Below are 57,671 nucleotides of genomic sequence, written 5' to 3'. Positions count from 1 at the left end.
GTTATCCAATATTAAAATACTTCTAACATGATGTACAAACTATAAAGAAATAAGAAAAAACATTTGAAAATGTAAATATGAAATCTAAAAATTTAACTCTAAGATACAATCTATCTTCATTCATATAAATACACAGTATACATTCTTAAACCTATAAGACTAAGAAAACCTAAACATTGATGAAACCTATAACCCTACCTGAGAAACAGTGACAATCAGGTTAAATCAAATTGTCCGAAAGTGTCTCTCATTGAAAAAAACAATATCTTATCTGGACGGCACATATAACATCTTTTTATACGAAAAAACTATAAAGAAGTAATTCGTTATGAATCACAGATTCCAAGACAAGAAGATATTTTCCACCTCTTGTGCCATCTGTAAATTCTCATCATAAACAGATATCGTTTTTATTCTTCAATGTTTCATAAACTGTTCTAAATCGAATCCATCATGCCTTGTATCTAATCAAAATCGATCTTACCAAAGATCATGCTAAAAAACGTAATAATATTATTCATAAAAAATAAAAAAATCACAATAGATGTTTTTTGGCAATTTCACCAGCACTAGCAGCAATGCTTAAATCTAATCTAAGAAATAAAATATTCATTTTCAGAAAGATGAAAAGAAGCTCATAAAAAAGAGTTTTTGTAATCTGTTTCCTAAAGCATGTGATATAGTAGCAACATGCGGCAAGAATATGCAATGCTAAAGTTTCAGCAATCAAAAGCAATTTTTACTGAAAAAAGAGAAAACAGCATCATTTTATACTAAAACAGTCAACAGAAAACGTGTAGCAACAAAATAAACCAAAAAACATCAAAAAGGTTCGGGATTATACAGAAAAATAAGCTAATAGAATAAAAGGAAAACTCTCTAACTTTTTATAGCCTATAAATATCATTTAAACATGGTGATCCCGACAGGATTCGAACCTGTGACCCACGGCTTAGAAGGCCGTTGCTCTATCCAGCTGAGCTACGGGACCCAACTGATTATTTTCTCAATTCAAAATAGCATCTTCAATTCAATGTGTCCAAGAATGCTGCCGATCACTGCGAAAATTATCAGAATAAGAAATAGCACGTCGAATCGATGTATGTTTCTTTTCTACACGGTAAGAGATAGCATTCTTACGTGCAAAAGCAATCGCTTCTTCCTTCCTATTAAATCGAATCTTTACCTGATTATTCATATCAGACGTTGCCGTATAGCCCATAAGAGGTTCAAGCATTTTTGCTTTCATTGGCTCATACTCTAGAATCCAAAAACCTGTATTCCCCTTACCTGACTGCATAGCTGTCTTAGCAGGACTATAAATACGTGCGATCATGCCTTTTTCCTTCAGATTACACAACGCTTGGATGATAGTTTCTCACCACACGTACCCAATTGGGTCATTCTCACACACTCAATCAAATATGGTCGGAGCGATAGGATTCGAACCTACGACCCCCTGATCCCAAATCAGGTGCGCTACCAGGCTGCGCTACGCTCCGCCATTTACATTTACTTGATGCACATTTCCTAAAATTTTCACAACAGAAGTGCAAGAGAAAAACACACTTTTTTTTAATTTTGTTGCATTTCTTTACAAAAAAGCACATTTTTTAACTTTTCCCCCTACCCAATAACAAATTTATTGAGAAATAGTAGAAAATAACTTCCGTAAGAAAATCCAATCTATATTAAAAAATAACGAATTTCTCTATAAGGATTTCATAATTTTTATCCTGTTTTAAGCAAGCTCTCATTGTATCAAAACACATTCCACAGATACAATTTTAGAAAAAAATGACTTAAATATCATAGAAAAACTTTCCCAAAGAGAACATAAGCCAAAAAACTCAGCTGTATTAAGCTTTTTTCCCCTCTTTTTCTATCTTCCCAAAGACTCTTTTATTAAAAATTCTAGAATCTTCTACAATCCAAATCCATAAACAACAAACATTTTTTCAAAGCACAAAGGTTTTATTATAAATAAAATAAAGCGCTCTTTTTAGAAAAATTTTCAAATGCGAAGATGGTAAGAATTCAACATCATACAATAAAATCTCAAAGCTATTTAAAATAAAAACACGACAAGAGTAAAAAAACACTATTTTTTACTCTTATATAGATATCCCAAAAGAAGAAAATTTAAATGACTTGTCTTCCACATATTGAAACGATAATAGAAGGACAGAATAAGTAAGCCATGATAAGGAGTATTTACGGTTTTCTTCTATTTAAAACTTCAGCAATAACAGCACGTGTTATTTTTCTTTTTCTTTGTAATGCCAACTGATCAACAGAATCAATAACACGCTTCAATGAAAATAAAGAACGTTCACAACGGCTTACAAGATAATAAACCGTATCTGGATGTACAATAAGTTGCCTATCGGAAAAAAGCTTAAATGCAACAGCTGTTAACAATGCATCATCAGGCTGATTAATTTCAACGAACATCACCGAATTAAGACGACTTTTTAGATCATTTAACATTAAATTCCAAGCGGAAGGAAGTGTTTGTGCCGTCATCAATAAAGTAGCCTGTCGTGCATCAAGATTTGCTTGCTTAATACTGTTAATTAAATGAAAAAGTTCTGTCTCATTGATTTCACCTGTATCAATATCCTCTATTAAAAATGATCTGCCTAAAGAAGCCATAGTAACAGCCTGATCAAGTTCATTGTGCTGAATCCTGAAAGCATCTGCTTTTTGGAGCCATATATTAGAAAAATGCGTTTTTCCAGATCCTTCTTTACCAACCAAAACTGCAATAGGTAAGCTCCAATTGGGCCAGTGATCAATAAGCTGAAAAGCCATACGATTGCTTTCCGTTACCACTAAATCCTCAAATTGAAAAATCGGATCATAAGGAAAATTTAAAGATAATTGCGTTTCACGCCCATTCATTTTAGCGGCTCCGAATTTCCGCTTCGCGAATACATCTGAGAACTCAGATAAGTATGAAGAGCAAAACGAACTAAAACGCCAACAGCCGCTGCCGCAGGAACAGCAACAAGCATACCAGTAAAACCAAAGAGTGAAGAAAAAGCAAAAAGTGAAAACATCAACCATACGGGATGTAATCCCACTGATGAACCTACAAGCTTGGGTTGAAGAATATAACCTTCAATAAATTGACCAATTAAAAAAAGTGCCATCACAACAATGATTCCCCCCCAATTATTGGGATAAAACTGGACCCATGCAATACCAACAGAAAGGACCAAACCACTCATTGTGCCGATATAAGGAACAAAGCTAATAAGACCAATAAACATACCAATCAAAAGACTAAAATTGAGTCCTGCAATCGTTAAACCAATAGCATAATAGCCTCCCAATATGAGACAAACTGTTCCTTGTCCACGAACAAAGCCTGCAATAGCTCTATCCATTTCATGAAAAATACTACGAACGGTTTCCAGATGATCCCGCGGTATTAACGAATCGATTGCTGTTACCATACGTGGCCAATCTAATAACATATAAAATGCCACCACAGGTGCCACAACAAATAGGCTAACGATATTAACGATTGATTTTCCTGACTTTAAAAGTGAATTCAAAAGAGACGTGATAAAATCCGAACCTTCTCCCAAAAATCCTTTAATATTATTCCGTAATTCATTTGGATCACTTCCAAAATAGCGCCTTAACCAATCAAAATCATGCTCAACAAAAAAGGTTTGAATACGATTAATATAAACAGGTAAACCATCACTCATAAATTGCTGTATTTGCCAACTAATAACAGGAATCAAAATAACTAAAGCAGCAACAAAGGTAATAACAATAAATAAGGTAATAAGGACAGTCCCAAACACACGACGAATACCAAATTTTTCAAGTAATTGAACAATGGGATTGAGAAAATAAGCCAACACAATCCCTGCCACAAAAGGAAGCAAAATCGATCCAAAAACAAACATAAAAAGAATGAAAAAAATCAGCGTACCAAGCCAAAAAAAGATTTGCCTTTTCATATTATTCGGCAACGGTAATTGAGTATACGCTGGCACATAAGTCTTATAACGATCACGAGATGTATTCTCACTCACTTTCTTTTTCATAAGTTGCCAAGAAGACTGTCCGTGATTATCTGATATCTTGCTCATAAAATATCCTAAAAAAATCTTCACAAAAAATTATAAACAACTTCAAAATAAGGTACAAGAAAAGTTGCTTATTTTCTTATCAATATCTCTTGCAGAGAGAACTCTATCATGGCATTGCATAATATCAAAACCTGATTTTCCATTAAAGGAAGGCTCCAATGAGCAATCAAGATCTTACAAATAATAAATCCAAGGCTGGGGATAAATTAAAAGCTGGTCTTACCTACGCAAAAGCCGGTGTAAACATCGATATGGGTAATGCTATGGTAGAAAAAATCAAACCTTTTATACGTGCGACAAAACGAGCCGGAGCAGATGCAGAAATTGGCGGGTTTGGTGGCCTTTTTGATTTAAAAGCAGCTGGCTTTACAGATCCTATCCTAGTAGCAGCCAATGATGGTGTGGGAACAAAATTAAAAATTGCCATTGAAGTGGGGCACCATAACACTGTAGGTATTGACCTTGTAGCTATGTGTGTCAATGATTTACTCGTACAAGGAGCTGAACCTCTCTTTTTTCTGGATTATTTTGCAACTGGAAAGCTCGACCCTGAACAAGGTGCTGCGATTGTTTCTGGTATTGCAGAAGGATGTAAACAAGCCGGTGCTGCTCTTATTGGAGGAGAAACTGCAGAAATGCCAGGAATGTATGCAGAGGGAGATTATGATCTAGCCGGTTTTGCTGTAGGAGCATGCGAACGCAGCAAGCTACTTCCTTCAAAAGATTTGATAGAAGGTGATGTTATATTAGGTCTAAGCTCCTCTGGAATTCATTCCAATGGCTTTTCGCTTGTTCGACGAATCATCCAGCAAAATTATCTCAAATGGAATGACCCTGCCCCTTTTTCCCCCGAAAACAGCCTTGGTATAGCACTTCTTACACCAACACGCATTTATGTAAAATCGCTTCTTCCCATCATGCGAAAATATGAAGGGATTAAAGCTCTTGCTCATATTACGGGTGGAGGCTTTCCTGAAAATATTCCACGTGTCCTTCCATCCTCTCTCTGCGCTGAAATTAATCTTTCTAGCATCAATGTTCCAGCAGTATTTTCATGGATTGCCAAACAAGGTAAAATAGAAGAAACAGAAATGTTAAGAACATTTAATTGTGGTATTGGCATGATCATTATCGTAGCACAGTATGCAGCTGAAACAATTATACAAGCTCTTGAAAAAAAAGGAGAAACTGTAACTCCCCTTGGCATTTTAACAAAATGCCAAGATCAAAATAAAGGAATACTTTATAAAGGGGTACTGCATTTATGAAAAAAAAAATTGTCGTTTTTATTTCTGGTAATGGGTCCAATATGGTCGCCCTTGCTCAAGCTAGTCAACAAACGGAATATCCTGCTGAAATCGTCGCGGTTATTTGCGATAATCCGCATGCAAGGGGTATTGAAAAGGCGCAAAACCATAACTTACCTATTCATATTGTTGATCGTAAAATTTACAAAACAAAAGAAGAGCATGAAGAAAATATTTTTACAATTTTAAATCAATATAAACCGGATTTTCTCTGCTTTGCAGGGTATATGCGCCTTATCTCACCACGTTTTGTAAAACTTTATGAAGGACGAATTTTAAACATTCATCCTTCTCTTTTGCCTTCATTTAAAGGCTTAAACACACATGAAAAAGCTTTACAAGCAGGTGTAAAAATCACGGGTTGCACTGTTCATCTTGTTACAGAAGACATGGATGCAGGAAAAATCCTTGCCCAAGCAGCCGTTCCAGTCTATCCCCATGATACTGCTGAGTGCTTAGCACAAAGAGTTCTTAAAGTAGAGCATAAACTCTACCCCGAAGCCTTAAAAGCATTTATTGAAGGAAAGAGCAAAATGATAGATACGCAACAACAGCTTTTATCTCTTTGAGTGTATCAACAATCTATTAATCAGCATATTTCAATGCTTTACACATAGTTTTTGCTCAGTATCTACAATTGAAAATCTCTATGAAATGTTGACATAATAGAGTCCATCTCTTCATAAATTTTTGCACAAAACATATGATTTTTTTGAATTTTAGTTCATTTTTAAAATTTTTCTTCTTTATTCAATTCTATGACATTATCATAAGCTCTATTTATCAAAATGCTCTGGTATTTAGCCTAAAAAATCTTAAAATACGCAATTTTTCTACTGCATAAATTTTTACTCATGATGAAAGTGTTTCTTTAACTGTTACAGCTAACTGTTTGAGTGTAAAAGGCTTAGATAAAAAACCAAAAACAGCATCTTGTGGAAGATTTTTAGCAAAGGCATCTTTTGCATATCCAGAAACGAAAAGCAATTTGATATCAGGATAGTTTTTACGGACTTCCTTCAATAAAGTTGGCCCATCCATTTCTGGCATCACCACATCGGAAACAATAATATCAACTTCTCCTTTTTGTTCCTCAAGAATAGAGAGTGCTTCCACCCCACTTGCTGCCTCTAAAACCGTATATCCTCTCATTTGAAGAGCTCTTACCCCCCCCATTCTGACCGCATCTTCATCTTCAACTAATAAAACAGTCGCAGATCCTGTTAAGTCTATATTTTTATCTTTCTCTTCATCTTTTTCAATCTTTTGAGAAATTTCTCCTTTTATATTGGGGATATAACGGGGAAGAAAAATATGAAATGTTGCTCCTTCACCTTCTTTACTTTCACAATAAATATATCCACCGCTCTGCTTGATAATTCCATAAACCATTGATAAACCAAGTCCTGTTCCTTTTCCAACTTCTTTTGTTGTAAAAAATGGCTCAAACATTTTTTCTTGTATAGCAGCAGATATACCAGCCCCTGTATCTGAAATAGTCAATTGCACATACTCGCCAATTGCTAATCCAAGATGATTAAATTCAGCACTTTGTTGCTTTGTAATATTATTTGTCGCAATCGTAACAATACCTCCATCTAACATGGCATCACGCGCATTAATAACCAAATTCATAATAACACGCTGAAAAGATGCTTGATCAACTTCAACGCTCCACAAATCTCTTCCATGGATAATTTTTAACTGAATATTATTCCCCAAAAGTGGTAAAATAAGATTGCGGATATCTGATAAAAATTCAGTAAAATCAACTTCTTCAGGTCGAAGTGTTTGCTTTCTAGAAAAAGCTAATAATTGCTGGACAAGAGCAGCTGCACGATTAGCATTGTTTTTAATATTGATCAGATCAGCATGAGCAGGATCAGAACTACGATGCGTATTTAAAAGAAGATCACACGACATTAAAATTGCTGTTAAAACATTATTAAAATCATGAGCAATGCCGCCAGCCAATTGTCCTACAGCTTGCATCTTCTGACTTTGCATCATTTTATCTTCAAGAGTTTTTTGTTCGGTTGTTTCAATCACAGAGATAATAAGCAAATCTTGCAATGCATCACCGTGATAGGGCGGTACAGACATAATATGGAGCCGTAAATGGCATTCTTCATTTTTTTCTAAAACAGTTTCTAGAGAAACAAAATAATTTTTATTTGTCGCAATTCTCTGAAAAGAACGCTCTAACTGCGCACAATCACGACGAGAAATAACATCATAAAAATTGACAGCTTTGTCCATACATCCCGTGAGTGATGAAAAAGCTTTATTCATATGAATCAATTGCCCTGCATGATCCACCACGGCTATTGCAAAAGGACTTGCATCAAAATATTCTCCTAATATACTGGGTAATTTTAATTGATCATCCTCTTCTTTTTGTATTTGTTGTGGAATGATCACAATACGATAAATGGCTTCCTCTTCTAAGAGAGAAGAAACAGATATAAGACAATGGAATATTTTCTCACAAGTCGTGTGTGAATTTAAACATAACGAAAACCTATAAGGTAAAGAGTAACCTGAACTTTGATATCTGTTGGTTTGTAAACAGATATCACTCCATGAGCTCTTAGCGCCAACGCTATCAAATAACGAATCAAAATTATATTGACCAATTGAGAAATTCGCTAAATCAATTGAAAACCATTCGGCAAAAGTCGCATTGGCATAAAGAATAGTTCCTTGTCTATTAACGGATACAAAACCAATAGAAGCTTGATCCAAGTGATTGATAGCCTCTTGAAGGTTCGAGAAAAAAACTTCTCGCGTTTGTTGTAAGTGCGAAATATCAGTAATACGCCAAAATAAAAGCTTTTTTTTCTGTTTTGTGATAGGTTGAACGGAAATATTATACCAAACAGATTTTTTTGGTGTAGAATCGGTAAAAATTGGTTGTTCTACTCTCAATTCCTCTTGCGCTGCAAGATTATTACAGGCTGCAACCTTTAAGCGGTACGAGAGTGCACCAGCTCCTGGAAGATCCGCAATAACCCTATAACAAGACACTTCAGGCTTATAGGTCAGAATTTTTCGATAGTTTTGATTAGAATAATAAACAAAACCAGAAAGATCAGAGATTACAATTGCATCATCGCTCCTATTAAAGATGCTAAAATCAAAATCTTCATGCGACCACACATGATATCTTAAAATTCCCATTCCACACAAAACGAGTGTTGCAACACCGATCATTGCTAGAATCAAAAAAGATATTGATATCGCCTGTTGCAAATAGTTTTGTGGATAAAAAAAACCTAAAATACCCACAATGAAAAGAAAACCTAATACAAAAACAACACCAAAAATCACAACTCTCCGATGAAACGAAGACGCTGATCTTTCATTATTCTCAAAATCTTTATCCATCTCTCTTTGCCTTAGCTTATAGCTATTTCTTATGTCACAAAACTTCCTTTATATTCGTTGTTATGTTGTTATAAAGTATATACTATGATATTATCTAAGATAAGCTCGCTTAATATTCAAAAGTTTATTTCTTACATTATAAGTGAATCTTTTGAGGGTATGTTTATAAATTTATCTCAATAAAAAATAATATTTCCATCCAAAATGGGAGAAAATCTATGTATATCTGGTTATCAGAGCAGATAGGTGTATCTGCTGCAAACATAACGGTAAGCTTTTTGCTTTTTATAATAACAATCGCAGCTATTACCGTAATTATCGTGTTTTTACGCCGCTTAGGTACGGGAAGATACAGCATTAATAGAAAAAAAAGTCTATCACGATTAGCATTATGTGAAGTAATTTCTATAGATCGAGCACGCCGCCTTGTTTTAGTCCGTTGCGATAATAAAGAACATTTGCTCCTTATTGGCGGATTAACAGATGTGGTTGTAGAATCCGATATTACTGATACATCAAAAATACAAAAAAGAGAAACACATACACATCTAAATTCCGCCCCTCCAGAAAGAAACGATGTATCGGATAAAAGTCCCTCTCCTTTTACGAATCAAGCGGTAAAAGATTCAGCCATCACCGCCGAAATTGAGGGGCGGCAAGAACCATCTTTATTCATTCCTACCCCTCAAAAATAAAAATATACAATTTTATCACCACGAATTTCGTTTGTTTATCATCTCAATAACCTTAATCATCGCGATAAACTCTTTCACGTCGTTCGTGACGTTCTTGCGCTTCCAATGACAAAACGGCTATCGGCCGAGCCTCAAGACGCTTGATACTAATGGGTTCGCCGGTTTCTTCACAAAAACCGTATGTCCCATTATCAATGCGCTCTAAAGCAGCATCTATTTTTGAAATAAGTTTCCTCTGACGATCACGAGCACGTAATTCGATTGTACGATCAGTTTCACAAGAAGCCCGATCAGTCAAATCGGGCTGACCAACATTCTCTTCCTGCAAATTTTCCAAAGTCTCACGAGCTTCTTTTAATATATCATTCTTCCAAGAAACCAATTTAGCACGAAAATACGCCTTTTGCCGCTCATTCATAAAAGGCTCATCTTCACTAGGGCGATATTGACCATCAATCTCTTCGCTCATGCAATAAAAAACCTCCACATATGCTATGTGCGGTCTATATATTGTGCAATACCCATCAACACAAGAGTAAAATGTTTTTTCATAACAATCGACGAATATATCTAAATGCACTGTTTAGGTTTGATCGCTTTTTTATGTAGATTGAATTCTTGATCAAATCTCATCCAGAATCATTTTTCTCGCTTATTGAAAAACTTTAAAAAGAAGGAAATCTAATATCAGATATCAGAGCCATCCCTCCCCTACTCTCTACATTGTTTAAAATCTAAATGAAGCAACAATAAATCATTTCATCAATGCAAAAAAATAAAATCTTTATAAAGGCAAAGTGTGATATTCACGTTTCAAATACATCAAAGCATCTTTTTCTTTATTACAGTTGATTGCAACAACCTCACCAATCAAAACACAATGGGTTGCGTGTTCGTGCCAACAAATCAAACGACAATCAAACGACGCTAGAGCGTCTGAAAGACTAGGCGCCCCCGTTTGCAAAGCTCCCCATTGAGCAACATCAAAACGCTCATTTTGTGTAGAATTGCAACGCCTCGAAAAAACATCCGCTAATGAGCGATGTTTTCCTGCCAAGCTATTAACACAAAAATTTCCATTCTCCATAAACACCTGATTCTTTAAATTATGGCGCATGAGACAAACAAGAAGGGTTGGAGGATCATCAGATAAAGAACAACACGCCGAAACAGTCACCCCACGTCTTCCCTTAATACCATTTGTTGTCACAATATGCACAGCTCCTGCAAAAAGACTCATGGCATCTCGATATTCTTGAGAAGAAACCGCAATAGTATGTTTATGTTGAAGTTCAGGCATCAAATATGTTTTATGATTCGACATATCTTTCACTTATAAAGCTTTAAAATTTCAAGCAATCTTTCCATAAAAAGACCTATAATACATATTTTTTCTTTTCCGTCATAACACAAAAAATATTTGTGTATACACAGCGATATGATAAAAACTGCCAATCTAAGGAGATTTTAATGCCTCATTTTCATCTCATTTCGCCTTCTCTCTTGGCTTCTGATTTTTCTAAACTTGGACAAGAAATGTTAGATGTTGTTGATGCTGGTGCAGATTGGCTTCATCTTGATATTATGGATGGGCACTTTGTTCCTAACATCACCTTTGGTCCTGAAATCGTCAAAGCTCTACGCCCATTAACAAAAGCAATATTTGATGTCCACCTGATGATCGCACCAGTAGACCCTTATTTAGAAGCTTTTGCAAAAGCAGGTTCAGATATTATAACTATTCATGCTGAAGCAGGTCCACATCTTCATCGTTCATTACAAACAATCAAAAAAATGGGGAAAAAAGCAGGAATCGCACTCAATCCAAGCACCCCTGAACATGTACTGGAATATTTGCTTGATCAATTAGATCTCATTCTCATCATGACGGTCAATCCCGGTTTTGGTGGACAAAGTTTTATTCCAGAAATAAAAAATAAAATTAAGCGCGTTAAAAACATGATTGCAAACCGCCCTATTGATCTTGAAGTTGATGGTGGTATCACCGTTGATACAATTGGGATAGCTGCAAAAGCTGGTGCAAATGTATTTGTTGCAGGCTCTGCAATTTATAAAGATGGAAATAAAGAGCTTTACAAAACACGTATTAGTGCATTGCGCCAAGCCGCAATCCTCTCACAACAAGGAAAAAAATGATGATCGCACGTTATTCCCGCCCTGCAATGGTAACAATTTGGTCTCCCGAAACAAAATATCGTATTTGGTTTGAAATTGAAGCCCATGCCTGTGATGCCCTTGCTCACTTAGGGATTATTCCGAAAGAAGCCGCCAAAGTCATTTGGGAAAAAGGGGCAGCAGCTAAATTTGATGTCAATCGCATTGATGAAATTGAAGCAATTACCAAACATGATGTTATCGCATTTCTAACCCACCTAGCTGAATTCATTGGACCAGAGGCACGTTTTATCCACCAAGGCATGACATCATCTGATGTTCTCGATACAACGCTGAACATTCAATTGATGCGTGCGAGTGATATTTTGCTAGAGGATATAGATCAACTTCTTGAAGCATTAAAAAGACGTGCTTTTGAGCATAAAGAGACAATCACCATTGGGCGGAGTCATGGCATTCATGCTGAACCGACAACATTTGGAATCAAGTTTGCTCTTGCATACGCTGAATTTTCCCGTTGTCGCAAACGTCTTCTTGCTGCACGAGAAGAAATTTCTACTTGCGCAATTTCAGGAGCTGTAGGAACTTTTGCTAATATCGATCCACGCGTTGAAGAACATGTAGCAAAAGCCTTGAAGATGCGTGCTGAACCGGTTTCCACCCAAGTAATACCAAGAGATCGTCATGCTATGTTTTTTGCAACACTTGGTGTTATTGCTTCCTCTATTGAAAGGCTAGCAATAGAAATACGCCATTTACAACGAACAGAAGTTCTTGAAGCAGAGGAACATTTCTCACCTGGACAAAAAGGTTCATCGGCAATGCCTCATAAACGTAATCCAGTTTTAACAGAAAATTTAACTGGATTAGCCCGCATGGTACGTGCATTTGCACTCCCAGCCATGGAAAATGTAGCTCTTTGGCATGAACGTGATATTTCTCATTCATCTGTTGAGCGTTATATTGCTCCAGATGCGACGATTACACTTGATTTTGCTCTTTCTCGCCTCACATCTGTCATTGAAAATCTCATTGTCTATCCAGAAAATATGCAAAAAAATCTCAATAAATTCCGCGGTCTTGTTCACTCACAACGGGTTCTTTTAGCCCTCACACAAGCAGGGATTAGTCGTGAAGATTCTTATCGGATTGTACAACGAAATGCGATGAAAGTTTGGGAACAAGGAAAAGATTTTTTAGAAGAACTCCTCAACGACAAAGATGTTACCAAAGCTTTAAGTGAAGAAGAACTTCGCGAAAAATTTGATCTTTCTTACCATACCAAACATATCAATACGATTTTTAAACGTGTTTTTGAAGAACAATAAAGCGACATAGAAAACCAAAATCCATTCAACCTATGATCAAAAATCTGTTGTAACAAAGAAAACAATTCATGAAAGCAAATCAACTCGATATTCTTATTGTTCCTGGCTACAAAGGATCTGGTCCAGATCATTGGCAAACACGCTGGGAAAAAAAATTGTCGACAGCCAGCCGCATTGAACAACTCCATTGGTCAAAGCCTGTTTGTGAAGAGTGGGTTAACAAAGTTAAAACCGCCATCGCAAAAGCTCAAAGGCCTGTTATGCTTATTGCTCATTCATTAGGAGTTCCCAGTGTTATTCATGCAACTGTACAAAATACAGAAAAAATTTGTGGCGCTTTCTTTGTTGCACCTCCAGATGTCGCCAATGAAAAAATACGTCCCAAACATTTAATGACATTTGGCCCCTATCATCGCCAAAAGCTTCCTTTTCCTTCTATTGTCATAGCCAGTCGCAACGATGAGTTTTGTCAATTTTCAGTAGCAGAAAAAATTGCCAATGATTGGGGATCACTCTTTGTTGATGCTGGGTATTCTGGCCATATTAACGCAGAATCCGGACACGGACCTTGGCCTGAAGGGCTTATGGTCCTCTCTCACTTTCTTGCAAAAATTTGATCCAAAAGAGGTGATCTTCTTTCTCATCGCTTATGTATCTTCACCTTTGGGTAAACGTGTAATGATAAAAATTATAAAAGTATCATAGCAATATCATTGAGAAATTCTATCAATTAGGATAGTATCATTTATCAATGTTATTAAAAACCTCTCAAGATAAATAGAGAATCATGATGAATCGTCGCCACCGTATTTATGAAGGCAAGGCTAAAATTTTATATGAAGGACCTGAACCAGGGACTTACATTCAATTTTTTAAAGATGATGCAACTGCCTTTAATGCAAAAAAACATGAAATTATCGACGGAAAGGGGGTTTTAAACAACCGAATTTCGGAACATATTTTTAGCCATCTTGGACGTTTGGGCATCCCAACACATTTTATCAAACGTATAAACATGCGCGAACAGCTTATTAAAGCAGTGGAAATCATTCCGTTGGAAGTTGTTGTTCGCAATGTTGCTGCCGGCTCTCTTGCTAAGCGTTTAGGACTGGAAGAAGGAACCCCGCTTCCGCAATCCATCATTGAATTCTACTATAAAAATGATTCTCTCGATGATCCTATGGTAACGGAAGAACATATCACAGCTTTTGGGTGGGCTGTCCCACAAGAGATAGAAGATATCATGCAACTTTCAATTCGTATTAATGATTTTCTTTCTGGGCTTTTTGCCGGTGTTAACATCCAATTAATTGATTTTAAAATGGAATTTGGTCGCCTGTGGGAAGATGAAACAATGCGCATTGTTCTTGCTGATGAAATCTCTCCTGATTCTGCACGACTATGGGATATGCACACACAAGAAAAAATGGATAAAGACCGTTTTCGTCGTGATATGGGAGGGCTTATTAATGCCTATCAAGAAGTTGCCAAACGTCTTGGTATTATGAATGAAAACGAACCAACACGACCAAGTGGTCCCGTTCTCGTAAAGTAAAAACAAGGTAAAAAACATCACCTTATACAAACACCCCTCTTCAAAGGAGAGGTTCTTTTAAAAAGCAGGAAGCAAAAAATGAAAGCACGCATTACGGTTACTTTAAGAGAAAGCGTTCTTGATCCACAAGGAGAAGCAATTGTCGGTGCTTTAAAAAGTTTGGCTTTCGAAGGCATTCAATCTATTCGTCAAGGAAAGGTTTTTGATATTGTTCTTGATGAACTACCTTCTGAAACTGCAAAGAAAAAACTTGAACAAATGTGTGAAGAGTTACTCGCAAATACTGTCATTGAAAATTATACAATCGAACTTCTGTAAGTGAAATGCTCATGAAAACTGCCATCATTCAACTTCCTGGATTAAATCGTGATCGAGATATGGTTGCAGCATTACATCATATAACGGGAGTTGAGCCACTAAAAATTTGGCAAACAGAAACAACAATTCCAGATGTAGATGTTATTATTATTCCTGGTGGTTTTTCCTATGGCGACTACTTAAGATGTGGTGCGATTGGAGCGCGAACTCCCGTCTTAAAAGCCATTCGTGAAAAAGCACAAGAAGGTACGACAATTATAGGTATCTGTAATGGATTTCAAATTTTGTTGGAAGCAGGATTATTACCCGGTACTTTAATGCGTAACGCTTCTTTAAAATTTGTTTGTCGTGAAATCAAGCTTGAAGTCGTCAACGCCAAGACAAAATTTTCTCGATATTATTCTAAAGGACAAATTATTCGTTGTCCTGTTGCCCATCATGACGGAAATTATTTTGTTGATAGTGAAACATTGAAACAAATGGAAGACAATGAACAAATTGTTTTTCGCTATGCAGAAAATACAAACCCGAACGGCTCAATGAAAGATATTGCTGGTATTGTTAATAAAGCTGGTAATATTCTTGGTATGATGCCCCATCCTGAAAACTTTATTGAACCCGCCCACGGAGGTACTGACGGTCGTTTACTTTTTCAAAGTGCTTTAGAGTTAGTAAATGGATAATGCTGCAAAAATACTCGCGCTCCATAATTTAAAAAAATAAGGATTTATACCATTTCTCGCTTCATAAAGCTATAAACAAGCTCTTCACAAACAACAATGGATATTATTTTCTAAACACATAATTATTTAAGACCATTTTTAGTCTTAAATCCCACCAAACAAACGGACAAAATCTTCAGCTTACTGTCTATAAATATTTTTATTATTAAACAACATTATTGTTTATAATATAAGCTGCTAGGTTAAAAAAATAAAAATACTAAATTTCGATTAATTTGACGGATAAATACTCATGAAGCCTTGCAATAACATCACTATTACATCAGAACTCATTGCACAACACGGGCTAAAAGAAGATGAATATCAACGTATCCTAACGTTAATTGGTAGAGAACCAACATTTACTGAACTAGGAATTTTTTCTGCAATGTGGAACGAACATTGTTCCTATAAATCATCTAAAAAATGGCTAAAAACTCTTCCGACAGAAGGAAAATGTGTCATCCAAGGACCTGGTGAAAATGCTGGTGTTGTCGATATTGGCGAAGGACAATGTGTTGTTTTCAAAATGGAAAGCCATAACCACCCTTCTTATATTGAACCTTATCAAGGTGCAGCGACAGGTGTTGGTGGTATTTTACGTGATGTCTTTACAATGGGAGCCCGTCCTGTTGCTGCTATGAATGCATTGCGATTTGGTGCTCCTGATCACCCACGAACACGCCATCTTGTTTCTGGTGTTGTTTCTGGAATAGGTGGTTACAGCAATTCTTTTGGTGTTCCAACGGTTGGTGGAGAAGTAAATTTTGATGAGCGTTATAATGGCAATATCCTTGTTAACGCTTTTGTCGCCGGTATTGCAAAGACAGACGCCCTTTTTTATTCTAAAGCACAAGGTATTGGACTCCCTGTTGTTTATCTGGGTGCAAAAACAGGACGTGATGGTGTCGGTGGAGCAACAATGGCTTCTGCTGAATTTGATTCTTCAATCAGTGAAAAACGCCCAACTGTTCAAGTCGGTGATCCTTTTACAGAAAAATGTCTCCTTGAAGCATGTTTAGAGCTCATGGAACTTGGAGCCGTGGTTGCTATTCAAGATATGGGGGCAGCAGGACTCACCTCTTCTGCCGTTGAAATGGGAGCAAAAGGAAATCTGGGGATACAGCTTAATCTTGATACAGTTCCTGTTCGAGAAGAAAACATGACAGCCTATGAAATGATGCTTTCTGAAAGTCAAGAGCGTATGCTCATGGTCCTTAAACCAGAACTAGAAAAGCAAGCAGAAGCAATTTTTCATAAGTGGGGACTACATTTTTCTATCATTGGAAAAACAACCGATGATTTACGTTTTCGTGTATTTCATCAAGGGGAAGAAGTTGTCAACCTTCCCATCAAAGAGCTTGGTGATGAAGCGCCTGTTTATGATCGTCCTTGGAGTGAGCCGGCAAAAAAAACACCCTTGAAAGCAGAAGACGTCAAAAAAGTTGAAAATCTTGGTGATGCGCTTCTGAGCTTATTGAATTCTGCTGATCAAAGTTCTCGGCGATGGGTTTATGAACAATATGATACCCTTATCCAAGGAAATAGCCTTGTTTGTCCAGGAGGTGATGCAGGCGTTATCCGTGTAGAAAACAACAGCAAACGTGCTCTTGCTTTTTCTTCTGATGTAACACCTCGCTATTGTGAAGCAGACCCTTATGAAGGGGGGAAACAAGCTGTCGCAGAATGCTGGCGAAACATTAGTACGACAGGTGCAACACCACTGGCTGCTACAGATAATCTCAATTTTGGTAACCCTGAAAAACCTGAAATTATGGGACAGCTGGTTTTTGCTATTAAAGGTATAGGAGAAGCTTGTAGAATCCTTGATTTTCCTATCGTTTCAGGCAATGTTTCTCTTTACAACGAAACAAATGGGGAAGCCATTCTTCCAACCCCCACAATTGCTGGTGTAGGCCTTCTTAATGATTGGTCTAAAATGGTAACAATAAGTGGTATGCAAAATGGAGATATTCTTGTTTTAGTAGGAAATTGCGGCTCCCATTTAGGACAATCAATCTATGCACGTAACATTTTAAATATTGATGCAGGCCCCCCCCCACCTGTAGATTTACAACTTGAAAAAAAGCATGGTCAATTTGTTCGAGATGTCATACATCGTGGTTTTATTCACGCCGCCCATGACCTTTCTGACGGAGGATTAGCGATAGCACTTGCTGAAATGGTGATTAAAGCAGGTAAAGGAATCAAAGTAAAATTAAGCAATAAATCACCCCATCATGCAGAACTTTTTGGAGAAGACCAAGGACGTTATCTTTTAGCCGTCAAACCTCACTCTCTTAATAGTCTTAAAGAGCGTGCACAAATCAATACAGTTTCTTTAACAGAGCTAGGTCAAGTCGAGGGTACTTCTCTTAATATAGATGGGATATTAACACTTTCAGTAGACAAACTCACAAAAGCCTATGAAAACTGGTTTCCACAATTTATGGGTGAAGAGTAAAAATTGTTTTTTCTCTTAAACAGCCTTTATAAAAAATGAACAACATAGGAGAATAATGATGGCAATGAGTGCCCATGCAATTGAAACGCTTATTCGTGAAGGCATTCCTGATGCTACTGTAAGAATTCGTGATCTTGCTGGAGATGGGGAACATTATGCTGCAGAAGTTATTTCTGAAAGTTTTCGTGGTAAAACCCGTGTTCAACAACATAAAATGGTCTATGATGCCCTTAAAGGCAATATGGGAAATGACCTTCACGCCTTAATGTTGCAAACAAATGTCCCAAAATAATCTAAAATTTCTTCTTGCATTCACACATTTAATACGATTAAAAGCAGTATGAATATAAATTACACACTGATAAAAATCTGAAATATCGAGGGATAAAAATGACCACTGTTCATGATTTTATTGACAACGAAATTAAAACAAACGACGTCATTTTATTCATGAAAGGAACACCTGACGCTCCGCAATGCGGGTTTTCAGGACAAGTTGTTCAAATTCTTGATTATTTAGGATTGAATTATAAAGGGATTAATATCTTAACTTCTAACGAATTGCGTCAAGGGATTAAAGATTACTCAAATTGGCCAACAATTCCACAGCTTTATATCAAAGGTGAATTTATCGGAGGCTGTGATATTGTTAAAGAGATGTTTCAAAACAATGAGTTACAGGAACTTTTGAAAGAAAAAAATATTCCATGTAATCAATCATAGGTATCTTTCATTTTATTCAGACTCTTAAAAAGAGCTGTTTTCAGACGAAATTTTTATTTCAAGGATGCCATATGTCATATTCAGTCGATGAACAAACGCATAGAGATGCGATTAGAAACAAAATTGGCTATAAAGAATTTGTTATTCTTATTGCTTCGCTCATGGCTATTAACGCTATAGCTGTTGATATTATGCTGCCAGCTATGCCCGATATTTTAGACGGCTTAAATGTTCTCAATGAAAATGATCAACATTATATCATTTCGAGTTATCTTATTAGCTATGGTATTGCTCAAATATTTTTCGGTCCAATAAGCGATAGGTATGGACGACGTAAACTTATTCTTCTCGGGCTTGCTTTTTATTCATTTACGGCGATTGGCTGTGCCTTTGTAACTGATTTTTCTCTCTTACTTATTTTACGTATCTTGCAAGGAATTGGAGGGGCTGCTATGCGAGTTCTTACAGTTTCCGTCGTACGTGATCTTTACAGTGGTCGAAAAATGGCAGAAGTTATGTCTATTGTTATGATGGTTTTTCTTGTTGCACCAATGGTTGGTCCCGCAACAGGACAGATCATTTTACTGCTTGGACATTGGCAATATATTTTTATTTTCATGGCAATGATTGGTTTAGGACTGATGATTTGGATTCAACTGCGCTTGCCTGAAACTCTTTATGCGCAACGCTCTCTTTCCTTTTCTTCAGTTAAACACAACTTATGGATTGTAATAACCAATCGTACAACACTTTGCTATACACTTGCAACTTCCATTATTTTAGGCTGTATCTTTACCGCCGTTAATACATCACAACAAACATATGAAGGGATCTATAATCTAGGACTTTGGTTCCCTATTGCTTTTGCAGTTGGTGCTGCATTTCAAGCTCTATCATCATTCTTTAACTCTCAACTCGTTGGACGCCTTGGAATGCGGCGTATTGCTCATACTATGCTTTTGCTCTTTTGTGCCACTTCATGCATTTGGTTTATTGGGTCCATCTTAGCAGGTGGTGTTATCCCTTTTCCTTTTTATATGACGTTATATTGTATATTAATGTTTACCTGCGGTGGTATTATGGCCAATTTCAATACACTCGCTCTTGAACCTGTAGGAGAAATAGCTGGAACAGCTTCTTCTGTATCCGGCTTTCTTCAAACATCTATCGGTGCAGGACTTAGCTTTTTTATTGCCCAACAATTTGATGAAACAACCATCCCAAACTCAGCAGGATTTTTCTTTCTGAGTCTCACTGCCATACTTCTCGTCTTATGGGCTGAACGTGGTTATCTTTTTAGGCAATATCATAGTAATCCTAACGAATAAATATTACTACGAAAGATTAATAACATCTCTCTTGAACAATAAGAAGATAAACCTATCAGACAAAATAAAACATCTTCAAATAGAACACTCTTGTGTAAAACGTTCACATTGTTTGTTTAAAGGTACAGCTCTCGAAATATCAAATCATTTCACGACAGCACCCATAAATGGTATAATGTAAAAAAACAAACATACTATTGTTGCAACAACTCTTGTCTGTGAAACGGTTTATTAAAAAATATTTTTATTCTTTTCTTCAATAGTTTTTATGAAGACGGGCTGGTCTCTCATCTCATGATAGGCAAACAAACAGTTTTGATTGATTTAACCTGAACAAGATCGAAATAAGAGAAAAACTTACGCTTTAGGTCTTTCGTTCAATATAAAAAATAATAAATTATCTTTATAAATTAATATCTTACATAATCATAAAACCATAGGGAATTTTCCCATTTATAAAATACATTTAATTGATAAATTTTCCTGATTTTGGAAATCCTCTTGGAACCAAACGCCCGACGCCCGCACGCATTCCCATCCATTCAATGAGATCATCAGCTTGACGGTTAAAGATTCGTTCAGCTGTATCTTGCCAACTTAAGCCTTCTGATAAATTAAAAGTCTTGGCATCAACAACACCACCTTCTTTATAACGCTGTAAACGAACACCCTTACCGCGATTCATTTCTGGTATTTGTTCAATAGAAAAAATAAGCATTTTACGGTTTTCACCGACTACAGCAACATGATCACCATTTACCGGAACACAAAGCTTTACCTTATCAGGAGCTTTCACATTCATCACTTGCTTTCCTTTTCGTGTATTGGCGATCACTTCTGCAGAAGAAACAATAAAACCATTACCGTGAGATGAAACCAAGAGAAATTTTTCCTCGGCGTGATGCACAAAAGCTGTGAGAACATCGTGCTCATCATCCATATCAACTAAGAGACGAATAGGTTCACCATGTCCCCGCCCTCCAGGTAAATTATTTGCACCAATAGCAAAAAACTTCCCCCCCGTACTGATCAGCACAATCTTGTCGGTCGTAAATGCTGGAAAGGCTAACTTTAAACTGTCTCCTTCTTTAAAAGAAAGTGCTTTATAATCGTTCAAGTGTCCCTTCAAAGCACGCATCCACCCCTTTTCAGAAATAACAATAGTAATCGGTTCTTTTTCGATCATTGCTTGTTGAATATCATCAAGATCATGTCTTGGTGCCTCTTCAAACGTCGTACGTCTTTTCCCCAAGAGTGTTTCAGGCCCAAAAGTGTTTCGAACTTTTTTGATTTCTTCTGAAATTATTTTCCACTGTTTTATAGGAGAAGCTAACAAATTCTGTAGCTTTTCTTTTTCAGCTTTCAAACTTTCAAATTCTTTACGAATTTCAAATTCCTCAAGCTTACGCAAAGAACGCAAGCGCATATTAAGAATAGCTTCAGCTTGATTTTCTGTTAATTCAAACCGATTAATCAGCTTCTTTTTCGGTTCATCCTCTTCACGAATAATCTGAATGACCTCATCGAGATTTAAATAGGCAATAAGATATCCATGAAGAATTTCCAATCGGCTATCAATTTGATCAAGCCGATAATGAGAGCGACGAATAAGCACTTCTTGACGATGTTCAAGCCATTGCTGCAAACTTTCTCGCAAAGAAAGGACATTGGGTATTTTTCCCAAAGACAAAACATTCAGATTAAGGGGAAATCTTACTTCAAAGTCAGTCAATTTAAAAAGAGACTCCATAAGGAGCTCCGGATCAACCGACCGATTTTTAGGAACCAGCACGATTCTGATATCTTCTGCTGATTCATCTTGGATATCCTCAAGCATTGGCAATCGGCGTGCAAGCAATAACTCTGCTGTTTTTTCAATAAGACGTGACTTTTGAATCTGATAGGGAATTTCAGTTACAACAATCACATAAGAACCACGGCTACCAGATTCCTGATGCCAACGTGAACGCAAGCGAAAGAATCCACGCCCAACACGATAGGATTCCTCAATACTTTTTTTAGGTTCAACTAAAATTCCCCCCGTCGGAAAATCAGGACCAAGAACAAATTGATTTAATTCCTCATCATTTACATCGGGATGCGCAATCAAATGGAGTGCTGCATCACAAAGCTCAGCAACATTATGGGGGGGAATAGATGTTGCCATACCAACAGCAATACCAGAAGAACCATTTGCTAAAAGATTAGGGAAAGCTCCTGGTAAAACAACAGGCTCTTCATCTTCCTCATTATAGGTTAAACGAAAATCAATAGCATTCTCATTAATTCCTTCAAGTAACAATGCAGCCACTTCAGTCATACGTGCTTCCGTATAACGCATGGCAGCAGCATTATCACCATCAATATTACCAAAATTGCCTTGCCCATCAACCAACGGATAACGAACAGCAAAACTTTGAGCCAAGCGCACCAAGGCATCATAAATAGACGCATCCCCATGAGGATGAAATTTTCCCATGACATCACCAACAATCCGCGCACATTTCGCATAAGACTGTCCAGGATTTAGTTTGAGAAGACGCATCGCATGAACAATCCGCCGGTGGACCGGCTTCAATCCATCACGTACATCAGGCAATGCACGGTGTGTAATCGTAGAAAGTGCATAAGCCAAATAACGTTCCTGTAAAGCAGAACGTAATTCTATTGGTTCAATATGTTCTTTATCAAAAGGTAAATTCATTTTATCAGACATAGTATTAAAACAACAATTCCCACAATAATAAGAAATTATTTTATAGGATTTATTTAATGAAATCTTCTATGAGTCGACTTTTTTATTAAAAGTCAATTACATAAAAACAAACGCTGCAATTAGAACATGAACAGAAAATTATATCAATTTGAAAAATTTATACATGTCCTTCCCCCTTGTCCTAAGTAATTTATTGAAAGCTTTGTCAAATCTGATAATAATTTAACTGCTCACAAAGAGTTATTTCATCTTTTCTGGAATGACAAAAGCACCTTTCAAACATCATCTTTTATTATAAAGATAAATTGTATAACAACCCCATTCAGTTTTTCTACGAAAAACCAAAAAAATGTTCAAAGCTTATGAAATTTAAACTTTTCAGAGTAAGTCCATAGAATGGAAAACCACATTATTCTCATAAAAACGAAGAGACACAATTCTCTGCTACAACGTTGTAAAAACTTCAATAAAAAATAAATAATATATTGACATATAAAGATAATTAATTTTTTTTCAACTAAAATGAGGCTCCCGAATATTATAGAATTCTTTTATTTCTAATTTATTCATGATCAAGCAATTATAATTATTTCCTCACCTATCACAAGGGGAAAAGCCACTATAGAAACAAGGAATAAAAATGCCTCATAAAGAATCAACACAATAGCGTTTTGCCTATCTAAATTTCACAAACAGTACACGCACACACCGTTGACTCTTGAAAGGCATCAAAACTTCACTCTACGTAGAAAAAGACGAAAACAATCCATTATCAACTTTATGAGCTATTTTTGTGAGTAGGAGCCATGCGGATTCCTAAATCACGTAATTGTGTAGGAGAAACATCAGACGGAGCGCTCATTAAAAGATCAAGCGCCTGTTGGTTCATAGGGAATAAAGCAACTTCACGCAAATTTTTAACACCTTGTAACAGCATAATAATGCGGTCAATTCCCGCAGCCATGCCACCATGTGGCGGAGCCCCATAATGGAATGCACGATAAAGACCACCGAAACGATCTTTCACAACTTCCTTAGAAAGTCCTACAAGTTCAAAAACTTTAAGCATCATTTCTGGTAAGTGATTACGAATTCCACCTGATGCAATTTCATAACCATTGCAAACAAGATCATATTGAAAAGCTTTAATAGTAAGAGGATCTTGGCAGGCAAGGGCATTTTCTCCCCCTTGAGGCATGGAAAAAGGATTATGTCCAAAATCAATCTTTTTTTCATCTTCATTCCATTCAAAAAATGGAAAATCAACAATCCACGCCAAAGAGAAACTATCTCTATCAAGAAGATCTAATTCTTCCCCTACCCTTGTGCGTGCTGCTCCGGCAAAAGATGAAAACTTTTTTGGATCGCCAGCTACAAAAAAACAGGCATCCCCACTTTCAAGACCAAGCTGTATACGGATTGCTTCAGTCCTCTGTTCACCAATATTTTTGGCGATAGGCCCTGCTCCTTCAAATTTTCCTTCTTCTTCACGCCAGAAAATATAGCCGAGTCCTGGTTGCCCCTCGCCTTGTGCCCATACATTCATACGATCACAAAAAGCACGACTTCCACCCGTTTTAGCTGGAATAGCCCACACTTGTGCATTCTCATCATTCGCTAAAATTTGAGCAAAGACTTTGAAACCAGAATTATAAAAATGCTGAGAAACATCTTCCATAATGATCGGATTACGCAGATCAGGCTTATCAGAACCATATTTTCGCATTGCTTCATCATAGGAAATGCGAGGAAAGCTTTGTGTCACAGTCTTTCCATCTGCAAATTCTTCAAAAATAGAACGCATAATAGGTTCCATAGTTGCTAAAACATCTTCTTGCTCAACAAAACTCATTTCAACATCTAATTGATAAAATTCACCAGGAAGACGGTCGGCCCTTGGATCTTCATCTCTAAAACATGGAGCAATCTGAAAATAACGATCAAAACCTGACATCATCAACAACTGTTTATATTGCTGTGGCGCTTGCGGTAACGCATAAAATTTTCCCTGATGAACACGACTTGGAACCAAAAAATCACGTGCGCCTTCCGGCGATGAAGCTGTCAAAAGTGGCGTCGTAAATTCCGTAAAACCATTATTTTGCATAGCTCGTCTCATAGCCGCAATAATTTCAGTCCGACGCATGATATTTTTGTGCATAGTCTCCCGACGCAAATCAAGAAAACGATATTTTAATCGAATATCTTCTGGATAATCAGGCTCACCAAAAACCGGTAAAGGAAGCTCATCAGATTTTGAAAGAATTTCTACCTCTTGTGCAAAAATTTCAATCTCACCTGTTGGAAGCGCTGCATTAATAACCTCATCAGCACGTGCACATACCTCCCCATCCACACGAATAACCCATTCAGAACGCACTTTTTCAATCACTTTAAATGCTGGTGAAGCAGGATCTGCAACAATTTGTGTGATTCCAAAATGATCACGTAAATCCACAAAAAGAATCCCTCCATGATCACGAACACGATGAACCCACCCCGAAAGACGAACTTGTGTTCCTACATCACATCTACGAAGAGCCGCACAATGATGACTGCGATAACGGTGCATGTTTTTTGCCTTTGATTATAATATTCACATGCGCTACAAACGCTTTTTAATAACCATTTGTCAAGATATGAGAATAAAAACTTAAAAATAAAGTCAATAAAGCACAAATTTAATTTATCGAATTATAATAAAATGATGAATCTTATTACACAAACAACAGATCTTGAAATTGCACTTAACGCTCTACGTACCTCTGATTTTGTAACAGTCGATACTGAGTTTATCCGCGAAACAACTTTTTGGCCTCAACTGTGTTTAATACAGCTCGCCTCACCAAATGTTACAGTTTTGATTGATCCCATAGCACCAGATATTAATTTACAACCTTTTTTTGACCTTATGATCGATAAAAAAGTTGTAAAAGTTTTTCATGCTGCGCGCCAAGATATTGAAACAATTTATCATCTTGGAGGTGTTATTCCTTCCCCTCTCTTTGATACGCAAATAGCAGGATCAATTTGTGGATTTGGTGATTCTATCTCCTATGATCAAATTGTACAACGTTGCACGGGGCATCATCTTGATAAATCTTCCCGCTTTACAGACTGGAGTTGCCGACCTTTGTCTGAAAAACAACTGCTCTATGCACTTGCCGATGTAACCTATTTAAGAGATGTTTACCTGTTATTGAAAAAAAGGTTAGAAAAAAATCAACGTGCTCACTGGATGGATGATGAACTAACAATCCTTTTAAATCCTAAAACCTATGATATGCCAGAAGATGAAGCATGGAAAAAAGTGAAAGGACAAATTAAAAAGCCACGTGAACTTGCTGTATTACAAAAGATAGCAGCTTGGCGTGAACGTGAAGCACGAAGATACAATATGCCACGTCGTCATATCATAAAAGATGAATGTCTTATAGAAATAGCAACCCAACAACCAAAAGATGAATCTGCATTAAAACGATTGCGCAGTCTTAATAAGAATTGGGATAAACTCTCAATTGCTCAATCATTAATCAAAGCTGTCCATGAAGGCTTAGAGGTGGATCTTTCTACTTTACCCCCCATTCCTAAACATAATCCACTCAATGATACGACAGCCGCTGTTATCGATCTGCTCAAAGTGTTATTAAAAATTGTTGCAAATGAAAACAGCATTGCCCCTAAAATTATTGCAACATCTAATGATTTAGAAAAAATTGCCAATGGAGGAATAAAGAAAAATATTCCCGCTATGAATGGCTGGCGCTATGAAATATTTGGTAAAAAAGCCGAACAACTGCTAAAGGGCCAGATAGGGTTTTACTTTAACGATGGAAAAATAAGCACAAAACAGCTTTAATTTACATTTTCATTTTGAAAAATCCATTATGCTACTCATTATCTATATCAATTGGTATGCCCTATAGACCAACGCAAACAGGATAAATAAAGCCCACTTCTGACAAAGTTAAAAAATTAAATAGTAAACTCTCATTAAAATGATAGCTAAATCTTTATCAGGTTAATCAAATAGCAATCCCATTAAAAATAATCTAAAAAAAACAGACAGCTCCTCATTTAAAAGTTTTAAAAAGAAAAAGTTCTTAATAATAAAAGCGCATTCGTTACAAAAATAGCAGCCTCGCAATAGGAACAAACAAAGATATAATGCCTCACGTCACCATATCGTAAAAAACTACCGAGATTGCAATCTAACAATCAAAAACGAGCCAGCATAACAACTAAAATACCTAACAAAAGCAATATATTGATTTCTAAAAATAATCTAGCGTTATTTATATTGAATTAGACCTCCGAATATCGTAAGATTCTCTCACTCCATCTCAATAAGACTCATAAAGTTTCACATAAGAAATTATATGATAAAGCGCTGTTTTTTATAAATTAAACACCTTTCAAAGGATTCGAAAATCATGGTTAATAAATAGTTGTGATTTATTTCTATTTTTTATAGTGAAAGGATTTTATAATGACTGAAATGATATTCTTTTGACAGACCGTGAAAGTGCAAAACTGTTTCATATGAGTATTTCAACATTCCAGCGTCATGTAACCAATGGATCTCTCCCAAAATCTTTAAAACTTGTTTTTTATCGCGTTGGTTACAATCGTAATCTTATTAAGATAATCGAGCAAGCTAAACAGAAACGTTATAACGACGCAGCATAAAAAGAAAACCTTTTCACGTAAAAATGGACAAAACTTTTCATTTTCACATGAAGCTTATGAAGTGAAAAATCCATCCTGTGATGCAAGTAACAGAATAAAAAATTATGTTTTCTTTTATGAATGCTCAGGCATTACAAATGCTTTGCGTGGTGTCTAGCATGGGCGTTATGGAACAAGTCCTATTGTCCAGCTCATGATGATAGGCTACCTAGTTTATCCCTCGTCAATGGCCCTATTATTAAGACATAAAACACGAATAAATTAGGAAAAAAATCAAAAAATTTCAAAAGCGAGAGGTTGTTTTATTATTTTTGATAACTTCTGTAATCGTCCAAGAGGACGTTCTCCTAATAACCCAGCGTAATTCTTTGGGATCTGCAGGATAATATGATCTGCTTTTTTATGCCACAATAAATGAGGTAAAATTCCTGCAACAGAAGCACTAAAAAGATGAGCAATACGCATAGTTTCGCCAAGAATACGTGCTTTTTCAATTATATTTTGAGTTGCTAATTGAAAAATGGGAAGAGATTCTTTATCAACCAATAAACTCGTATTGCGAAAAAAAACAGCAAGTGCCGCATAAAGGCGCCCTTCATGAGAAATTCCTGGATAAGATCCTAAAGCTATTTGATTTGCTGCTTCATTGCCTCGATAATCTGGATGTATACGCCAACCAATATCCGCAAGAAGACAAGCGGCTTGACGATAACGGCATTCATTTTCGGTTTCTGAAATTCCAAAAACTTCAAAAGCATTCGTCGTAAAATCAATGAGTTCTTCTGCTTGTTTTGGTGAACGTGCCCGTAAAATAGCCATTTCTGTGCATGCTGCAATGAGAGGATCTGAAAGTCGAATCGCCTGCGGCAATCGTGAATAAAGAAAACCTTCACGAACGCCAGCACCAGAAAAGATTATCTTTTCAAACTCCATACACTGAATGAGTTCAATAAGAACTATTGCCCCATAAGATAAAAGTTTTCGACGGTTCTGAGAAACCGCTGCAATCCCTCTCATATTATCAATATTGCCACGTGCTACAAGACGTAAAAAGTTCTCCATTTCAACAGCATCAACTTCATAGCCGTGCATAACAGGGAGCCGATAGTGTTTCATTGCCATATGGAGTTTTGCCAAATTACGCCATGTCCCCCCTACTGCATAAAAATAACGTGCTATACCTTTACGAGCACGAACAACAGACGATTTATAAAATTGCTCATGTACAATTTTTGTAGCTACAGCACTATCATTATTTGACATATACTGTAGCCTTAAACCACCCAATGGGAGCGTTATCCCTTCACCAACATCAGAATGATCAATATCAATCAGCTCAAGACTTCCACCACCAAGATCCCCAGAAATACCTTTTGGTTGATAAAAAGTAGACACAACTCCATATGCTGAATACATAGCTTCTTCACTTCCTGAAAGAAGATATATTTTATTTTGCAAAATATCTTCAGCATGCTGAATAAATGCTACGCCATTCTGTGCATCTCGTGCTGCTGCTGTTGCTAAAGTATAGACCTCATCTGCCCCAATCTGTCGACAAAGCGTACGAAACCGTTTCAGTGTTTGCAACGCCATTTTCATCGATTTTTCTTCTAAAAATCCTGTTTTCGCCACACCATGACCGAGACCACAAAGAATCTTTTCATTAAATAAAACTGTTGGTGATCGAACAAGCCCCTCATAAATAACCAACCGAACAGAATTTGAGCCAATGTCAATAACAGCAACAGGCTTACGCCCTTTTAACCGACCTTGAGCATCTCTATATGTCATTGGATTTTAGTCTTTATGTATTTCGGCTTGTTGCCGATGCAACGCAACCAAGCGCGAAACAGAAGACTCAAAAGACTCATTTTCCCCCGCAAAACTTGTATTGGCCATAAAATACTCCTGCGCATTAAATAGACTTTCACCTATCTGCGGTGTAATACGTTTTGATGTTCCATCCTTAAGTATATCAAAGCTTTGTTGATTATCAATGATATTAGCTAACATAATCTGTAAAAGAATTTTTTGACGCACTATTTTATTAAAAACCGGAACCAATATTTCAATACGATAGTCCAAATTACGAGGCATCATATCAGCAGAGCCTAAGTAAACGAGTGCATTTTCATTAGGCAAATCTTGACCATTCCCAAAACAAAAAATGCGACTATGTTCAAGAAAACGCCCGACAATTGATTTTACACGAATATTATCCGAAATTCCTAGAATACCAGGACGTAAACAACATATCCCCCGCACAACCAAATCAATTTGCACCCCTGCTTGACTGGCACGATATAAAGCATCAATAATTTCAGGATCAACCAATGCATTAACTTTCATCCAAATAGCAGCAAACCTTCCCTGTTGTGCATGAACAATTTCTCCCTCAATATGCTCTAAGATACGACCACGCAGTGTTAAGGGTGAAAAAGCAATCTTCATTGTTTCATTTGGACGCTCATATTGCGCAATATAATTGAATAATAACGCAACATCATGAGCGATATCATCATCCGTGGAAAAAAAAGAAAGATCGGTATAAGTTTTAGCATTAATGGGATGATAATTTCCTGTTCCAAGATGAACATAAGAGCGAAGACGTTTTCCCTCACGTCTCACAACTAATGACATCTTAGCATGCGTTTTTAATGCAATAAAACCAAAAATAACTTGAACTCCAGCACATTCAAGATCCCGGGCCCAACGAATATTTGCTTCCTCATCAAAACGTGCTTTAAGTTCTACCAAAGCAGTCACAGACTTTCCCTGTTCAGCTGCTTTAATCAAAGCGCCAACAATTGGACTATCATTTGATGTACGATAAAGTGTTTGTTTTATTTCTACAACATCAGGATCGCAAGCAGCTTGACGTAAAAATTGGACAACAACATCAAATGTCTCATAGGGGTGATGAATCACAATATCATTTTCACGAATAGCCGCAAAACAATCCCCTTTATGTTTACGAATACATTCTGGAACACGAGAAATATAAGGAATAAATTTAAGATCATCGCGGGGAATAGAAACAATTTCTGATACCGTATTAAGCGCTAAAAATCCGTCAAGGACATTAATACAATTATCAGGAACAGCGAGACTATTCGCTATAAATTGGCGTAAACTCTCTGGCATTTTTGCGTCAAACTCAACTCGAATAACCTGCCCACGGCGCCGCCTTTTGAGAGCAGTTTCAAAAAAATGAACAAGATCCTCAGCTTCTTCTTCTACTTCAATATCGCTATCTCGGATTATTCTAAATGTACCAATTCCTTTAACCTCATAGTTAGGAAATACATATTTAATAAAAAGGCAAATAACATCTTCAGATGCAATAAAACGAAAATGATTGCCTTCTTGAGGAAGAAGAATAAAACGCCTTAAAAGCATTGAAATAGACAACAACACTGTGTGTGAATTCTGATCAGTTTCTCCAGACAATTGAAGCCCAATAGAAAGCCCTAAATTAGGAATAAATGGAAAAGGATGAGTAGAATCAACAGGTAAAGGTTTTAAAACAGGAAAAATTGTCTCAAGAAAATATTTTTCAAGCCATGATTTTTCAATTTCTGAAAGATCATCAGAACAAATAATTTCAATATCATTCTTTTTTAATTCATCACGTAAAACATTCAATTCTCGTAGTTGGTGAGCCTGCAGCTTTGAAATCTCAGCTAATACAATATCAAGTTGTTCCTGTGGAGTGTGCCCATCTGCACTGCACGCTGTAACGCGAGCACGAATTTGAGCTGCTAGTCCTGCAACACGAACCATAAAAAACTCATCAAGATTTGCAGCTGAAATAGAAAGAAATTGTAGACGTTCTAATAAAGGATGTTTCGAATTAGCCGCTTCCATCAAAACACGATTATTAAATTGTAGCCATGAAAACTCTCGATTAATAAATCGTACCGGATTTTTCATTGTTATATTCGATATAGAAATTTTATCTACCACCCTCTGTTCCATATATCCTAAATAATTTTCTTTTATATTTTCTAAAATCCTTGACGAAATATCTCACATAACATTTGATAATATGTTATCATCATAATAATATATCAATGCCTAACTTCCCTCATCATTTTTCCATTTAATATTTAAAAGTACTTGGAATTATTGCTATGCGCAAAGCACTAAAAGTAAGACAACTATTCTAATATAGCATAAAAGAAGAGAAATTTGTCTTAAAAAGCATCTTGCATTATTATACGCTTTATTACAAACTCACGCCTATAAAATAGAAGAGCCCAATCATAGCTGATGAGAAAATTTATTCTGGAGTTTGTATGCCATGGCTGATCACAATATTCCTCATTTCCAAAATGACCTTGGATATAAAACAATCGAAATTGGTGTGAAAGAATTTATGTGTGTAGGCGCTACACACCCATTCGATCATCCTCATATCTTTATCGATATGGGAGCAGCAGATGAGAAAATTTGCCCTTACTGCTCAACCCTTTATCGTTATGTTCCCTCGCTATCATACGATCAAACAAACCCAACAGGATGCTTATATCATCCAGAAAAGCTATTATAATTGCGTTTTTTGGCTTTCTTAATAACCCCTCTTTTAATTCTGCTTGTTTAATATGAAATCATTTGTGGAACAATCACCCATCATCGTTGGAGGAGGAATTGCTGGTTTAAGCACCGCTTTAGCACTCGCTCATAAAGGAATTGCAAGCACCATTATCGAAAAGTGTAAGCAACTTGAAACGATAGGCGCTGGTATTCAACTGACACCAAATGCAACATCTATTCTTGCTCGCTGGAAACTTCTTAACAAACTCACTGAAGTCGCGACAATCCCATATTTTCTTGAGTTAAAAGATGGATTATCTTTAAAAATACATCTACGGGCTCATCTTATTAATCTAACAGAAAAATATTGGAAAGCCCCTTATATGACGATTCACCGCGCGGCTTTACAAAAAATTTTATATAATGCAGTGATTGAAAATCCTTTGATCAAATACAAAGCAGGCGAAACGATTGTATCTTCTACCCAATCGGCAACCAACATTAAAATCACGACAATAAAAACAGATACGGCAACAGAACAGCTTTATTCAACGCCCCTCCTGATCGGATGTGATGGCGTTTGGTCAACATTACGGCAACAATCTCCTTTTCATGAAAAAGCAAATTTTAGTGGCTTTATTGCTTGGCGTGCAACAACAACATCTGATAATCTTCCTCAAAACTTTCGTTCTTCATTGCAAAATATGAAGACAATTACGGCTTGGATGGGACCAAAAAATCATCTTGTTGTCTACCCCATTCAATCGTCAGAAAAAATTTTTAATTTTGTCGCCATTACGCATGGAGAAAATTCAAAAGAAGGATGGGCCCATAAAGGAGATAAAGAAAAACTCAAATCTCTTTTTAAAGATTGGAATTCAAAAATCTTACAAATCTTTGATCATATTGATGAATGGAGTTATTGGCCACTTTTTCAAATGAAACAAAATCGTTTTATCGGTTTAGAGAGACAAGTATTTGTTGGCGATTGCGCACATGCTGCCTTACCTTTTGCAGCACAAGGTGCCGCTATGGCAATCGAAGATGCTGCCACATTAGCAAAAGCACTTTCATTGAAAGATTTTTCATTAACGAAAGCACTTTCGCTTTACGAAACAACACGCACCCCGCGTATTGCAGCAGTAAAAAAACGCGGAGATTTCAATAGATTAGCCTATCACGCAACCGGTCCCATAGCAATTGCACGCAATCTCATGATGAAAATTCGTACACCAGAGAGCATTATGTCAGATCTCAATTGGCTTTACATGTATGATGCGATGAATTCTATAAAAAATAATGATAAAAACTTATAAAATCCTTCCGACACTTTGAATATTACGAAAGAACGAGATTTTTTTTAATTTTATGACACTAAAAAAATATCATAATTTACTCAAATAAAAGCAATATTTTTCGAAACCTACAATCCGATTTTAAAAGCTCCATTTTTAGCTCTCCTAAAAGCAAAAACACCACTCAAAATCAGCTCCCATCTTTAATCTTTCTTTAACTCAATTCTACATCAACAATACCCTGAATTAATTTCATAGCATTTGCGACATGTGAATTTACCTTATATCGCTTAGGAAGCGCAATTTCGACTTCTCGCAATCCATCCTCTTGAATTAAAATAAGCCCAACCTCTCCATTCCCCCCAAGATTTAAGTTTTGTTCAATTTGTGGAAGCATATCAACTGTTTTTATAAAGAGACGCATCATTTTATGCTGTTGTAATGATTCATTTTCCAAAGACTGAATTGTTTCAATTCGCAAACTAACTCCTTCAGAACGATTTTCTGCGCTCACCGTAATAATAAAAGATTTTCCGGGTTCTAGCATCTCTTCATAATCCGAGAGTGCCTCAGAAAAGAGAACTGCTTCATATTGTCCACTTGTATCAGAAAAATGAATAATTCCCATTTTTTTACCAGATTTTGTTTTGCGCACGTTTTTTGCCACAACAGTTCCAGCAAGCCGTGCAGCCGTTGCTCCCCCTTTAACGGCATTGGCAAAATTACCCCAAGTCTGAATGCGTTTTTTGTTTAGAATAGCTTGATATTCCTCCAAAGGATGCGCAGAAAAGTAAAAACCTATAGCTTGAAATTCTCGATAAAGTTTCTCAGCCGGCAACCAAGGGGTTGTTTGCGATAAAATCAATGGTTCTTTTAATCCGCCTGCCATTCCAAATATATCAACCTGCCCGCTAGAATTGTCATCGAGAATACGAAGTGCACGCGCATGAAGGGTTCCAAGATTGGCTAATAAAACCTCACGTGCAATGTTAAAACAATCAAAAGCACCAGCACAAACTAAACTTTCCATCGCACGCTTATTAACAATACGAGGATCAACACGCGCACAAAAATCTTCCAAATCCTTAAAAATCTTACTCCCACGACAAGAAACAATATGATCTACAACAGTTTCTCCCACACCTTTAATGGCAGCAAGAGAATAATAAATACAATTATCACCAACCTCAAAAACACGATGAGATGTTTGTATAGAAGGTGCAATAACTTCAATACCCAACCTTAATGCTTCACGCCGAAAATCATTGAGCTTATCTGTATTCGTCATATCATATGTCATTGAAGCAGCTAAAAACTCAACGGGATAGTTTGCTTTCATATAAGCCGTTTGGTAAGAAACAATTGCATAAGCAGCAGCGTGCGATTTATTAAAACCATAATCGGCAAATTTTGCTAAAAGATCAAAGATAATATCAGCTTGATCTTTATCCACGCCACCTGCAACAGCTCCATTGACAAAACGCGTACGCTGTTTTTGCATTTCAGCATGAATTTTTTTCCCCATAGCACGACGTAGTAAATCAGCTTCTCCAAGCGAATAGCCAGCAAGAACCTGAGCAATCTGCATCACCTGTTCTTGATAGACAATAACACCTTGTGTTTCTTTGATCAGATGATCTATCTTAGGATGAATAGAAGCAATTTCCTCTTCCCCATGTTTGCGTGCATTATAGGTTGGAATATTCTCCATTGGACCTGGACGATAAAGTGCAACCAGCGCAATAATATCTTCAATACGGTCTGGCTTCATTCCAATCAACGCCTTGCGCATACCAGAACTTTCCACCTGAAACACGCCAACCGTTTCACCACGTGCCATCATAGCGTAGGTTGCTTCATCATTCAGAGGAATATTTGATAAATCTATTTTAATCCCCTTTCTGGCAACAAAATCGACTGCCATTTTCAAAACAGTAAGCGTTTTTAATCCAAGAAAATCAAATTTTACCAGCCCCGCTTGTTCAACATATTTCATGTTAAATTGTGTAACAGGCATATCAGAACGAGGATCACGATACATCGGGACAAGCTCCCAAAGTGGACGATCTCCGATAACAATCCCAGCAGCATGAGTTGAAGCATGACGATAAAGTCCCTCCAACTGAAGCGCTATATCTAATGCGCGTCCAACAACGGGATCTTTTTTCTTTTCTTCTTCAAATTTAGGTTCATCCTTAATAGCATCTGCTAATTCTACCTGACTTCCTGGGGTGGCAGGAATTAATTTTGTAAGATAATCCACCTGACGATAAGGAACTTCTAAAACACGCCCCACATCACGCAAAACTGCACGTGCCTGTAACTTACCAAAAGTAATAATTTGAGCAACTTGATCACGTCCATATTTTTTTTGAACATATTGAATAACTTCTTCGCGCCGCTCTTGACAAAAGTCGATATCAAAATCTGGCATCGAAACACGATCTGGATTCAGAAAACGTTCAAAGAGAAGAGAAAACCGCAAGGGATCCACATCAGTAATCGTCAATGCATAAGCAACAAGTGAACCAGCACCAGAACCCCGGCCTGGTCCAACGGGAATGTCATGAACCTTTGCCCATTTTATGAAATCTGAAACGATAAGAAAATATCCAGAAAATTGCATACGCGTAATAACTGAAATTTCATAATCAAGCCGCTGTTCATAATCTGCAATCGTATACCCTTCAGCCAACCCTATTGTTTCAAGCCGAATCTTCAAACCATCTTTAGCCTGATTTAATAACTCACTATCTTCTATTTCTAAAGTAGTTTCTGAATTAACAGATTGTTCTATAAAACGAGGCAATATCGGTTTTCGAAGAGGCGAGGCAATATGACAACGCAATGCAATTTCAACACTATTTTCCAAAGCTTCTGGAAGATCAGAAAACAGTGTAACCATTTCATCTTGTGACTTCAAATAATGATCTGGTGTCACACGTTTGCGATCTGGATTAGAGACAATTTGTCCTTCTGAAACAGCCATCAGCGCATCATGCGCTTCATACCCTTCTCTTTGCAGAAAAAAAGCTTCATTCGTTGCTACAAGAGGAATTTCATGCGCATAAGCCAATTCAATAAGATCAGCTTCTACTCTCCGGTCATAAGAGCCATGCCGTTGTAACTCCACATAAAGACGATCAGCAAAAGATTTTTTCAAATAAATTAAGCGCTCAACAGCATGTTCTTTTTTCTCTTCTGCCAAAGAAAGATTAATAGGTCCTCCCTTTCCACCCGTTAAAGCGATTATGCCTTCACTGTGTTCTGACAACCAATCAGCTTTAATATGAGGAGGATCAGTATCACACTTATCAAGATAAGCACGGCTCACAAGACGAACCAAATGAGCATAACCGGTTTCGCTAGCAGCCAAAAGAACAATAGAGCAAAAATCAGAAGGATTACGCCATTTAGCCAAACGTGAATGATCATTTTCATCACAAAAATCAACAGTAAGCTGACAACCAATAATAGGTTGGACCCCATGAGAAAGACAATGCTGTGAAAATTCCAAAGCACCAAATAAATTATTGGTATCGGTAATAGCAACCGCTGGTGCATGATCTGAAATCGTCTGTTGAATAATTTGGGGGATTTTTAAAGCCCCTTCGAGCAAGGAATAAGCTGAATGCACTCTCAAATGAATAAAGCGAGGAAGAGAATTTTTGTTCTCTTGCATTTGCATTTTATTTTTTACCACTCTCACAATTTCCCACTACAAAATAAATGCTAAACAGCACCCCTTATAAAAGAAAAATTCTGTTCATCATCAAACTTTAAAGCTATAAATTCATCATCCTACATAGGAGCAATATCCCAATTTTATTAATATTTATAAGAGAGTTCTATCAAGAAAATGCTTCTATTCACAGCAAATAAACACCTAAAATAAAAAGAAAAACAATATACCTCATCTAAGTACTTTAATTTTTGACCATTTAATTGTATTTTTCTTTAAATATTAATTTCTCTTCCTAAAGTTCAATGTGTAAATAAAGCAACCTTGTCTTTATGACTTTATCCCCAAAAAGCTCTTCTAAAGGTCTAGAAAAAACAAAAAGGGCAGGTTAAATTTGCTCATGCCTCCAAGTCTTCTTACCCCACTTTTTAATTCTATCCGAACTCTTTCTGGTATTACACCTAAAGTCTATGGTTTATTGACCAAACTCTTAGATGTTAATCCCACACAACGCGAAGCAACCCTTATTGACCTTCTTCAATTAATGCCCCATTCCGTTATAGACCGCAGAATGCGTCCCAACATTACTTGTGCAAAAGAAGGAGATACTGTTACGCTCGAAATTATCATCGATCAGCATCAACCACCACCCCGTGGTCACAACCGAATTCCCTATCGTGTTATTGCCCATGATCACACAGGAAAAATAAATTTAGTCTTTTTTCATGCTCAACCTCTTTGGCTAAAAAAACAACTCCCCGAAGGAAAAAAAGTCATTATATCAGGAAAAGTTGAATGGTTTAATGGACAGCTTTCAATGGCGCATCCAGACTATATTGCCCCAAGCGAACAATCAAATCAGATACCTCTCATCGAACCTGTCTATCCCTCTACTGCAGGACTAACTGTAAAGACACTAAGACGCGCCATACAAAACACTCTTGATTTTATTCCTCTCCTCCCAGAATGGATAGATGAAAATGTAAAAAAGCAGCAAAATTTTCCTTCTTTTTCTGTTGCTTTACGCCGTATCCATGCGCCCATTAACCCCAATGATCTATCCTTAGAAAGTACAGCACGCAAACGTCTTGCCTATGATGAATTGCTCGCTTGTCAATTGGCACTAGGACTCGTGCGTTTGAAAACTAAATCTCTTGTTGGCACTTCTCGACCATCAACAGGAATTTATACTAAAAAATTGCTTAATATCCTCCCCTTTCAACTCACAACCGGACAAAAAAAAGCAGTAGAAGATATCGCAAATGATCTTGCTTCACCAGAACCGATGCTAAGACTACTTCAAGGTGATGTAGGCGCAGGAAAAACTGTTGTTGCATTGATGGCAATGGCACAAATTGCTGAAAATTCAGGACAATCAGCTTTAATGGCACCAACTGAAGTGCTTGCTAGGCAACATTTTGCCACCATCGCTCCTCTTGCCGAAAAGGTCGGATTACAAACAACGCTTTTAACAGGACGAGAAAAAGGGAAATTGCGGACAAATATCGTGAATGATATTCTGTCAGGTCAAGTTTCTATTGTCATCGGAACTCATGCTCTCATACAAAACAGCGTTACTTATAATAATCTCGCTTTAACCATTATCGATGAACAACACCGTTTTGGTGTCCATCAACGTATCGCTCTTACAGAAAAAGGCAATAAAGCTGATATGCTGGTTATGACCGCCACGCCCATTCCCCGCACACTTGTCTTAACAGCTTTTGGTGATATGGATGTCTCTAAAATTACCGAAAAACCAATGGGACGACAACCCATTACAACAGCAACGCTTTCTTTGAAACGTCTTCATGAGCTTATAGCGAGAATCGCAATTGCATTAGAAAAAGGAGAAAAGCTCTATTGGATTTGTCCTTTAGTAGAGGAATCGACAGCTCTTGATCTCACTTCAATTGAAAACCGCTTTGCATTTCTCCATGAGCGCTTTGGAGCACACGTTGGTATGATCCATGGAAAAATGTCTACAGCAGAAAAAGAAGCCGCTATGGCATCTTTTAAATGTGGAAATACACGTATTTTAGTTGCAACCACCGTCATTGAAGTGGGAGTAGATATTCCAGATGCTTCGATCATTATCATCGAACACGCGGAACATTTTGGCCTTTCACAATTGCACCAATTACGTGGACGTGTAGGACGAGGCGATAAAAAATCTTCCTGCATTTTGCTCTATAAAGATCCACTGACTAAAACAGCAGCAACACGCCTTAATATTATCCGCAATACAGAAGATGGTTTTGAAATTGCTGAAGAAGATTGGCGCCTACGAGGCGAAGGAGAACTTTTAGGTACAAAACAATCCGGAGTCCCTGAATTTCATATAGCAAACCTTGCAGTTCATAGCGATCTTTTGTCAATGGCAAGAAAAGATGCTCGTTTATTTTTACAACGCGATCCTCATCTTTCTTCTGAGCAAGGACAAGCTTTACGGTTGCTCCTTTATCTTTTCGGACACAACGATGCTGCACGCCTCTTACGAGCAGGATAACAAAAACCCTCTAATAAAAAACTTAAATACCTCTCTGTTCAAATATGGTTTTCTCTCTTAGAATTACCCATAAATGATCTACGCAGTCTCTTAGCATCTTTATGCTTCATGAACGAATAACAAATCAACAGCACTATCTTCTCTCTCAATCTGAATTATTCTTGCATTAAAACAGTAGAAGCAATATTGCGTCTTTTTCTACCATTATATTCACATAACTGATCTATTTTTTGATAGGTAAGAAAATATTTTTCGTTTTATCGTAAAGGATTTAGAAAGAAAAAACTTTTCTTCAGTATTCTCGTTCAACAGAGAAAAATGAAAAAATAAGTTTCATTATAAATCAATTTCTTACACTTGATTATTCTCCAAAAGATTCAGAAATATACTTTTATTCAACCGTGACTGATTTTGCTAAATTACGGGGTTGATCAACATCTGTTCCTAATAAAACAGCCGTATGATAAGCGATTAACTGAACAGGGAGTGCATAAATAATAGGAGAAATAAATTCTGGAACATCTGGCAAAGTGATCGTTGATAAAGTCTTAAGACAAGCTACTTCTGCTCCCTTTTTATCGGTTATTAAAATAATACGACCATTACGCGCTACCACTTCTTGCATATTAGAAAAAGTTTTTTCAAACCACCGATCATAAGGTGCAACAACAATAACGGGTATTGTCTCATCCACCAGAGCAATTGGTCCATGCTTTAATTCACCTGCCGCATAACCTTCAGCATGAATATAAGAAAGCTCTTTCAGTTTAAGAGCTCCCTCCAAAGCAATCGGATAAGAAGTTCCACGTCCCAGATAAAGAACACTTTTTGCATTCACCAAATCACGACAAATACATTCAATTTTTCTCTCTAATTTTAAGACCTCATTTAAAATACGTGGAACTTCTGCCAACTGTTGAACCAGTTGCTTTTCTATTTGAGCCGAAAGATAGCCACGTTGTTTAGCCGCACTAAGAGCGAGTGAAGCAAGCGTTGCCAATTGACAGGTAAAAGCTTTTGTTGAAGCAACACCTATTTCCGGTCCGGCAAGTGTTGGGAGAATAAAATCAGCCTCCCTTGCCATTGTTGATTGCTCTACATTCACAATTGTTGCTGTTTTTACACCCCGCTCACGACAATAACGCAAAGAAGCCAATGTATCAGCTGTCTCACCAGATTGAGAAACAAACAGCGATAACACATCAGACGTTATAGGAGGTTCACGATAACGAAACTCGGAAGCAACATCATTATCAACACTTAAAGCGGCAAATTTCTCAAACCAATAGCGCGCAACTAAGGTTGAATAATATGCCGTTCCACAACTCGCAAAAAGAAGCCGATGAATATTTTTCCAATCAATCAAATTCTCAAGCGGTCGAACCGCATAATTTCCAAGGTCAAGATAATGCGCCAAATTATGAGAAATCACTTCAGGTTGTTCAAACATTTCCTTGTGCATAAAATGACGATGATTACCCTTAGAAATCAATAAAGCCCCTTCGAGTAATGTCGTCACAGAACGTTTTACCGGTTGGTTGTTAGCATCATAAATTGTAACACCTTCCCGTGTGAGAACAGCCCAATCCCCATCTTCCATATAGCTAATATAATCAACGAATGGTGCCAAAGCAATCGCATCTGACCCCACAAAAAATTCATCTTTTCCATAACCAATTGCCAGAGGTGGACCAGAACAAGCCGCAATCATAAGGTTATCTTCACCTTCGAAAATAAGAGCAATAGCAAAAGCCCCCTGCAGCCTTTTCCAACTGGTACGTATGGCTTCTTGCGGAGAAAGACCATCTTTTAATGCACGCGTTATTAAATGTGCAATAACTTCCGTATCCGTCTCTGTTTCAAAGATACAACCATCCTCTATGAGTTCCTTTTGCAGTTCTACAAAATTTTCAATAATACCATTATGAACAATCGCAAGCTTTTCAGTCACATGGGGATGCGCATTGCGTTCAACAGCAATTCCATGCGTAGCCCAACGGGTATGACCAATCCCTAAACTTCCCTCCAGAGGTGTTTTTTTTAATTTTTCTTCTAAATGAACAAGCTTCCCCTCAGCACGTACACGATAAAGATGCCCATTATGGACCGTTGCCACCCCAGATGAATCATACCCTCTATACTCAAGACGTTTTAACCCCTCAACCAAAGAGGACGTAACACACCTCTTTCCAAGAACTCCAATAATTCCACACATTAAAAAGCTCCAACCCACATCTTAAGATTCAAATTTTACAAAACAATCCAACAGCCTTTATTTAAAACTATAAATAATAAAAATAATTCAAACATGGAATACAGCAATCTTTAAGAATAAATCTTCCATCCATCGTTAGATTAACACGAAACAAAAGAATAAGCTGAAAATAATCATTTTTTCTGTTTGTTTTCTAACAAACGCTCTCGAAATTTTGTCGCATAGCCCTCTTTTATAACCTGTCGTGCACGCCCAAAAGCCATACTATTCATAGGAATATTTTCAGTAATAACACTTCCTGAAGCAACATAAGAGCCATCCCCTATTACCAATGGGGAAACAAGTGCCGTATTAGACCCAACAAAAGCATGATCACCAATCATGGTTTTATATTTGTTAAATCCATCATAATTGCAAGTAATCGTACCGGCTCCAATATTGGTATGTGCACCAATTTCGGCATCACCAATATAACTTAAATGATTGATTTTAGAAGATTCTCCTACCTTAGCTTGTTTGACTTCACAAAAATTTCCAATCTTTACGGACTTTGCCAACTCTGTTCCAGGACGCAAACGTGCATAGGGACCAATCTGTGCATCTCTACCAACCACAGCACCTTCGAGATAACTAAATGCATGAATAACCGCACCAGATTGTACTTTTACGTTTAACCCAAAATAAACATTTGGTTCTATCACCACCCCTGGTGCAATTTCTGTATCATAAGAAAAATAGAGTGTTTCTGGCTTTAAGAGTGTAACACCCGATAACATTAAATCGCGCGCTTTACGTTTTTGCCACAAAGAATCAGCCTCAGAAAGCTCAAAACCGTTGTTAATTCCTACAATATCTTCAAAAGGAACTTCAACAACACGCACATCTAATCCTTCGCGTGTTGCAAGAGAAGCAATATCTGTTAAGTAATATTCTTTTTTCACATTATTATTACCAACTTTCTCTAAAAGAGAAAGTGCATGTTTTCCACGCATAGCGAGTATTCCACCGTTACAAAAAGAAATCTTTTTTTCTTCATCGCTAGCGTCTTTTTCTTCTACAATTGCAATCAATTGACCATTTTTCTCGAGAAGACGCCCATAACCTGTTGGATGTTTGGTATGAAAACCTGCAAAAACAACATCTGCTCCATCAGCAAGCTGTGCACGCATTTGGTGCAATGAATCTTGCTGAATGAGAGGAGTATCCCCAAAAACAATGAGCACATCATCCACCTCCTTTTGCAAAGCTAAACGAGCAGACAAAACAGCATGAGCAGTTCCTAAACGCTCTTTTTGTTCAAAAATCATTACATCTTTTACAAATGACTGAACAACGTGCGTAACCTCCTTAGCACCATATCCCACAACAACCGCTAATTGTGAAGAGCCTGCCAATTCTATTTTTTTTAGAACATGGCATATAAGAGGCAATCCAGCAATTTTATGAAGTACCTTAGGCAGAGACGATTTCATGCGCGTCCCCTCACCTGCGGCAAGAACAATAGAAAGACAACTTCTAACCATAAAAACACATAAGACTAACGAGAAAATCCAAAAAAAATCATAATATTGTGCCAACGAATATCTTCAATATAACTCAACGAAGGATAATGTTCTAAAAGCCAAAATGAAAGATCCTGCATAGAACCTGTTAAAAACAAAATCCCTGTAAGAATAAGAAAAACACCAATGATTTTTTCAACTTTTCCTAAATGAATACGAAAAGCTCCTAAAAATCGCATAAAACTGCTCGAAAATAAAGCTGCTAACATAAAAGGAATAGCAAGACCTAATGCATAAACCGCTAAGAGAACAGCTCCCTCTCCCACAGTTTCTTTTGTTCCAGCAAGCGTTATAATAGGACCTAAAATAGGGCCAATACACGGTGTCCAACCAAAGGCAAAAGCTAAACCGATAATATACGCGCCTAAAGGACCAGCAGGTGTTTTTTGGGTTTGAAAACGCGCCTCACGAAATAAAAAAGCGATCTTGAAAATCCCCAAAAAATTTAAACCAAAAATAATAATGACAATTCCAGCAGCAAGGGCAAACCAATCACGATAATAACCGATGAATTTCCCAATTGTACTAGCACTGGCACCTAAAGCAACAAAAACAGTCGTAAACCCAAGAACAAAAGCAATAACAGAAGATAATAAAGCCCACCGGATAAAGACTTTCTCATCAGGCTTTTCTGAACGAAAATCATCAATACCAACCCCTGCCATATAGCACAAATAAGGAGGAACTAACGGCAAAACGCATGGTGACAAAAAAGAGAGTGCCCCAGCAAAAAACACACCAACTGTTGAAATTTCAATCAAAATTCATACCCCGTCTTTCATCATAGTTTACCCCCCATGAACAACAATCAATCCACATCTTCATCAACTCGCTGCATATTTTCTTCATTCGCTATCACACTTATATCTTCATCATGACCAGAAACGACTGAAAAAACTTTTTGATAGATTTTATCTTTATTTTTAGCAATTGCAATATACTCTCCCTCCGCTAACACGAGTGAAACATACGCACCTACTGTTTCATAAACGATATCACCAGAATCATTGGCAAGAGACCAACTTGTATCTGCAAGCGCTTCTCCTCTTTCTTGTCGCACCAGCTTTAAGACAATCTGAGCGGCCTGATGTTCAAGAGTAACTTCTGTTATTTTACCCGCATCCACTTGAATATCCGAACGAGCCGTCGCATTAATAGAACCATAATGGGAAGCAACATGGTAGCGGCCAGCTTTTAAACGCACAACTGATTGGGGTTTAACATTTGATATAATTACTCCCGTATCATCATTTTCTTTTTCATCCTCATAAATGGTAAAACGGAGTTCCTTTTCATTCATTACGCCATTGAGCAGTGTTGCATTTAAAATGACACCACCAGCCTCAAGATTAAAGTTTTTTACAAGACTCTGCCCATTTTCTAAACGAATATGGCGCACAGCACTCATATGACCAAATGAGACATGAACAAGATAATTTCCTGGTTCGAGATCAAAACGTGCACTTCCCCCCTTATAGGTTGCCACTAATGGTAACTTATTATCAATCCCTAGAATAGGAGCATAAACCCGCCAGACAAGCCCTTTTTCAATATCCGGATGACTATTTGTTAATCGAGCATTCAAAATGAGTTGTGTTTGAGATGCTAAGTTTTCGTTCTCCTGCTCTTGAGTCTTTACAATAAAACTCCTTGATTGTCTCTGCTGCTGATCTTGCCCTTCTCCTGCTTCAGAAAAAGCACAGTGGCTCCAAGTCAATAAAGAAAGCGCCACGCACAACCATACACATCGGTGCACTATTTTTATAAGAATACCCATTTTTGCATTGTTGACCAACATGATCTTTTTTTCAAGAAACAATATCACACAGCCATCATTTTAAATTGAGAAACTTACACCACAACCACATGATGAAACAGCATTGGGATTGTGGATTTGAAAAGACTGCCCCATAAGATCATCAACAAAATCAATCTCAGCTCCTTCCATAAAAGGAAGTGATAGTAAATCAATAAACACAACTGCCCCGTCTTTTTTGAGAACGAGGTCATCTTCACACATTTCAGAAACCAAGTCATATTTATAAGAAAAACCAGAACACCCACCACCTTCAACAGAAATACGTAATGCTATTTTATCGGGTTCACGCAAAAGTATCTGTGCAATTTTTTTGGCAGCAACATCTGAAATTTTCACATTCATTTTATATATCCTTGCATTAAACCATCAAGAAAGAGTATCCTACACTCAAAGAGCAGTTTATTTCTCATAAACCACTCTCAATTTTAAGATGATAATAGACAGCTTGCAATGGATATAGGCAATATCAACTTCAATTACCAATCTCGAGCAGTATACAGTGCTCATCCACAAACAAGCCGTGGTCGATTATACCATGAAACGATGAGCACCACACGCTCACCTTTTCAACGAGATAGAGATCGTATTATCCATTCTAATGCATTTCGACGTCTTAAACATAAAACGCAAGTGTTTATTGCTGATGAAAGCGATCATTACCGTACTCGCCTAACCCATTCCATAGAGGTTTCTCAAATTGCAAGAACATTAGCCCGTGCCCTGTGTCTTGATGAAGACCTTGCCGAAGCCATTGCCCTTGTTCACGACTTTGGACACACACCCTTTGGCCATGCAGGAGAAGATGCTCTTAATGAAGCCATGGTACATTATGGCGGCTTTGATCATAATGCACAAGCATTACGCATTGTAACAAAACTAGAACAGCGCTATGCAAATTTTGATGGACTTAACCTTACATGGGAAACCCTCGAAGGACTAGTAAAGCATAATGGTCCCCTTTTAGGTCCTCACGCAAAGAATAAGGAGGTTCCTATCGATATTTTACAATACAATGCAAAGCAAGACCTTGCACTCGATTGTTTTGCAGGGCTAGAAGCGCAATGTGCTGCTATTGCAGATGATATCGCATACAATGCGCATGATATTGATGATGGTCTACGTTCGCAATTTTTAACACTCGATCAATTTGAACATGTTCCACTAACAGCAGCAATATTAAAAGATATAACAGATGAGCATCCCCACCTCGACCAAGCGCGTCGCGGTTACACACTTGTACGAAGACAAATAACAACCATGGTTGAAGATGTTATCAAACAATCACAAGAAAATTTAGCACGCATCAAACCAACAAGCATAAACGATATTCACCAAGCAAAACAAACCATTGTCACCTTTTCACCGACAATGACCGTTTATGAAAAAGAACTAAAAAACTTTTTATTTAAAAATCTTTACTACCATGAACAAGTTCTTAGTCGTCGCAATGCAGCAAAATGCATTGTACAAAAATTATTCAATTGTTATTATGAAAATCCAAATACAATGCCTGAAAGTTGGCAGAGCAAAACAGTGCACTTAAAAAATCAAGAGTTAGCACGTTTGATTGCTGACTTTCTTTCAGGCATGACGGATCACTACGCTCTACGTGAATATCAGCGTTTATTTGACCATACAGATAATTTCGTTTAATGGCTTTTGGCATCATCATGGAAGCTAAATATGAATATCTTTAAAAATTTCGAAAAAAAAATTAAGAGATCAATTGAATTATCTGATATAAAAGGAAAAAATGGAGAAGATCTAGATTTATCAAAAATCACTGTTGATCCTCCGCGTGATTCCTCCCATGGTCATTTATCAACCAATGCTGCTATGGTGCTTGCAAAATCTATTGGAATCAATCCACGTGCACTTGCAGATAAAATCATAGAACTTCTTAAAAATGATTCCTCTATCGAAAATATAGATGTTGCCGGTCCTGGTTTTATCAACATCAAGCTTACAAAATTATTTTGGCAAGATGTTATAAAATCCATGCTTGAATTAGGTACTTCTTATGGTCGTATCCCAATGGGACAAGGAAAACGTGTCAATGTTGAATATGTTTCAGCAAATCCGACAGGGCCAATGCATGTAGGACACTGCCGCGGAGCCGTTGTTGGAGATGTCCTTTCCAATTTGCTACAATTTACGGGCTATAACATTACGAAAGAATATTATATCAATGATGCGGGTCAACAAATCGAAGTCCTCGCCCATTCGGTACTATTGCGCTATCGTGAAGCTCTTGGGCAAGAAATTAATGAAATTCCAGAAGGACTCTATCCTGGAGAATACTTGATACCATTGGGTCAATCGCTTGCTCAAGAGTTTGGTGACCAACTCCTCACGATGGATAAAGATGAAGCCTTATCTCTTGTGAAAGAACGTGCAATTCATGCAATGATGTCCATGATTCGCGAAGATTTGGCTGCTCTTAATATTTATCATGATATCTTTTTCTCTGAGCGAATGCTTTATGCAGATAATGCACGCGCCATTCGTAACACCATCAACGACCTCACTTTAAATGGTTATATCTACAAAGGAAAACTCCCCCCTCCCAAAGGACAAAATACAGAAGACTGGGAACCAAGCGAACAAACTTTGTTCCGTTCAACAAATGTCGGTGATGACCAAGACCGTGTTTTAGTCAAATCTGACGGTTCTTACACTTATTTTGCTGCTGATGTTGCTTATTTTCGGGATAAATTTAATCGTCATTTTGATGAAATGATTTATATTCTAGGCGCAGACCATGCGGGCTATGTAAAACGACTAGAGGCAATGGCAAAAGCAATTTCTGGGGATAAAGCTAAATTAAGTGTCTTCTTGTGTCAATTGGTAAAACTTTTTCGCAACGGTCATCCTGTACGCATGTCAAAAAGAGCAGGATCTTTTGTCACTCTACGGGATGTTGTCGAAGAGGTTGGGCGTGATCCTGTGCGTTTTATGATGCTATACCGTAAGTGTGAAGCACCTCTTGATTTTGATTTTGCAAAAGTAACAGAACAATCAAAAGATAACCCCATCTTTTACGTACAATATGCAAGTGCACGTTGTCACTCAGTCTTTCGTCAAGCACAAGAAGCGCTTCATATTAAAAGCTTTTCAAATAATACATTGATTGCCCATCTTCATCGATTAACAGATGACCATGAAATATTGTTAATACGCAAACTTTCTGAATATCCACGTATCATTGAACAGGCCGTAATTCATAAAGAACCGCATCGATTAGCGTTTTACCTTTATGACCTTGCCTCCAGCTTTCACACCCATTGGAATAAAGGGAGTGAAAATCTCAATTTACGCTTTATTCAACCTGATGATAAAGAGTTATCCTTTGCAAGATTAGGATTGATACAAGCTGTTATCAATATTTTATCATCAGGGCTTACCATCATAGGAGTCGAAGCACCCATAGAAATGCGTTGAAAAAGTTCTATAAATACATACAATAGGTACTCTATTGATAAACTTTTTCATGTATCCTTGCATGAGAGGGGGAAAATTTATAATTTTAATATAACAAATCAAAATCAACCATTGATTGCACGTAAGTGCAAACCATCATGTGAGAAAAGCTATGAGCGATAACGATCGCAAAAATCTACACGAAACAAAACACGATCATGAACACCATGATCCTTTAGAAAGGCTTACGCGCATTTTTAATCCGCACAAACAAAGCGGAAACCAAAATGAGCAATCTTCTTTAAAAACAGAACGATCAACATCTCACCCCGAAACATCATCCCATGATGATGATTTTGATTTCTCCTTTCTAGAAGAGGAACTTGAAAAAAATTTAGCACATGACTTACCGTTTGATGATCAAAAAAAACAATGGGACTTGCATGCAACCAGCAACGCAACAGCCTCAGATATTGCACAATTTTCTTCTTTCAACCATTCAAAACAAAATAATTTAAACCATTCAAAACAAAATAATTTATCTGAAGAGAAATATTCTTCACCTAGCAGTCATGATGAAGAACAAATTTTAGATGAGCTTTCTCCATTACCAATCCCAAAGAATCAATCACATCAACAGAAAAAAACAGCAACCAATGCTGATCCTTTTCTTGAAAAAAGTAATCTTATGTCACAATCAGAATCAGAAAATTTCTTTTTTGATAAATCTGAAAGGCACGAAAATAAGAGAGAGACGCCAGAAGATGTTGAACAAACCAATCGTTTTTCACAAATAAATTCACAACAACCTGAGACTACGAATATACAAAAAACTTATGAGGACAATCAAAACCTCTATGACACTCCTATAAACCATCCCTATAAAATTTCAGCTGATCAAGAAAATTGGATTAAAAAAGATTATCCTGATGTCTCCTCTTCTACAGAGGAAAATGAGTTTTTCTCATCTTCTAATCTTGTGTCAGAAAGACAAAACACTGCAAGAAATCAAACAACAAGTACCTTCTCCTCACCTTTAGATTCTCCACCAGTTGATAGACAATCTTATTTAAAGGGGGCTTCACAAGAAGATCATACAACCAATTATCCCCATTTTTTTGCAGAAAACCCCTCACAACAAGAAACTTATGGCGAAAAAGTTCCGATATATGATGAGGCTCGAGCCCAATACATCAATAACGCCGAAGGTGCCTCTAACCCAAATAGAGAAATTTCATATAATGAAAATAATTTAGATGAGTTTCTTTCCTCATCCCCCTCTTTAAATACAAAACAAACGGATGGCTTTTTTGCCCATAACTATACGCACAGAGATACTCCCCCTCCCAATGTTGATACTTATAAATTTTCAGAGGAAATCGTAGAAAAAACTGGTCCTATTATGGTTCCAGAAGTCCCGTATGAAGCGCCAGAATATGATGTGCCAACTAATGGTGGTTTAGAAGAAGAATTTGCTGATGTACTCAATGTAGGGAATGTCCCAACGGATAATTTTTCTCAAAAAAAACAGAAAAACGAGGTTTTTAGTGAAGTTTTTCATCAGTCTATGCAAAATTCAAAAGAAGGTGTTTATATAAACTCTAAAGAACAAAATTCCGACTATTTTTCTTCTGCCAATATGGAATATAATTTTCCCTCTTTTAGCGAGAATTCATCATACACAAACTCAGATGAGGTTCCCACACCTCCATCAGCTCCTCCTCCCTTAAAAAGTTTTATTTTTGGTAAAACTTTCATTAAAGTTTTTTTTATACTTATTTTAATAGGACTTGGGTTTGCTGGTTATTCTCATTTTTTTATGCCATCACAAAAAAATGAAGAAACGGTCATTATCCACGCTGATAATACGCCTTTTAAATTCAAACCAGAAACAACTGAAACGAAAAATGATGTTGCACATAATTTAGATATCTATAAACAAACAACTGAACAAAATGAGAAACAAGAAAATACACAACAATTTCTTATTGATAACTCTGAACAACCTGAAAATTTAAAAGAATTAAACCCTGAAGAATCTTCAAGCGTTTCCTCATCGTCTTTAAATGAATCTGATGTTGAAGATGCAGTCACAGAAGCCATAAATCATACTATTCCAATGCGAGAAGTACAAACTGTTATTGTCAATCAAGATGGTACAGTTACACTAGCCCCTGCGCATCAAACAAACAGCAAAACTGCTGCTCAATCTGAAGAAAGCATTGATCAAACTTCTAATGAACTTCAAGATTCGTCCCTTGTTTCGTCGCATGATTCTGATATAAACGACCAAGAAAGAGATCATGATCTCAAAAATAATATTGATAAAATAATCGCAGAAAATAATTCTAGCTCAAATATTGAAGAAAAATTTATCCCTATCCCTTCTCATGCAGAAAGAAATACACAAGTTGAAACACCAGCCGCGTCTCGCCCCATATCACCAAACAGAGTCGCAGCACAAAATTCAGAAAGTTATTACGTACAACTTGCATCTCAACCAACGTATGAGCTCGCTAGAAATTCTTTAAAAAATATGAAATCTAAATTTGGATTCCTTATCGGTGCCCGTTCTTTAAATATTCAATCCGCTTTTATACCAGGAAAAGGTACTTATTACCGTGTTCGGATTCAAGCGCAAGACCGTAATGAAGCCATAATCCTTTGTGAATCCATTAAAAGTTCTGGTGGAAGCTGCTTCATCACACGCTAAACCAATAATGCAACGGTTTTAACAACCGTTGCATTATTTATTTCCATACCATTTAATTACTTATCAAAAACTTCAGAAATTAAAATCATTCCTCTCTTTTTTATGTCTTTGTGCTGACTTTATTCCTTAATCTACGTCGATTTTCGCCCTATCTAAAAGATTATATTTACGAAAAAATTACTCCGTACCCTTATAGGTATAAGGTACAGGAGGAAGCGAATTTAAATCTTTTTTGGGCGTTGTTACACTTTGGCTTGTTTCTGGGGTATTATAACGCGAACTATGTTCAGGAGATTTTGCAAAAAAAGATCCTAAAAAACCAAAAATAAACCAGATAATAACCATCGCAAGAAGAATAGCAAAAATACCCTTAGCGATTGAAACAGGTTGTTCACGACCTCTTCTTTCTGCGGCCATACGTTCTTCATATGTGTGATAATTTTTATCAATCATAGTGGATTCCTTTTCTCAATTCCCTTACCTTTAAATTTCTAGAAAATATGCATATATGAAATTATTCAGATACTTATTGTGAGAAAACGATAATTATAAACAAAAGTTCCAGTTTACTTCATAAAGTTGAGAAAAAGAAGCGAGGATAGAATTAAAATATCTACCCTACTCTAGCCTTTGAATTCTATAATAAACCCCTTTGTATTCTATAATAAAACATTGACACAAAGGTTTTGTTAATAATAGAGTTATAATCAAAATATTTCATTATTTTTATTAATAAAAATGAAACATACTCAAAAGGTTTTTTATGAAATCTCCCATATCATCGCTTCCCTTTAAAATAGAAAAACACCCATCTCCTCTGTCAGAAGAAAAATATGAAGAAATTTTAAAAAGTCCTGGTTTTGGTCAATTTTTTACAGACCACATGTGTACTATTCAATGGACTGAAGACAAAGGCTGGCACAATGCCGTCATTTCTCAATACAAAGCTTTAGAAATTAACCCTGCAAGTACCGTTTTACATTACGGACAGGAAATTTTTGAGGGTTTAAAAGCATATCGTGCAAAAGATGGACGCATCTTGCTCTTCCGTCCTGATGCCAATGCACAACGCTTTATAGAATCAGCACAACGTTTAGCTATGCCAGAATTGCCAAAAGATATTTTTCTGGATGCCGTTCATCAATTAGTAAAGATTGATCAAAAATGGGTTTCTGATCAGCCCAACGCTAGCCTCTATATCCGTCCATTTATGTTTGGCAATGAAAACTTTTTGGGAGTCCGCCCTTCTCAAGAATATCTTTTTTGTGTCATAGCCTCTCCAGTTGAATCCTATTTCAAAGGAGAAGAAAAATCTGTCAGCGTCTGGATTGAAACAGATTATAGTCGTGCCGGTCCAAGAGGAACAGGGGCTGCCAAATGTGGTGGAAACTATGCAGCAAGCTTACTGGCACAAAAAACTGCAACTGAAAATAATTGTAGCCAAGTACTCTTCCTTGATATGATTGAACATAAATGGATTGAAGAACTTGGTGGTATGAATGTCTGCTTTATTATGGACAATAATACACTTGTAACCCCCCCACTTAATGGAACTATCCTTCCAGGGATAACCCGTGATTCAATCTTAAGGTTAGCTCAACAAATGGGATTAAAAATAGAAGAGCGTCCTTATTCTTTTACAGCGCTTCAAGATGATGCAAAGAGTGGACACCTTAAAGAAGCCTTTGCTTGTGGTACAGCTGCCGTTGTCACATCAATTGGTCGTTTTAGATATAAAGGGGGAGAATTTATTATTGGAAATGAAACAGTTGGAGAAGTTACAAAGCAGCTTCGTACACAATTGGTTGGCATTCAAAAAGGGAACATAGAAGATAAAAATGGCTGGGTACATTCTGTCCAGATCTCATAATATTTAAGGTATTCTCATATCTATAAACGCTTCCATGAAAGTAGATTCATGGAAGCGTTTTTCCTAGAAAAACTCCCTCTATTTTTAGTGACAAAAAAGAAAGCATTAATCAAATTTCGAATGATTTCTATGCTTTGCTTTAATATTACGGACTGTACCCGTATGGGAGCGCATTACGAGAGTTTCCGTTTGAATGTAACGAGATGTAAATTTAACACCAGAAAGCATATTGCCATCTGTCACCCCTGTTGCTGAAAACAAAACATCACCCTTTGCCATTTCTTCCATTGTATAAACCTTATTGGGATCACTAATCCCCATTTTAGCTGCACGAGCAATTTTCTCTTCTGTATCAAGCAGCAAACGACCTTGCATCTGTCCTCCAATGCAGCGCAAAGCAGCAGAAGCTAAGACACCTTCAGGTGCTCCACCAATCCCCATATAGATATCAATACCTGTTTCTTCTGGATCAGTTGTATCAATAACAGCAGCCACATCTCCATCCCCAATCAAGCGAATCGACGCCCCTGTCGCTCGTACTTCATTAACCAATTTTTCATGACGAGGTCTATCCATAATACAAACAACAATCTGATTAACAGTCACTCCTTTAGCCTTCGCAAGAGCATGTATATTATCGGTAGGACAAGCATCTATATCGACTACTCCCTTTGGATAACCAGGACCAATAGCAATTTTGTTCATATAAACATCAGGGGCATAAAGGAGATTACCCTTTTCAGCAATTGCAACTACTGCCAAAGAATTGGCAATATTTTTAGCACAAAGTGTTGTACCCTCTAGTGGATCAAGTGCAATATCGATCGCCAATCCACTTTGAAGACCTACTTTTTCTCCAATATAAAGCATAGGCGCTTCATCCCGCTCACCTTCACCAATCACCACTGTACCATCAATAGGCAATCGATTAAGTTCCTGCCGCATTGCATCTACAGCAGCTTGATCCGCTGCCTTTTCATCGCCACGTCCGCGCCAGCGTGCAGCAGCAACAGCAGCACGTTCAGTAACACGTACCAATTCAAGCGTCAAAATACGATCAAGTCCATTTAAAATCTTCTGAGTTGTGGGCATATGAAAAAATCCTACCGAATGAATACCAGAAAAAATATGAGTCCTTATTAAATACTAAGAATAAAGTTTTTTGGCAAAGATGAAAATTTTCCACAAGAGATAAAAGAACTCAAGCGTTCCTTTTTGTCATTATCAAGAAAGTTATCAATTCTCTGTCATAGGTTCAATACGAATAAATTGAGATTTTGCAACAAGATGTCCATCTTTTTCAATTTCTGCAAGTGCCTGTCGTACATTCACCTCTGTTGTTTCATGCGTAATTAAAATAATTGTTTTTTCAATTTGATCTTCTACAAAAGATCTTTGAACAATCGACTCCAATGAGATGTGATTATCAGCCATATGCCTTGCGACCGCGGCAAAAACACCAGTACGATCATGAACATTTAAACGAATAAAATAACCACCTGCATGATGCGAAATACGTGCTTTTTTATGAGGAGCAAGTTCTAATGCTGGGCGTCTTAAAACAGGTGCATACTGAAAACCAGAACGTGCTTTTGCTATATCAGCCAAATCACCAATAACGGCTGATGCTGTTGCCTTTCCTCCGGCGCCAGGACCAGAAAACAGTAATTCACCTAATAAATCACTTTGAATAGAAAGAGCATTGGTTACACCATTTATCTGTGCAATCATTGAGGATGTTGGTACCATTGTTGGATGAACGCGTTGCTCTATTCCAGAATCCGTTTTTAATGCAACCCCTAAAAGCTTAATCCGATACCCCAATTCATCAGCTGCTCGAATATCAATTTGCGAAATATTATGAATTCCTTCAACATAAACATCATCTAACGAAACAGCAGTTCCAAATGCCAAGCTTGTCAACAAAGCTAATTTATGAGCAGTATCATTTCCCTCAATATCAAAACTTGGATCTGCTTCAGCATACCCAAGTCTCTGTGCATCTGCTAAACAATCTTTAAATGAAAGACCTTCCGTAAACATGCGTGTTAATATATAATTACATGTTCCATTGAGAATACCATAAATTCGCGATATGCGATTACTGACAAGTGATTCTCTCATCGCTTTGATGACAGGAATTCCCCCTGCAACAGCTGCTTCAAAATGAAGAAAAACACCTTTTTTTTCTGCAATTATAGCCAGCTCTACGCCATGTTGAGCAAGAAGAGCTTTATTGGCTGTTACAACATGATGTCCCGCCTCAAGCGCTCTCTTAACAGCGGTATACACCACATCCAATTCACCACCAATTAACTCTACAAAAACATCAATCTCATCAGAAGCAGCCAACTCCACAGGTGAATCAAACCATTTTATACCACTAAGATCAATTCCACGATTGCGACCTTTATCACGCGCACTAACAGCAACAACTTTGATGAATCGCCCACATTGACAAGCTAAACTATTCGCTTTTTCAAATAGAGTTCGAACAACTGAAGTACCAACTGTACCAAGTCCCGCAACGCCAACTTTTAAAGCTTCTGCCATATTCTAACCACTGATCCCTATCTTCATTGAAGAATCGTTTAAATGATGTGCCAATCAACACAAAGAATATCTATATCCATAAAAACAAAAGAAATATCCCGCTCTATTCACTTTATTTTCTCCAATAGAATTATCCCCGCTTATTCAATCAACATTCCTAAAAATATAATATTTATTGTCTTCAAAGATTTCAGAATCTTATAAAATATTTAATTCAGAATGAAAATCTGTAAAACTGATAAATGCAAGTTGCCATAAAGAAAAGTTCTAAAAAATAATCAATAACAAGTTAAAGAATATTGAAGACTTAGTAAGAAAGAATAAAAATATCTCTTCTAAATCGACAAATATGGAACAAAAAACATTCTTTCATATGATAAATTAAGAGAATGGATAAAATAAAGTAGTTCAGTCAATAATAACACATTCCTTCCTACCATTCCATAGCTTAAACTATAAATCTTTAATGCAAAAATCTTAACGCACTCATATATCAAAATAGAACCTTACATTAAAGTAAAACACAAGACTTAATATGCACACACCATAATTCTAAAATATTATAAATATGGAAAATAAATTTGCAAAATTCGAATATTTTATCTCAACTTATTGCCACCTCTTTAAAAAACTAGCGAATTGAAATGACAAAAATCTCAATCTGCCCTTTATCGACGCTAATTCATTTTCAAATCAAAAACCTTCTCAATATGTAAAAGAGCAAATGAATGGTTTTTAATTTTAAAAATTTTACAGACATGTAAAAGTAAATATGAAAAAATATTTTTTTATATTTTCTATAAAAATTGCTTTAATATTTTCATTTTTATCATACAGATATCTATTTATATTTTGTTAAACTGCAAATAATCTATGGATTATTCATAGAAAAACTTTTGTATTATTTGTTAATTTGGTAATAAATATTGTCTTTCCACTTCATAAATTATACAGTTTTTGCTTTATGATAAGCTCAAATGAGAAGTCTTTCTGTATAAAGGCTCTTTCAAGCAAGTTAAATAATATTCTCATGTGGTGAGCAAAGATAACAAGCGATAAAATATGCAAAAAATAAATACATTAAAAATGCTGTTTTTGATCATTTTTGCCTACTCCTCAAAACTGAAAATATCATTCCCTGAGATGATACCCACATCAAAATTTTCTATCAATCATGATAACTTTATATTTTTTCTACAAAAAATCTTAGAAAACAAAATGATCTAAACAGGAATCGCTCAAAAATTATTCAATAAAACACACTTTTTTCAAAAAAAATGACACAGAGGGCTTGCGAAGTAAAAAGATCCTCTCTATAAGCCTCATCATTGGTTTGCGCCCATCGTCTAGCGGTTAGGACATCGCCCTTTCACGGCGGAAACAGGGGTTCGATTCCCCTTGGGCGTACCATGTTTCTTTTTTCTGTACATAATCTATTGATTTTATATATCTTTTTTAAAGTACGGGATACGTGGATAAAAGTTAGGGAATAGGATTTTCTAACATTTCTCTATAAAGCACGCTTCGCACAATGTTTCTAATATTTCTTTGAAGTCTGCTAACGCTTCTTGATGTAAGCCATCTAAAAGTCTCATAAACGCAACAACAATTTCACGTTGCAACGGAGTAGAAGGCTTTATGATGATGCTTTTTCGACAAGAATAGGCTTCTTTTTTTAAGAGAGAAGCCTTCTCTTTATCTAAACCATAAAGCTCTATGATCTTTTCCTCCAGTCCTACAGGAACAGATTTTTTGCCAATTTCGACAGAAGATAAAAATGCTACAGATATGTCTAATTTCTTAGCCATATCTAAAAGGCGTTCTGAGTGATCAATGCGAAGTTTCCGTAAAATTTTACCAAAAGATGTAACCATATAAAAAGTCCTATTAGAGAAGAAATATTTCTTCTGATTCTAACAAATCTTTTTATGATTTTCTTCAATTATTGCGAATCAAGAGTTCTTTTCGGGGTGGTTTTTTAGCAAAACCAGAGGTCCAAAGGGTCTCTAATTCTAAA

41 protein-coding genes, 3 tRNA genes and 1 pseudogene are annotated in these 57,671 nt (G+C 36.8%); 23 read left to right on the top strand and 22 right to left on the bottom strand.

Annotated elements, in window-relative coordinates; genetic code table 11:
- Positions 1 to 914: 914 nt before the first annotated feature.
- The 5 genes from ACFINH_RS03840 to ACFINH_RS03820 form a co-directional block, all read right to left on the bottom strand.
- Positions 915 to 991 (bottom strand) — tRNA-Arg (locus ACFINH_RS03840).
- Positions 992 to 1,030: 39 nt separating this feature from the next.
- On the bottom strand, positions 1,031 to 1,336 hold the full coding sequence (locus ACFINH_RS03835; RefSeq protein WP_375611556.1) for an ETC complex I subunit: 306 nt from the start codon (positions 1,334 to 1,336) through the stop codon (positions 1,031 to 1,033).
- Positions 1,337 to 1,425: 89 nt separating this feature from the next.
- Positions 1,426 to 1,502 (bottom strand) — tRNA-Pro (locus tag ACFINH_RS03830).
- Positions 1,503 to 2,214: 712 nt separating this feature from the next.
- Positions 2,215 to 2,904 (bottom strand): DnaA regulatory inactivator HdaA, encoded by a 690-nt coding sequence (gene hdaA, locus ACFINH_RS03825; protein WP_375632189.1) that lies wholly within the window; start codon positions 2,902 to 2,904, stop codon positions 2,215 to 2,217.
- The gene (locus tag ACFINH_RS03820; RefSeq protein ID WP_375632188.1) at positions 2,901 to 4,112 is read right to left on the bottom strand and encodes an AI-2E family transporter; all 1,212 of its coding nucleotides are present in this window, start codon (positions 4,110 to 4,112) and stop codon (positions 2,901 to 2,903) included. The genes hdaA and ACFINH_RS03820 overlap by 4 nt, the downstream gene beginning before the upstream one ends.
- Positions 4,113 to 4,270: 158 nt before the next feature.
- On the opposite strand from ACFINH_RS03820, the gene purM reads away from it, so the two are divergent.
- Together purM and purN are read left to right on the top strand one after the other, a co-directional pair.
- Positions 4,271 to 5,380, top strand: a complete 1,110-nt coding sequence (gene purM, locus ACFINH_RS03815; protein ID WP_375632187.1) for a phosphoribosylformylglycinamidine cyclo-ligase — start codon at positions 4,271 to 4,273, stop codon at positions 5,378 to 5,380.
- Positions 5,377 to 5,988 (top strand): phosphoribosylglycinamide formyltransferase, encoded by a 612-nt coding sequence (purN, locus tag ACFINH_RS03810; protein ID WP_375632186.1) that lies wholly within the window; start codon positions 5,377 to 5,379, stop codon positions 5,986 to 5,988. Before purM ends, purN begins: the two co-directional genes overlap by 4 nt.
- Positions 5,989 to 6,271: 283 nt before the next feature.
- On the opposite strand, the gene ACFINH_RS03805 is transcribed toward purN, so the two are convergent.
- A complete protein-coding gene (locus ACFINH_RS03805; protein WP_375632185.1) occupies positions 6,272 to 8,806 on the bottom strand; it encodes a response regulator in 2,535 nt (844 codons plus the stop codon).
- Between the two features lie 218 nt (positions 8,807 to 9,024).
- Between ACFINH_RS03805 and ACFINH_RS03800 the strand changes: the two genes are divergently transcribed.
- Positions 9,025 to 9,501 (top strand): hypothetical protein, encoded by a 477-nt coding sequence (locus tag ACFINH_RS03800; RefSeq protein ID WP_375632184.1) that lies wholly within the window; start codon positions 9,025 to 9,027, stop codon positions 9,499 to 9,501.
- Positions 9,502 to 9,553: 52 nt separating this feature from the next.
- Here ACFINH_RS03800 and dksA read toward each other — a convergent pair whose 3' ends face one another.
- Both dksA and ACFINH_RS03790 read right to left on the bottom strand, forming a co-directional pair.
- Positions 9,554 to 9,970: an RNA polymerase-binding protein DksA gene (gene dksA / locus ACFINH_RS03795; protein WP_015856486.1), complete on the bottom strand. Its 417-nt coding sequence runs from the start codon at positions 9,968 to 9,970 to the stop codon at positions 9,554 to 9,556.
- Between the two features lie 315 nt (positions 9,971 to 10,285).
- Positions 10,286 to 10,825 carry a flavin reductase gene (locus tag ACFINH_RS03790; protein WP_375611549.1) on the bottom strand — a complete coding sequence of 180 codons (540 nt, stop codon included), beginning with the start codon at positions 10,823 to 10,825 and terminating at the stop codon, positions 10,286 to 10,288.
- 146 nt (positions 10,826 to 10,971) lie between these two features.
- Between ACFINH_RS03790 and rpe the strand changes: the two genes are divergently transcribed.
- The 10 genes from rpe to ACFINH_RS03740 all read left to right on the top strand — a co-directional run bounded on the left by rpe (position 10,972) and on the right by ACFINH_RS03740 (position 20,075).
- Positions 10,972 to 11,658 (top strand): ribulose-phosphate 3-epimerase, encoded by a 687-nt coding sequence (gene rpe, locus ACFINH_RS03785; RefSeq protein WP_375613084.1) that lies wholly within the window; start codon positions 10,972 to 10,974, stop codon positions 11,656 to 11,658.
- Positions 11,658 to 12,965 (top strand): adenylosuccinate lyase, encoded by a 1,308-nt coding sequence (gene purB / locus ACFINH_RS03780; protein WP_375632257.1) that lies wholly within the window; start codon positions 11,658 to 11,660, stop codon positions 12,963 to 12,965. Before rpe ends, purB begins: the two co-directional genes overlap by 1 nt.
- A gap of 68 nt (positions 12,966 to 13,033) precedes the next feature.
- On the top strand, positions 13,034 to 13,582 hold the full coding sequence (locus ACFINH_RS03775; protein WP_375611547.1) for an RBBP9/YdeN family alpha/beta hydrolase: 549 nt from the start codon (positions 13,034 to 13,036) through the stop codon (positions 13,580 to 13,582).
- Between the two features lie 173 nt (positions 13,583 to 13,755).
- Positions 13,756 to 14,520 (top strand): phosphoribosylaminoimidazolesuccinocarboxamide synthase, encoded by a 765-nt coding sequence (gene purC, locus ACFINH_RS03770; RefSeq protein WP_273791179.1) that lies wholly within the window; start codon positions 13,756 to 13,758, stop codon positions 14,518 to 14,520.
- A gap of 78 nt (positions 14,521 to 14,598) precedes the next feature.
- On the top strand, positions 14,599 to 14,838 hold the full coding sequence (gene purS / locus ACFINH_RS03765; protein ID WP_375613085.1) for a phosphoribosylformylglycinamidine synthase subunit PurS: 240 nt from the start codon (positions 14,599 to 14,601) through the stop codon (positions 14,836 to 14,838).
- 11 nt (positions 14,839 to 14,849) lie between these two features.
- Positions 14,850 to 15,521: a phosphoribosylformylglycinamidine synthase subunit PurQ gene (gene purQ / locus ACFINH_RS03760; RefSeq protein WP_375613086.1), complete on the top strand. Its 672-nt coding sequence runs from the start codon at positions 14,850 to 14,852 to the stop codon at positions 15,519 to 15,521.
- A gap of 292 nt (positions 15,522 to 15,813) precedes the next feature.
- Entirely contained in the window at positions 15,814 to 18,024 is a 2,211-nt protein-coding gene (gene purL / locus ACFINH_RS03755) for a phosphoribosylformylglycinamidine synthase subunit PurL (protein WP_375613087.1), read from the top strand.
- A gap of 58 nt (positions 18,025 to 18,082) precedes the next feature.
- The gene (locus ACFINH_RS03750) at positions 18,083 to 18,316 is read left to right on the top strand and encodes a BolA/IbaG family iron-sulfur metabolism protein (protein WP_375611543.1); all 234 of its coding nucleotides are present in this window, start codon (positions 18,083 to 18,085) and stop codon (positions 18,314 to 18,316) included.
- 98 nt (positions 18,317 to 18,414) lie between these two features.
- Complete coding sequence (gene grxD, locus ACFINH_RS03745; RefSeq protein ID WP_375606638.1) at positions 18,415 to 18,747, top strand: Grx4 family monothiol glutaredoxin; 333 nt, start codon at positions 18,415 to 18,417, stop codon at positions 18,745 to 18,747.
- Positions 18,748 to 18,818: 71 nt separating this feature from the next.
- Positions 18,819 to 20,075, top strand: a complete 1,257-nt coding sequence (locus tag ACFINH_RS03740) for a multidrug effflux MFS transporter (RefSeq protein WP_375613088.1) — start codon at positions 18,819 to 18,821, stop codon at positions 20,073 to 20,075.
- A gap of 466 nt (positions 20,076 to 20,541) precedes the next feature.
- Here the strand turns inward: ACFINH_RS03740 and parC are convergent, their stop codons facing one another.
- Together parC and aspS are read right to left on the bottom strand one after the other, a co-directional pair.
- Positions 20,542 to 22,791, bottom strand: a complete 2,250-nt coding sequence (gene parC / locus ACFINH_RS03735) for a DNA topoisomerase IV subunit A (RefSeq protein ID WP_375627792.1) — start codon at positions 22,789 to 22,791, stop codon at positions 20,542 to 20,544.
- A 778-nt stretch (positions 22,792 to 23,569) separates the two neighbouring features.
- Complete coding sequence (aspS, locus tag ACFINH_RS03730) at positions 23,570 to 25,363, bottom strand: aspartate--tRNA ligase (protein ID WP_375632183.1); 1,794 nt, start codon at positions 25,361 to 25,363, stop codon at positions 23,570 to 23,572.
- A gap of 132 nt (positions 25,364 to 25,495) precedes the next feature.
- Between aspS and rnd the strand changes: the two genes are divergently transcribed.
- Both rnd and ACFINH_RS03720 read left to right on the top strand, forming a co-directional pair.
- Positions 25,496 to 26,650: a ribonuclease D gene (gene rnd, locus ACFINH_RS03725; protein ID WP_375632182.1), complete on the top strand. Its 1,155-nt coding sequence runs from the start codon at positions 25,496 to 25,498 to the stop codon at positions 26,648 to 26,650.
- 644 nt (positions 26,651 to 27,294) lie between these two features.
- Positions 27,295 to 27,480 (top strand): annotated as a pseudogene (locus ACFINH_RS03720) (helix-turn-helix transcriptional regulator).
- A 273-nt stretch (positions 27,481 to 27,753) separates the two neighbouring features.
- Here ACFINH_RS03720 and ppx read toward each other — a convergent pair.
- Together ppx and ACFINH_RS03710 are read right to left on the bottom strand one after the other, a co-directional pair.
- Positions 27,754 to 29,271, bottom strand: a complete 1,518-nt coding sequence (ppx, locus tag ACFINH_RS03715) for an exopolyphosphatase (protein ID WP_375611538.1) — start codon at positions 29,269 to 29,271, stop codon at positions 27,754 to 27,756.
- Positions 29,272 to 29,277: 6 nt separating this feature from the next.
- Complete coding sequence (locus ACFINH_RS03710) at positions 29,278 to 31,458, bottom strand: RNA degradosome polyphosphate kinase (protein ID WP_375632181.1); 2,181 nt, start codon at positions 31,456 to 31,458, stop codon at positions 29,278 to 29,280.
- A gap of 325 nt (positions 31,459 to 31,783) precedes the next feature.
- Between ACFINH_RS03710 and ACFINH_RS03705 the strand changes: the two genes are divergently transcribed.
- Both ACFINH_RS03705 and ACFINH_RS03700 read left to right on the top strand, forming a co-directional pair.
- Positions 31,784 to 32,032, top strand: a complete 249-nt coding sequence (locus ACFINH_RS03705; RefSeq protein ID WP_375611536.1) for a zinc-finger domain-containing protein — start codon at positions 31,784 to 31,786, stop codon at positions 32,030 to 32,032.
- Between the two features lie 52 nt (positions 32,033 to 32,084).
- Positions 32,085 to 33,332 (top strand): FAD-binding protein, encoded by a 1,248-nt coding sequence (locus tag ACFINH_RS03700; protein ID WP_375621324.1) that lies wholly within the window; start codon positions 32,085 to 32,087, stop codon positions 33,330 to 33,332.
- Between the two features lie 193 nt (positions 33,333 to 33,525).
- Here the strand turns inward: ACFINH_RS03700 and dnaE are convergent, their stop codons facing one another.
- Positions 33,526 to 36,993, bottom strand: coding sequence for a DNA polymerase III subunit alpha (gene dnaE / locus ACFINH_RS03695; RefSeq protein ID WP_375632256.1), 3,468 nt, complete (start codon positions 36,991 to 36,993; stop codon positions 33,526 to 33,528).
- Between the two features lie 400 nt (positions 36,994 to 37,393).
- Between dnaE and recG the strand changes: the two genes are divergently transcribed.
- On the top strand, positions 37,394 to 39,502 hold the full coding sequence (gene recG / locus ACFINH_RS03690; RefSeq protein ID WP_375613094.1) for an ATP-dependent DNA helicase RecG: 2,109 nt from the start codon (positions 37,394 to 37,396) through the stop codon (positions 39,500 to 39,502).
- A 391-nt stretch (positions 39,503 to 39,893) separates the two neighbouring features.
- Here the strand turns inward: recG and glmS are convergent, their stop codons facing one another.
- The 5 genes from glmS to ACFINH_RS03665 form a co-directional block, all read right to left on the bottom strand.
- On the bottom strand, positions 39,894 to 41,717 hold the full coding sequence (gene glmS, locus ACFINH_RS03685) for a glutamine--fructose-6-phosphate transaminase (isomerizing) (protein ID WP_375632180.1): 1,824 nt from the start codon (positions 41,715 to 41,717) through the stop codon (positions 39,894 to 39,896).
- A 173-nt stretch (positions 41,718 to 41,890) separates the two neighbouring features.
- Complete coding sequence (glmU, locus tag ACFINH_RS03680) at positions 41,891 to 43,240, bottom strand: bifunctional UDP-N-acetylglucosamine diphosphorylase/glucosamine-1-phosphate N-acetyltransferase GlmU (protein ID WP_375632179.1); 1,350 nt, start codon at positions 43,238 to 43,240, stop codon at positions 41,891 to 41,893.
- A gap of 14 nt (positions 43,241 to 43,254) precedes the next feature.
- Entirely contained in the window at positions 43,255 to 44,043 is a 789-nt protein-coding gene (locus ACFINH_RS03675) for a cytochrome c biogenesis CcdA family protein (RefSeq protein ID WP_375611585.1), read from the bottom strand.
- A gap of 44 nt (positions 44,044 to 44,087) precedes the next feature.
- Positions 44,088 to 45,077, bottom strand: a complete 990-nt coding sequence (locus ACFINH_RS03670; protein WP_375627806.1) for a carboxypeptidase regulatory-like domain-containing protein — start codon at positions 45,075 to 45,077, stop codon at positions 44,088 to 44,090.
- A 39-nt stretch (positions 45,078 to 45,116) separates the two neighbouring features.
- Positions 45,117 to 45,440, bottom strand: a complete 324-nt coding sequence (locus ACFINH_RS03665) for an iron-sulfur cluster assembly accessory protein (RefSeq protein ID WP_273791197.1) — start codon at positions 45,438 to 45,440, stop codon at positions 45,117 to 45,119.
- A gap of 108 nt (positions 45,441 to 45,548) precedes the next feature.
- Here ACFINH_RS03665 and ACFINH_RS03660 point away from each other — a divergent pair, with 108 nt between their 5' ends.
- The 3 genes from ACFINH_RS03660 to ACFINH_RS03650 all read left to right on the top strand — a co-directional run bounded on the left by ACFINH_RS03660 (position 45,549) and on the right by ACFINH_RS03650 (position 51,231).
- Positions 45,549 to 46,751, top strand: a complete 1,203-nt coding sequence (locus tag ACFINH_RS03660) for a deoxyguanosinetriphosphate triphosphohydrolase (RefSeq protein ID WP_375627797.1) — start codon at positions 45,549 to 45,551, stop codon at positions 46,749 to 46,751.
- A 30-nt stretch (positions 46,752 to 46,781) separates the two neighbouring features.
- Positions 46,782 to 48,539: an arginine--tRNA ligase gene (gene argS, locus ACFINH_RS03655; RefSeq protein WP_375632178.1), complete on the top strand. Its 1,758-nt coding sequence runs from the start codon at positions 46,782 to 46,784 to the stop codon at positions 48,537 to 48,539.
- Positions 48,540 to 48,690: 151 nt separating this feature from the next.
- On the top strand, positions 48,691 to 51,231 hold the full coding sequence (locus ACFINH_RS03650) for an SPOR domain-containing protein (protein ID WP_375632177.1): 2,541 nt from the start codon (positions 48,691 to 48,693) through the stop codon (positions 51,229 to 51,231).
- Positions 51,232 to 51,408: 177 nt separating this feature from the next.
- On the opposite strand, the gene ACFINH_RS03645 is transcribed toward ACFINH_RS03650, so the two are convergent.
- The gene (locus ACFINH_RS03645) at positions 51,409 to 51,684 is read right to left on the bottom strand and encodes a hypothetical protein (protein ID WP_375611528.1); all 276 of its coding nucleotides are present in this window, start codon (positions 51,682 to 51,684) and stop codon (positions 51,409 to 51,411) included.
- 310 nt (positions 51,685 to 51,994) lie between these two features.
- Between ACFINH_RS03645 and ACFINH_RS03640 the strand changes: the two genes are divergently transcribed.
- Complete coding sequence (locus ACFINH_RS03640) at positions 51,995 to 53,101, top strand: branched-chain amino acid aminotransferase (RefSeq protein WP_375632176.1); 1,107 nt, start codon at positions 51,995 to 51,997, stop codon at positions 53,099 to 53,101.
- Positions 53,102 to 53,206: 105 nt separating this feature from the next.
- On the opposite strand, the gene glpX is transcribed toward ACFINH_RS03640, so the two are convergent.
- Together glpX and ACFINH_RS03630 are read right to left on the bottom strand one after the other, a co-directional pair.
- Entirely contained in the window at positions 53,207 to 54,193 is a 987-nt protein-coding gene (gene glpX / locus ACFINH_RS03635; RefSeq protein WP_375617770.1) for a class II fructose-bisphosphatase, read from the bottom strand.
- Positions 54,194 to 54,337: 144 nt separating this feature from the next.
- The gene (locus ACFINH_RS03630) at positions 54,338 to 55,654 is read right to left on the bottom strand and encodes a homoserine dehydrogenase (RefSeq protein WP_375632175.1); all 1,317 of its coding nucleotides are present in this window, start codon (positions 55,652 to 55,654) and stop codon (positions 54,338 to 54,340) included.
- Between the two features lie 1,335 nt (positions 55,655 to 56,989).
- On the opposite strand from ACFINH_RS03630, the gene ACFINH_RS03625 reads away from it, so the two are divergent.
- Positions 56,990 to 57,064: transfer RNA gene (locus ACFINH_RS03625), tRNA-Glu, on the top strand.
- Positions 57,065 to 57,153: 89 nt separating this feature from the next.
- On the opposite strand, the gene ACFINH_RS03620 is transcribed toward ACFINH_RS03625, so the two are convergent.
- A complete protein-coding gene (locus ACFINH_RS03620) occupies positions 57,154 to 57,528 on the bottom strand; it encodes a helix-turn-helix domain-containing protein (protein WP_375632174.1) in 375 nt (124 codons plus the stop codon).
- Between the last annotated feature and the right edge of the window lie 143 nt (positions 57,529 to 57,671).

Origin of the sequence: Bartonella sp. AA74HLJMH (assembly GCF_042197045.1) — a bacterium.
In the GTDB taxonomy this organism is placed as follows: domain Bacteria; phylum Pseudomonadota; class Alphaproteobacteria; order Rhizobiales; family Rhizobiaceae; genus Bartonella.
The sequence above is the reverse complement of the archived record's forward strand: the minus strand, read 5'-3'. Positions and strand labels throughout refer to the sequence as shown.

Bases quoted from the DNA above. Each gene is read 5' to 3' on its own strand.
- ACFINH_RS03835 (WP_375611556.1), bottom strand. From the start codon at position 1,336: ATGATCGCACGTATTTATAGTCCTGCTAAGACAGCTATGCAGTCAGGT.
- hdaA (WP_375632189.1), bottom strand. From the start codon at position 2,904: ATGAATGGGCGTGAAACGCAATTATCTTTAAATTTTCCTTATGATCCG.
- ACFINH_RS03820 (WP_375632188.1), bottom strand. From the start codon at position 4,112: ATGAGCAAGATATCAGATAATCACGGACAGTCTTCTTGGCAACTTATG.
- purM (WP_375632187.1), top strand. From the start codon at position 4,271: ATGAGCAATCAAGATCTTACAAATAATAAATCCAAGGCTGGGGATAAA.
- purN (WP_375632186.1), top strand. From the start codon at position 5,377: ATGAAAAAAAAAATTGTCGTTTTTATTTCTGGTAATGGGTCCAATATG.
- ACFINH_RS03805 (WP_375632185.1), bottom strand. From the start codon at position 8,806: ATGGATAAAGATTTTGAGAATAATGAAAGATCAGCGTCTTCGTTTCAT.
- ACFINH_RS03800 (WP_375632184.1), top strand. From the start codon at position 9,025: ATGTATATCTGGTTATCAGAGCAGATAGGTGTATCTGCTGCAAACATA.
- dksA (WP_015856486.1), bottom strand. From the start codon at position 9,970: ATGAGCGAAGAGATTGATGGTCAATATCGCCCTAGTGAAGATGAGCCT.
- ACFINH_RS03790 (WP_375611549.1), bottom strand. From the start codon at position 10,825: ATGTCGAATCATAAAACATATTTGATGCCTGAACTTCAACATAAACAT.
- rpe (WP_375613084.1), top strand. From the start codon at position 10,972: ATGCCTCATTTTCATCTCATTTCGCCTTCTCTCTTGGCTTCTGATTTT.
- purB (WP_375632257.1), top strand. From the start codon at position 11,658: ATGATCGCACGTTATTCCCGCCCTGCAATGGTAACAATTTGGTCTCCC.
- ACFINH_RS03775 (WP_375611547.1), top strand. From the start codon at position 13,034: ATGAAAGCAAATCAACTCGATATTCTTATTGTTCCTGGCTACAAAGGA.
- purC (WP_273791179.1), top strand. From the start codon at position 13,756: ATGAATCGTCGCCACCGTATTTATGAAGGCAAGGCTAAAATTTTATAT.
- purS (WP_375613085.1), top strand. From the start codon at position 14,599: ATGAAAGCACGCATTACGGTTACTTTAAGAGAAAGCGTTCTTGATCCA.
- purQ (WP_375613086.1), top strand. From the start codon at position 14,850: ATGAAAACTGCCATCATTCAACTTCCTGGATTAAATCGTGATCGAGAT.
- purL (WP_375613087.1), top strand. From the start codon at position 15,814: ATGAAGCCTTGCAATAACATCACTATTACATCAGAACTCATTGCACAA.
- ACFINH_RS03750 (WP_375611543.1), top strand. From the start codon at position 18,083: ATGGCAATGAGTGCCCATGCAATTGAAACGCTTATTCGTGAAGGCATT.
- grxD (WP_375606638.1), top strand. From the start codon at position 18,415: ATGACCACTGTTCATGATTTTATTGACAACGAAATTAAAACAAACGAC.
- ACFINH_RS03740 (WP_375613088.1), top strand. From the start codon at position 18,819: ATGTCATATTCAGTCGATGAACAAACGCATAGAGATGCGATTAGAAAC.
- parC (WP_375627792.1), bottom strand. From the start codon at position 22,791: ATGTCTGATAAAATGAATTTACCTTTTGATAAAGAACATATTGAACCA.
- aspS (WP_375632183.1), bottom strand. From the start codon at position 25,363: ATGCACCGTTATCGCAGTCATCATTGTGCGGCTCTTCGTAGATGTGAT.
- rnd (WP_375632182.1), top strand. From the start codon at position 25,496: ATGATGAATCTTATTACACAAACAACAGATCTTGAAATTGCACTTAAC.
- ppx (WP_375611538.1), bottom strand. From the start codon at position 29,271: ATGACATATAGAGATGCTCAAGGTCGGTTAAAAGGGCGTAAGCCTGTT.
- ACFINH_RS03710 (WP_375632181.1), bottom strand. From the start codon at position 31,458: ATGGAACAGAGGGTGGTAGATAAAATTTCTATATCGAATATAACAATG.
- ACFINH_RS03705 (WP_375611536.1), top strand. From the start codon at position 31,784: ATGGCTGATCACAATATTCCTCATTTCCAAAATGACCTTGGATATAAA.
- ACFINH_RS03700 (WP_375621324.1), top strand. From the start codon at position 32,085: ATGAAATCATTTGTGGAACAATCACCCATCATCGTTGGAGGAGGAATT.
- dnaE (WP_375632256.1), bottom strand. From the start codon at position 36,993: ATGCAAGAGAACAAAAATTCTCTTCCTCGCTTTATTCATTTGAGAGTG.
- recG (WP_375613094.1), top strand. From the start codon at position 37,394: ATGCCTCCAAGTCTTCTTACCCCACTTTTTAATTCTATCCGAACTCTT.
- glmS (WP_375632180.1), bottom strand. From the start codon at position 41,717: ATGTGTGGAATTATTGGAGTTCTTGGAAAGAGGTGTGTTACGTCCTCT.
- glmU (WP_375632179.1), bottom strand. From the start codon at position 43,240: ATGGTTAGAAGTTGTCTTTCTATTGTTCTTGCCGCAGGTGAGGGGACG.
- ACFINH_RS03670 (WP_375627806.1), bottom strand. From the start codon at position 45,077: ATGTTGGTCAACAATGCAAAAATGGGTATTCTTATAAAAATAGTGCAC.
- ACFINH_RS03665 (WP_273791197.1), bottom strand. From the start codon at position 45,440: ATGAATGTGAAAATTTCAGATGTTGCTGCCAAAAAAATTGCACAGATA.
- ACFINH_RS03660 (WP_375627797.1), top strand. From the start codon at position 45,549: ATGGATATAGGCAATATCAACTTCAATTACCAATCTCGAGCAGTATAC.
- argS (WP_375632178.1), top strand. From the start codon at position 46,782: ATGAATATCTTTAAAAATTTCGAAAAAAAAATTAAGAGATCAATTGAA.
- ACFINH_RS03650 (WP_375632177.1), top strand. From the start codon at position 48,691: ATGAGCGATAACGATCGCAAAAATCTACACGAAACAAAACACGATCAT.
- ACFINH_RS03645 (WP_375611528.1), bottom strand. From the start codon at position 51,684: ATGATTGATAAAAATTATCACACATATGAAGAACGTATGGCCGCAGAA.
- ACFINH_RS03640 (WP_375632176.1), top strand. From the start codon at position 51,995: ATGAAATCTCCCATATCATCGCTTCCCTTTAAAATAGAAAAACACCCA.
- glpX (WP_375617770.1), bottom strand. From the start codon at position 54,193: ATGCCCACAACTCAGAAGATTTTAAATGGACTTGATCGTATTTTGACG.
- ACFINH_RS03630 (WP_375632175.1), bottom strand. From the start codon at position 55,654: ATGGCAGAAGCTTTAAAAGTTGGCGTTGCGGGACTTGGTACAGTTGGT.
- ACFINH_RS03620 (WP_375632174.1), bottom strand. From the start codon at position 57,528: ATGGTTACATCTTTTGGTAAAATTTTACGGAAACTTCGCATTGATCAC.